The 57,671-nt window shown below is 73.4% G+C and carries 43 protein-coding genes and 1 tRNA gene (1 of these 44 running past the window's edge); 16 read left to right on the forward strand and 28 right to left on the reverse strand.

Translation table 11 applies throughout. From position 1 onward, the window contains the following. Positions 1–230: 230 nt before the first annotated feature. From iolC to mmsA, 4 genes are read left to right on the forward strand one after another with little or no spacing between them, the layout of a single operon-like run. A complete protein-coding gene (gene iolC, locus OTB19_RS18345; RefSeq protein WP_420716859.1) occupies positions 231–1,142 on the forward strand; it encodes a 5-dehydro-2-deoxygluconokinase in 912 nt (303 codons plus the stop codon). Between the two features lie 20 nt (positions 1,143–1,162). Beyond that, complete coding sequence (gene iolB, locus OTB19_RS18350; protein ID WP_267799407.1) at positions 1,163–2,014, forward strand: 5-deoxy-glucuronate isomerase; 852 nt, start codon at positions 1,163–1,165, stop codon at positions 2,012–2,014. A gap of 34 nt (positions 2,015–2,048) precedes the next feature. Next, positions 2,049–3,923 (forward strand): 3D-(3,5/4)-trihydroxycyclohexane-1,2-dione acylhydrolase (decyclizing), encoded by a 1,875-nt coding sequence (gene iolD / locus OTB19_RS18355; protein WP_267799353.1) that lies wholly within the window; start codon positions 2,049–2,051, stop codon positions 3,921–3,923. A gap of 11 nt (positions 3,924–3,934) precedes the next feature. Further along, on the forward strand, positions 3,935–5,434 hold the full coding sequence (mmsA, locus tag OTB19_RS18360) for a CoA-acylating methylmalonate-semialdehyde dehydrogenase (protein WP_267799354.1): 1,500 nt from the start codon (positions 3,935–3,937) through the stop codon (positions 5,432–5,434). A 98-nt stretch (positions 5,435–5,532) separates the two neighbouring features. On the opposite strand, the gene OTB19_RS18365 is transcribed toward mmsA, so the two are convergent. The 8 genes from OTB19_RS18365 to OTB19_RS18405 form a co-directional block, all read right to left on the reverse strand. After that, on the reverse strand, positions 5,533–7,017 hold the full coding sequence (locus OTB19_RS18365; protein WP_267799355.1) for a hypothetical protein: 1,485 nt from the start codon (positions 7,015–7,017) through the stop codon (positions 5,533–5,535). A gap of 68 nt (positions 7,018–7,085) precedes the next feature. Further along, positions 7,086–8,210: a WxL protein peptidoglycan domain-containing protein gene (locus OTB19_RS18370; RefSeq protein WP_267799356.1), complete on the reverse strand. Its 1,125-nt coding sequence runs from the start codon at positions 8,208–8,210 to the stop codon at positions 7,086–7,088. A 160-nt stretch (positions 8,211–8,370) separates the two neighbouring features. After that, positions 8,371–9,663, reverse strand: coding sequence for a hypothetical protein (locus tag OTB19_RS18375; protein WP_267799357.1), 1,293 nt, complete (start codon positions 9,661–9,663; stop codon positions 8,371–8,373). A gap of 253 nt (positions 9,664–9,916) precedes the next feature. Continuing rightward, entirely contained in the window at positions 9,917–11,083 is a 1,167-nt protein-coding gene (locus OTB19_RS18380; protein ID WP_267799358.1) for a S8 family peptidase, read from the reverse strand. Positions 11,084–11,213: 130 nt separating this feature from the next. After that, positions 11,214–11,672, reverse strand: coding sequence for a GNAT family N-acetyltransferase (locus OTB19_RS18385; protein ID WP_267799359.1), 459 nt, complete (start codon positions 11,670–11,672; stop codon positions 11,214–11,216). Between the two features lie 37 nt (positions 11,673–11,709). After that, positions 11,710–12,411, reverse strand: coding sequence for a 4'-phosphopantetheinyl transferase family protein (locus OTB19_RS18390; RefSeq protein ID WP_267799360.1), 702 nt, complete (start codon positions 12,409–12,411; stop codon positions 11,710–11,712). 242 nt (positions 12,412–12,653) lie between these two features. Beyond that, positions 12,654–13,010 carry an STAS domain-containing protein gene (locus OTB19_RS18400; protein WP_267799361.1) on the reverse strand — a complete coding sequence of 119 codons (357 nt, stop codon included), beginning with the start codon at positions 13,008–13,010 and terminating at the stop codon, positions 12,654–12,656. Continuing rightward, positions 13,007–14,335, reverse strand: a complete 1,329-nt coding sequence (locus OTB19_RS18405; RefSeq protein WP_267799362.1) for a PP2C family protein-serine/threonine phosphatase — start codon at positions 14,333–14,335, stop codon at positions 13,007–13,009. The genes OTB19_RS18400 and OTB19_RS18405 overlap by 4 nt, the downstream gene beginning before the upstream one ends. A 210-nt stretch (positions 14,336–14,545) precedes the next feature. On the opposite strand from OTB19_RS18405, the gene OTB19_RS18410 reads away from it, so the two are divergent. Beyond that, the gene (locus OTB19_RS18410) at positions 14,546–18,715 is read left to right on the forward strand and encodes a SpoIIE family protein phosphatase (protein ID WP_267799363.1); all 4,170 of its coding nucleotides are present in this window, start codon (positions 14,546–14,548) and stop codon (positions 18,713–18,715) included. Beyond that, the gene (locus OTB19_RS18415) at positions 18,715–19,002 is read left to right on the forward strand and encodes an STAS domain-containing protein (RefSeq protein ID WP_267799364.1); all 288 of its coding nucleotides are present in this window, start codon (positions 18,715–18,717) and stop codon (positions 19,000–19,002) included. Before OTB19_RS18410 ends, OTB19_RS18415 begins: the two co-directional genes overlap by 1 nt. An 89-nt stretch (positions 19,003–19,091) precedes the next feature. Here the strand turns inward: OTB19_RS18415 and OTB19_RS18420 are convergent, their stop codons facing one another. Beyond that, entirely contained in the window at positions 19,092–19,619 is a 528-nt protein-coding gene (locus OTB19_RS18420; protein WP_267799365.1) for a hypothetical protein, read from the reverse strand. A 232-nt stretch (positions 19,620–19,851) separates the two neighbouring features. On the opposite strand from OTB19_RS18420, the gene OTB19_RS18425 reads away from it, so the two are divergent. Next, positions 19,852–20,298, forward strand: coding sequence for a DUF1992 domain-containing protein (locus OTB19_RS18425; RefSeq protein WP_267799366.1), 447 nt, complete (start codon positions 19,852–19,854; stop codon positions 20,296–20,298). Between the two features lie 52 nt (positions 20,299–20,350). On the opposite strand, the gene OTB19_RS18430 is transcribed toward OTB19_RS18425, so the two are convergent. The 7 genes from OTB19_RS18430 to OTB19_RS18460 form a co-directional block, all read right to left on the reverse strand. Then, complete coding sequence (locus OTB19_RS18430) at positions 20,351–21,205, reverse strand: DUF6339 family protein (protein WP_267799367.1); 855 nt, start codon at positions 21,203–21,205, stop codon at positions 20,351–20,353. Beyond that, the gene (locus tag OTB19_RS18435) at positions 21,202–22,134 is read right to left on the reverse strand and encodes a hypothetical protein (RefSeq protein ID WP_267799368.1); all 933 of its coding nucleotides are present in this window, start codon (positions 22,132–22,134) and stop codon (positions 21,202–21,204) included. The genes OTB19_RS18430 and OTB19_RS18435 overlap by 4 nt, the downstream gene beginning before the upstream one ends. Next, the gene (locus OTB19_RS18440; protein ID WP_267799369.1) at positions 22,131–24,107 is read right to left on the reverse strand and encodes a hypothetical protein; all 1,977 of its coding nucleotides are present in this window, start codon (positions 24,105–24,107) and stop codon (positions 22,131–22,133) included. The genes OTB19_RS18435 and OTB19_RS18440 overlap by 4 nt, the downstream gene beginning before the upstream one ends. Continuing rightward, positions 24,104–25,198, reverse strand: a complete 1,095-nt coding sequence (locus OTB19_RS18445; protein WP_267799370.1) for a PD-(D/E)XK motif protein — start codon at positions 25,196–25,198, stop codon at positions 24,104–24,106. The genes OTB19_RS18440 and OTB19_RS18445 overlap by 4 nt, the downstream gene beginning before the upstream one ends. After that, the gene (locus OTB19_RS18450) at positions 25,195–27,816 is read right to left on the reverse strand and encodes a Z1 domain-containing protein (protein ID WP_267799371.1); all 2,622 of its coding nucleotides are present in this window, start codon (positions 27,814–27,816) and stop codon (positions 25,195–25,197) included. Before OTB19_RS18450 ends, OTB19_RS18445 begins: the two co-directional genes overlap by 4 nt. 368 nt (positions 27,817–28,184) lie before the next feature. Further along, entirely contained in the window at positions 28,185–30,176 is a 1,992-nt protein-coding gene (locus tag OTB19_RS18455) for a DEDDh family exonuclease (RefSeq protein WP_267799372.1), read from the reverse strand. Between the two features lie 281 nt (positions 30,177–30,457). Continuing rightward, positions 30,458–30,533, reverse strand: a tRNA-Arg gene (locus OTB19_RS18460). Between the two features lie 333 nt (positions 30,534–30,866). Between OTB19_RS18460 and OTB19_RS18465 the strand changes: the two genes are divergently transcribed. The 8 genes from OTB19_RS18465 to OTB19_RS18500 all read left to right on the forward strand — a co-directional run bounded on the left by OTB19_RS18465 (position 30,867) and on the right by OTB19_RS18500 (position 40,979). Further along, complete coding sequence (locus OTB19_RS18465) at positions 30,867–32,471, forward strand: dynamin family protein (RefSeq protein ID WP_267799408.1); 1,605 nt, start codon at positions 30,867–30,869, stop codon at positions 32,469–32,471. Between the two features lie 4 nt (positions 32,472–32,475). Beyond that, a complete protein-coding gene (locus OTB19_RS18470; RefSeq protein ID WP_267799373.1) occupies positions 32,476–34,308 on the forward strand; it encodes a GTPase in 1,833 nt (610 codons plus the stop codon). A 98-nt stretch (positions 34,309–34,406) separates the two neighbouring features. After that, complete coding sequence (locus OTB19_RS18475; RefSeq protein WP_267799374.1) at positions 34,407–34,814, forward strand: single-stranded DNA-binding protein; 408 nt, start codon at positions 34,407–34,409, stop codon at positions 34,812–34,814. Between the two features lie 83 nt (positions 34,815–34,897). Beyond that, on the forward strand, positions 34,898–36,166 hold the full coding sequence (locus OTB19_RS18480) for a TQXA domain-containing protein (protein WP_420716856.1): 1,269 nt from the start codon (positions 34,898–34,900) through the stop codon (positions 36,164–36,166). Between the two features lie 109 nt (positions 36,167–36,275). Continuing rightward, the gene (locus OTB19_RS18485) at positions 36,276–37,802 is read left to right on the forward strand and encodes a bifunctional phosphatase PAP2/diacylglycerol kinase family protein (protein WP_267799375.1); all 1,527 of its coding nucleotides are present in this window, start codon (positions 36,276–36,278) and stop codon (positions 37,800–37,802) included. A gap of 307 nt (positions 37,803–38,109) precedes the next feature. Then, entirely contained in the window at positions 38,110–39,774 is a 1,665-nt protein-coding gene (gene ettA, locus OTB19_RS18490; protein ID WP_267799376.1) for an energy-dependent translational throttle protein EttA, read from the forward strand. Positions 39,775–39,792: 18 nt separating this feature from the next. Beyond that, entirely contained in the window at positions 39,793–40,260 is a 468-nt protein-coding gene (locus OTB19_RS18495; RefSeq protein WP_267799377.1) for an acyl-CoA thioesterase, read from the forward strand. Further along, positions 40,257–40,979: a hypothetical protein gene (locus tag OTB19_RS18500; protein ID WP_267799378.1), complete on the forward strand. Its 723-nt coding sequence runs from the start codon at positions 40,257–40,259 to the stop codon at positions 40,977–40,979. The genes OTB19_RS18495 and OTB19_RS18500 overlap by 4 nt, the downstream gene beginning before the upstream one ends. A 64-nt stretch (positions 40,980–41,043) precedes the next feature. Here the strand turns inward: OTB19_RS18500 and OTB19_RS18505 are convergent, their stop codons facing one another. Beyond that, positions 41,044–41,448, reverse strand: a complete 405-nt coding sequence (locus OTB19_RS18505; protein ID WP_267799379.1) for a globin — start codon at positions 41,446–41,448, stop codon at positions 41,044–41,046. Positions 41,449–41,595: 147 nt separating this feature from the next. On the opposite strand from OTB19_RS18505, the gene OTB19_RS18510 reads away from it, so the two are divergent. Continuing rightward, positions 41,596–42,585 carry a methyltransferase domain-containing protein gene (locus OTB19_RS18510; RefSeq protein ID WP_267799380.1) on the forward strand — a complete coding sequence of 330 codons (990 nt, stop codon included), beginning with the start codon at positions 41,596–41,598 and terminating at the stop codon, positions 42,583–42,585. Here OTB19_RS18510 and OTB19_RS18515 read toward each other — a convergent pair. The 11 genes from OTB19_RS18515 to OTB19_RS18565 form a co-directional block, all read right to left on the reverse strand. Beyond that, positions 42,582–43,685 carry an FHA domain-containing protein gene (locus OTB19_RS18515; protein ID WP_267799381.1) on the reverse strand — a complete coding sequence of 368 codons (1,104 nt, stop codon included), beginning with the start codon at positions 43,683–43,685 and terminating at the stop codon, positions 42,582–42,584. The two genes, OTB19_RS18510 and OTB19_RS18515, sit on opposite strands and share 4 nt — an antisense overlap. Before the next feature lie 46 nt (positions 43,686–43,731). After that, a complete protein-coding gene (locus OTB19_RS18520) occupies positions 43,732–45,060 on the reverse strand; it encodes a vWA domain-containing protein (RefSeq protein ID WP_267799382.1) in 1,329 nt (442 codons plus the stop codon). A gap of 32 nt (positions 45,061–45,092) precedes the next feature. Further along, on the reverse strand, positions 45,093–46,682 hold the full coding sequence (locus OTB19_RS18525) for a protein phosphatase 2C domain-containing protein (protein ID WP_267799383.1): 1,590 nt from the start codon (positions 46,680–46,682) through the stop codon (positions 45,093–45,095). Between the two features lie 3 nt (positions 46,683–46,685). Next, positions 46,686–49,523, reverse strand: a complete 2,838-nt coding sequence (locus OTB19_RS18530) for a serine/threonine-protein kinase (protein ID WP_267799384.1) — start codon at positions 49,521–49,523, stop codon at positions 46,686–46,688. After that, entirely contained in the window at positions 49,520–50,881 is a 1,362-nt protein-coding gene (locus tag OTB19_RS18535) for a hypothetical protein (RefSeq protein WP_267799410.1), read from the reverse strand. Before OTB19_RS18535 ends, OTB19_RS18530 begins: the two co-directional genes overlap by 4 nt. A 26-nt stretch (positions 50,882–50,907) precedes the next feature. Next, the gene (locus tag OTB19_RS18540) at positions 50,908–51,972 is read right to left on the reverse strand and encodes a glutamate ABC transporter substrate-binding protein (RefSeq protein ID WP_420716857.1); all 1,065 of its coding nucleotides are present in this window, start codon (positions 51,970–51,972) and stop codon (positions 50,908–50,910) included. Positions 51,973–51,977: 5 nt separating this feature from the next. Then, positions 51,978–53,384 carry a hypothetical protein gene (locus OTB19_RS18545; RefSeq protein ID WP_267799385.1) on the reverse strand — a complete coding sequence of 469 codons (1,407 nt, stop codon included), beginning with the start codon at positions 53,382–53,384 and terminating at the stop codon, positions 51,978–51,980. 240 nt (positions 53,385–53,624) lie between these two features. Next, entirely contained in the window at positions 53,625–54,635 is a 1,011-nt protein-coding gene (locus OTB19_RS18550) for an N-acetylglucosamine kinase (protein WP_267799386.1), read from the reverse strand. After that, entirely contained in the window at positions 54,626–55,891 is a 1,266-nt protein-coding gene (locus OTB19_RS18555; RefSeq protein ID WP_267799387.1) for a 6-phospho-beta-glucosidase, read from the reverse strand. The genes OTB19_RS18550 and OTB19_RS18555 overlap by 10 nt, the downstream gene beginning before the upstream one ends. 5 nt (positions 55,892–55,896) lie before the next feature. Continuing rightward, on the reverse strand, positions 55,897–56,751 hold the full coding sequence (locus tag OTB19_RS18560) for a carbohydrate ABC transporter permease (protein ID WP_267799388.1): 855 nt from the start codon (positions 56,749–56,751) through the stop codon (positions 55,897–55,899). Between the two features lies 1 nt (position 56,752). Beyond that, positions 56,753–57,671, reverse strand: partial view of a carbohydrate ABC transporter permease gene (locus tag OTB19_RS18565; protein WP_267799389.1) — the 3' portion only. It continues 23 nt past the right edge of the window; the window shows 919 of its 942 coding nt (coding positions 24–942); its start codon lies beyond the right edge, outside the window; its stop codon occupies positions 56,753–56,755.

Below are 57,671 nucleotides of genomic sequence, written 5' to 3' on the forward strand. Positions count from 1 at the left end.
ACCCCCGAGGACGCACTCGACACCGCCTGCCACCTCCACCTCACCGGTCTCGACACCTGACACGGGCAAGCGCACGCCAAGCCCGACGTCAACCCCCGAAGGATTTACGACGCAGACCACTTAGGGTGCGAGGCTCGACGGGACGGGGAAGAAGAGGTTCGGGGGAAAGAGGAGACGTGACGGACGTGCCGGTGAACGCCGCGGAGGGGTCCGCGTTCGACCTGATCACGATGGGCCGGATCGGGGTGGATCTCTACCCGCTGAGAACGGGGGTACCGCTCGCCGAGGTCGAGGCCTTCGGCAAGTTCCTCGGCGGCTCCCCGAGCAACGTCGCCGTGGCGGCGGCCCGGTTGGGCCGCCGGGTGGCGGTGATCACCCGCACCGGCGCGGACCCCTTCGGGGCGTACCTGCGGGCCGAGCTGCGGGGGTTCGGCGTGGACGACCGCTGGGCGACCGAGGTGGCCGCCTACCCGACGCCCGTCACCTTCTGCGAGATCTTCCCGCCCGACCACTTCCCGCTCTACTTCTACCGGCTCCCCAAGGCCCCCGACCTGGAGATCGCACCCGACGAGGTGGACCTGGCGGCCGTACGCGCGGCCCGGGTGTTCTGGATGACGGGAACGGGCCTGAGCGCGGAGCCGAGCCGGAGCGCGACCCTCGCGGCGCTGGAGGCCCGCTCGAAGTCCGGGACCACCGTCTTCGACCTGGACTGGCGGCCGATGCTGTGGGAGGGGGAGCCGGGGCCCTGGTACGAACGCGCCCTGGCGCAGGCGACGGTGGCCGTCGGGAACACCGCGGAGTGCGAGATCGCCACCGGCGAGAGCGAGCCGTACGCGGCCGCCCGGGCGCTGCTGGCGGCCGGCGTGGAACTGGCCGTCGTCAAGCGCGGCCCCGCCGGCGTCCTGGCCGTCCACCGGGACGGGACGGCCGTCGAACTGCCGCCGGTCGCCGTGGAGGTGGTGAACGGCCTCGGCGCGGGCGACGCGTTCGGCGGCGCGCTGTGCCACGGGCTGCTCGCCGGGTGGAAGCTGGAACGGACACTGCGGTACGCCAACGCGGCCGGGGCGATCGTGGCCTCGCGGCTGGCCTGCTCCACGGCGATGCCGTACGCCGAAGAGGTCGAGGAGGTGCTGGGATCGTGACGGTGACCGTGTCGCACGACATGACGCTGACCGCGCTGCGGGTGGTGGAGCTCGCTCCGGGCGAGACGCACCCGCACGCGTGCGGGGACCACGAGTGGATCGTCCTCCCGCTGGAGGGAGGGTGCGTGGTGCGGTGCGCCGAGCCCGCGGGCGCCGGCGCCGCGCCGGACCGGGCCCCCGACCGGGCGCCCGAGCAGGTCTTCGCACTGCGCGGCCGCGCGAGCGTGTTCCGCGCGGTCACCGACTTCGCGTACCTGCCCCGCGACGGCCACGCCTCGATCGAATCCGCCGACGGGGGCCGCTTCGCCCTCGTCGGGGCGCGCTGCGAGAGGACGCTGCCCGCCCGGTACGGGCCCGCCCGCGAGGTCCCCGTGGAACTCCGGGGCGCCGGCACCTGCTCCCGCCAGGTCAACAACTTCGCCGCCGCCGACGTCTTCGACTGCGACCGGCTCATCGCCGTCGAGGTCCTCACCCCCGGCGGGAACTGGTCCTCGTACCCGCCCCACAAACACGACGAGCACCGCCCCGGCGAGGAGTCCCGGCTGGAGGAGATCTACTACTTCGAGATCGCCCCGCACCGCGGCGTCCCCGGCCTCGGCTACCAGCGTGTCTCCCCCTCGCCGGCCGGGAAGACCGACATCCTCACCGAGGTGAGGACCGGAGACGCCGTGCTCATCCCCGACGGCTGGCACGGGCCGTCCATCGCGGCGCCCGGGCACGACATGTACTACCTGAACGTGATGGCCGGCCCCGACCGGACCAGGGAGTGGCTGATCAGCGACCACCCCGACCACGGCTGGATCCGGGACACCTGGGCCGGCCGGGACATCGACCCCCGGCTGCCGTTCCACCGCGCGGAGGACGCCGTATGACCGGGCCCGCCCGCCACCGAGGGGAGGACGCCCCGTGACCGTCAGGCTGACCGTCGCCCAGGCCCTGCTGAGGTTCCTGTCCGCCCAGTACACCGAGCGGGACGGCCACCGCCGCCGACTGATCGCCGCGACCTGGGGAATCTTCGGGCACGGGAACGTCGCCGGCATCGGGCAGGCCCTGCTGGAGAGCGGACCCGAGCGGATGCCGTTCCTCCAGGGCCGCAACGAACAGGCCATGGTGCACGCCGCCGTCGGCTACGCCCGCCAGAGTGGACGCCTGTCCACCCACGCCGTGACCACCTCCATCGGGCCCGGCGCCACCAACCTCGTCACCGGGGCGGCCCTGGCCACCGTCAACCGGCTCCCGGTGCTCCTCCTGCCCGGCGACACCTTCGCCACCCGACCCGCCGACCCCGTGCTCCAGCAACTGGAGGTGCCCTGGGCCGGGGACGTCTCCGTCAACGACACCCTGCGGCCCGTGTCCCGCCACTTCGACCGGATCGGCCGCCCCGAGGCCCTGATCCCCGCCGCCCTCCAGGCCGTACGGGTGCTCACCGACCCCGTCCAGACCGGCGCCGTGACCCTCGCGCTGCCCCAGGACGTGCAGGCCGAGGCGTACGACTGGCCCGAGGAGTTCTTCGCCGAACGGGTGTGGCGGGTGCGCCGGCCCCGGCCCGACCGGGACGAACTCGCCGAGGCCGCCGAGGCCGTACGCGGCTCCGCCCGCCCCCTGCTGGTGGCCGGCGGCGGAATCCGGCACAGCGCCGCCGGGGCGGCCCTCGCGGCGTTCGCCGACGCCACCGGGATCCCCGTCGCCGTCACCCAGGCCGGCAAGGGCTCCCTCGCCCACGACCACCCCGCCGGCGTGGGCGCCATCGGGCACACCGGAACGGCCACCGCCGACGCCCTCGCCCGGGAAGCCGACCTCGTGATCGCCGCGGGAACCCGGCTCACCGACTTCACCACCGCCTCCGCGACCCTGTTCCGCGACCCCGGGGTCCGCTTCCTCGGGCTGAACCTCGACCCGTACGACGCCCACAAACTCGCCGCGCGGCCGATGGTCTGCGACGCGCGCGCCGGCCTGGAGGAACTCCGCGAAGCCGTCGCCGGATACCGCGTGGACCCTGCCTACGAGGCGGCGTACCAGGACGGCAACCGGCAGTGGGAGCGGCTCGTCGACCGGGCGTGGGAGACCCCCGACGAGGACGCCGTCCCGACCCAGGTCCAGGCGCTCGGCCTGCTCGACTCCCTCGTCGACGCCTCCGACATCCTGATCAACGCCGCCGGCTCGCTCCCCGGCGACCTGCACCGACTCTGGCGGCCCCGGTCCGCCGACCAGTACCACGTCGAGTACGGCTACTCCTGCATGGGCTACGAGATCCCGGCCGCGATCGGCGTGGCGCTCGCGGCGCCCGGCCGCCCGGTCTGGGCCCTGGTCGGCGACGGCACGTACCTGATGAACCCGACCGAACTCGTCACGGCGGTGCAGGAGGGAATCCCGATCAAGGTGGTGATCCTCGACAACCACGGGTACGCCTCGATCGGCGGCCTGTCGCGGGCGGTGGGCGGCGAGGGCTTCGGCACCGCGTACCGCTTCCGGGGGCGGGACGGCGCGTACGACGGCGAACCCCTGCCGGTGGACCTCGCGCTGAACGCGGCCTCCCTCGGGATGGTGGTGATCTCCGCCCGCACCATCGGTGACCTGCGAAAAGCTCTCACGGAGGCACGGGCGACCGACCGCCCCACATGTGTCTACGCGCAGACCCGAACACCCGACACTGTGTCGGGCCCACCCCCGGCACAGGCGTGGTGGGATGTTCCCGTGGCCGAGACCGCGACCCGTTCGTCGGCGGCTCGGGCCCGTGAAGAGTACGACCGGCAAGCCGCGCAGCGACGTCGCCATCTGTGAAGGAGCAAGGCATGAAGACCGTCAACCACTGGATCGGTGGCAAGACCGTCGAGGGCGCGTCGGGCAACTACGGCCCGGTCACCGACCCCGCCACCGGCGAGGTCACCACGCAGGTCGCGCTCGCGTCGAGCGCCGAGGTCGACGCGGCGGTCGCCGTCGCGAAGGAGGCCTTCCTGTCCTGGGGCCAGTCCTCGCTGGCCGCCCGGACCAAGGTGCTGTTCGCCTACCGCGCCCTCCTGGACGCCAACCGCGACGCCATCGCCGAGCTGATCACCGCCGAGCACGGCAAGGTGCACTCGGACGCGCTCGGCGAGGTGGCCCGCGGCCTGGAGATCGTCGAGCTGGCCTGCGGGATCACCACGCAGCTCAAGGGCGAACTGTCCACGTCGGTGTCCAACCGGGTGGACGTCTCCTCGATCCGCCAGCCGATCGGCGTGGTCGCCGGCATCACCCCGTTCAACTTCCCGGCGATGGTGCCGATGTGGATGTTCCCGCTGGCCGTGGCCTGCGGCAACACCTTCATCCTCAAGCCCAGCGAGAAGGACCCCTCGGCCTCCAACAAGCTCGCCGAGCTGGCCACCGAGGCCGGCCTGCCGGCGGGCGTGCTCAACGTGGTCCACGGAGACAAGGTCGCCGTCGACGCGCTGCTCGCCCACCCCGACATCGCGGCCGTGTCCTTCGTCGGCTCCACGCCGATCGCCCGCCACATCCACACCACCGCCTCCGCCAACGGCAAGCGCGTCCAGGCCCTCGGCGGCGCCAAGAACCACATGCTGGTCCTCCCCGACGCCGACCTGGACGCCGCCGCCGACGCGGCCGTCTCCGCCGCCTACGGCTCCGCCGGCGAACGCTGCATGGCGATCTCCGCCGTCGTCGCCGTCGGCGCGATCGCCGACACGCTGGTGGAGAAGATCCGCGAGCGCGCCGAGAAGATCAAGATCGGCCCCGGCAACGACCCCACCTCCGAGATGGGCCCGCTGATCACCGCGGCCCACCGCGACAAGGTCGCCTCCTACGTCAAGGGCGCGGCCGCGCAGGGCGCCGACGTGGTCCTGGACGGCACCGGCTACACGGTCGAGGGCAACGAGAACGGCCACTGGATCGGCCTCTCCCTGCTCGACAACGTCAAGACCGACTCCGACGCCTACCGCGACGAGATCTTCGGCCCGGTGCTGTGCGTGCTGCGCACCGAGACCTACGAGGAGGGCGTGGCCCTCATCAACGCCTCGCCGTTCGGCAACGGCACCGCGATCTTCACCCGCGACGGCGGCGCGGCCCGCCGCTTCCAACTGGAGATCCAGGCGGGCATGGTCGGCGTGAACGTCCCGATCCCCGTGCCGGTGGGCTACCACTCCTTCGGCGGCTGGAAGGACTCCCTCTTCGGGGACCACCACATCTACGGCAACGACGGCATCCACTTCTACACCCGCGGCAAGGTCGTCACCACCCGCTGGCCGGACCCCTCCGACGCCCCGGCGGGCGTCGACCTGGGCTTCCCCCGCAACCACTGACGCCACGAGCCCGAAACGACGACCCCGGCCCACCCTCACGGGCCGGGGTCGTCGGCGTGCGCCGCCGGGCCCGGCAGGGTGGCCGCGGCGACCGTCGGTCAGGGTCTGAGCAGGGGCCAGACGTCGGTGGGGGCCGTGGGGCTCCAGACCACATCGGCATGGCCGTGGCCCGGGACGGTGGTGAACGTGACCCGGGTGTTGCCGCACGCGCGGATCAGGTCGGCGCCGCGCGACTCGTCGCCGCGCCCCCACTGCGCGTTGACCCACACCACCTCGGCCCGGATGCGGTCCCAGGCGATCCGGTACGTGGCCTCGTCGCCCGCCCAGATCGCGGCGAGGTCGCGCAGCAGGGCCGTCGGGATCAGCCCGCTGCCCAGGGCGGCCGTGGCCGCGTGCCAGGTGGCGAGCGGGGTGTGGGTGAGGGCGAACCGGTCCTCGGCGGGGGTCGCGCCGAAGACGTACTCGCCGGCTGCGTGGCCCCGCCGGTGGATCCAGTTCGCCGCGCCGGGCAGGTCGGCGGTGCGGATCAGCGCGAAGTGGGCCAGCCCGGCGTTGGTGAAGCGCAGGCCCGGATCCGGCGGCCACGGGACGGGGGAGGGGGAGTGCGGGTCGGTGACCGCCCGCGCGACGAGGGCGGCCAGGCCGGGATCGCTCGCGTACGTGCCGCCCGCGACCAGGTCCGCGTACTCGTCCCGGGTCCTCGCCGCCCGCGCCGCCGGGTCCCCGGTGTACGGGCCGGTGGTGTCCAGGACGAGGACCCGGCGCAGTCGCGGCGAGGGGTCGTGCGAGGCGGCGTCGAGTGCCAGGGCGCCCCCGGCGGAGTGCCCGGCGTACTGGTAGGGCAGCCGCAGTACGGCGTCCAGCGCGGCGACGACGCCGGCGAGGTCGCGGCGGTGCGCCGCGAGCCCCCGGTCGGCGCCCACGTCGGCGGGGCCGCCGGCGGCATCCTCGCGCGGGGTGACGCCCACGACCAACAGCCCCTGACGGCGCAGGTGGTGGGCGAGGCCGCCGCCGGCGTGGCCGTCGGGGGTGAAGTAGTCGGCGGTGAAGTTCAGGCCGCCGCCCGGCAGGAGGTACGCGATGCCGTGCGGCACCCGGGTGGTGTCCGCGAGCACCTCGACCGTGACCGGCGCCGGGCCGGCGTCGTGGAGCGGGAGGGTGAGGCGGATCCAACCGTCGCCGGGGAGGTAGACGGCGGTGCCCGTGCCCAGGGCGCGTTCGACGCGGGTCAGCAGACCGGCGCCCTTCACGGCTGCCCCGGCCTCGTGCGCCACGGCGGTGATGCGGGGGGCGGGCGTCGCCCGCACCGGGCCGACGCGCACGGGGTCGACACGTGCCGGGTCGACGCGCACGGGGTCGACACGTGCCGGGTCGACGCGCACGGGGTCGACACGTGCCGGGTCGACGCGCACGGGGTCGACACGTGCCGGTTCGACGCGCACCGGGTCGATCTGCGGGTGGCCGGCCTGCGTGTGGTCGGTCTGTGTGCGGCCGGCCTGCACGGGGTCGACCCGTACCCGGTCGGGCCGCGCGTGGTCCGCGTACGGCCCGTCGGGCCTGGGCTCGCTGTGCTCTCGTCCCATCGGAAGTGCCTCCCCCTTGCCGGCGGTGGCCGAATGCCGTCGCCGTCAACAGGGGACACCCTCGCCGGTCAGGACGTCCGCGCCAAGTCCGGTACGGGTTCGACTTGTTGCGGCTCCGCGTTCCTCCTGCGGCGCAGTACCGCGAAGGCGATGCCGGCGGCCGTCAACAGCAGTGCGAGGCCCGCGGCGAGCCACGGTACGGCGAGGAAGTCCGTCTCGGACTCCGAGTTCAGATCCGGGTAGGCGCTCGCCCCCGCAGCCACCTTGACCGTCACCCAGTCCAACTGCGGTGAGTCCGCCCATGGTTCGGTCAGTTCGATCCGCTGCCCGGGTAGCAGTACGAGCCGCGGTCCGCGGTTCGGCCGGTTCAGGACGTTGCGTCCGAACAGCCCCTCGGCGGAGATCGTCACCTTCGGCTCCACGACCACGTTGCCCCGGTTGACCAGCGCGTACGAGACGGTCGCACGGGCGTCCTTGAACCAGGGCAGCAGCGGGGCGCCCCGGCTGACCCGTACGTCCTCCACGCTCAGGCCGGGTGTCAGCGGTCCCGGCACCCGGAAGTACAGGCGGGCGCCGACCGAGCGCTTCACCCCGACCTGCACCTTGCCGTCCGCCCGGACGCCCTCCACCGCCGTGTTCAGCGCGACGATCCCGCCGACGTGATCGCCCGGGGTCGCGTCCTCGGGGACCCGCACGGTGAACGGAATGTCCTCGCGGCCCTTCGGCGGGACGGTGACGGTACCCGCGGCCCCGGAGGGCAGCGCCGTCCAGGTGCCCACGTCCTTCGGCTTCGACTCGACGGGCAACAGAGCGAACGCGCCGCCCACCGGGGTGTTCACGGCGTCGGTCGCGAAGACCTGGAAGGTCAGCTCCCTGTCGGAGGAGTTCACGATCGTCACGCTGTCGCGGACGGTGCTCCCGGCCGCGCCCTGGTGGAAGAAGTACGCCCGGTCCGTCATCGCCGCACCGGCCGGCGGCGTCGGGAACACCCCCCACGTGCCGTTGTCGGCGGCCGCGGCCGAGCCGGCGGGGATCAGGCCCGCGACCGGCAGGAACAGGCCGAGGAACAGGCCGAGGAACAGGCCGAGGAACAGGCCGAGGCGCAGGCCGAGGAACGGGCCGAGGCGCAGGTGCGGGCGCCGACCGGGCCGCGGCCTGTGGGGCGTACCGGACGGGGAGGTGCGGGTGCGCATGGGCGGGACTCCAGACGGGACGGTCGCGGTGGGTGGCCGGGACGACCGGCGAGTGGGGAAACCGGGAAGGCGGCGGGGAAGCCGGGAGAGGGCGGCGGCGGGGAAACCGGGAAGGTGGTGCGGCGCCGGGGAGCGCCGCACCACCCTGGGCCGGTCCCGATCAGGAGATCGAGAAGGTGACGACCGACTGGTAGGTGTCGGCGAACATGAACGACGGGAGCTGGATCATCCCGGCGCCACCGACCGCGAACTCACCACCGGTCAACTCGTCCCCGCCCGCGGCCTGGGAGGCCACCTGCATCGGGGTGTCCGTGATCGCCCCGGGCGTACCCGCGGTGCACGTGCTCGGGCTGTCCGGGTTGGTGACGGTGCAGGACGGCTGGATGCCGATCTGCGCCTTCGGCACGGAGTGCCCGGTCGTGGCGTTCAGGAACGGCGTGCGGGTCGCCGTGACGTCCCAGCCGAGCGAGCCGCCGCGGAAGTCCTGGACGGTCGCGGCGTTGAACACGCCGACCACCGACTGGGGCTTGCCGTTGATGGTGACCGAACCGAAGTCGACCGCCGGCTGACCGTCCTTCGGGCCGAGGGCCAGCGGCCCGGGCAGCACCTCGACGTCCACCGGGTTCTTCACGCCCGCCTGGTCCTCCAGGAACACGAAGGACTTGTACGGGGTGATCGCGCCGTCGATCCTGAGGGCGTCGGCCTTCTTGGTGACCGTGACGTCGCAGGTGGCGGCGCCCGACGCGTCCGCCGAACCCGTACCGGTGTCACCGGTCGCCACGCCCGCCAGCAGGGCGGAGCAGGTGACCGCGCCGGCCGGGAAGTTGGCGCCCGTGACGACGACGGCGGTGCCCGCCTTGCCGCTGTTGGGCGTCACCTTGGTGGTGATCGGGTCCTTCGGGAGGGCCTCGACCGCGACCGAACCGAGCGAGGCGCTCGGACGGGGCGCCGGGGTGCAGGTCGTGGTGAAGACCGACCCGCTGAGGTCGGCGTCGGTCACGGCCAGGTCGAGTTTGACGTCGACCGAGTTGCCCTCGGTGCCGTCCGGGATCTTGATGGTTCCGGAGAACGCCTTCGGGTCCAGCGGCTGTCCCGCCACGACGCTGACGGTCTCGGGCGGGCTGGTGACCACCTGGGTGGTCGTACCCACCTTGAGGGTGATCTTGGAGGTGTTCACCGTCGTGACGGAGAAGCCCGGGATCAGGGGGCTCGCGCCCGGGTCGATGGTGATCGGGACGACGTCGCCGGCCTTGGCGCCGTCCGGCAGGGTGACCGTGAAGTTCTGGTTGCCGGAACCGTCGGGCTGCGGCGCCGGAGCGTCACAGTTCTCGAACACCGCCGTGGTCTTGGTCGCGGCCTGCGCCGTCCCCGCCAGACCCACGACGCCACCCGTCAGGGCCAGGGACAGTGCGCCCGCCCCGGCCAGAACTCTTCGTCGGAACGTTGTACTCACTGGGTCGCGACTCCTTCGTCAGACGAACCCCTCCCCCCACCCGCTGTGTGGGGGAGGCCGAGCCGGTGCGGAGGTCGACATTGACGCGTCGCGGTGATGAGAAGTCAATGACTTGCTTTCTCTCGAAGCACACACAAATTGATGTCCCATCAGAACGGGTCTGACGGCACATCGGGTACCGACCGGTCGGTGGCTCGTGCGGTGGGTCACGGGAGGTGTGGGTGGGGCGGCCGGGTCTCCCGGCCGCCGGGTGTCAGTGGTCGATCGGGGTGTGCAGCAGCAGGTTCGCGGTCCCCGCCGGGAGGCCGGTGATCCGGTCCGTCCCGGCGTCCCTCAGCAGGGCGGAGGTGACCTGCTCGGGGGTCCTGGCCGTGCCGCCGGCCAGGAGCAACGCGGCGACCCCCGCCACGTGCGGGGCCGCCATGGAGGTGCCGGTGGCCCGCGCGAGGGCGGTGGTGGAGCCCTTCCACGCGGACACGACGGACACGCCCGGAGCGAAGAGGTCCACGCACCGGCCGTGGCCGGAGAACGCGGCCTTGCGGTCCGCGGAGTCGGTCGCGCCCACCGTGATCGCCTGGGGGACCCGGGACGGAGACCCGCCGCATGCGTCCTCCGCGGAGTTCCCGGCGGCCACCGTGAAGGTGATCCCGGACGCCACCGCTCGGACGACCGCCGAGTCCAGCGCGTAACTGCGGGCGCCGCCCATGCTCATGTTGGCCACCGCGGGCGCCCTGCCGCGGGCGGCGTCCCGCACCGTCCAGTCCAGGCCGCGCAGCATGTCCGACAGCCGGCCGTCGCCCCGGCAGTCGGCCACCTTCACGGCCACGAGGGACACTCCCTTCGCGACCCCGTACGTGGCCCCGCCGATGGTGCCCGCCACGTGCGAGCCGTGCCCGTCGCAGTCGGTCGCCGTCTCGGACCGCACCGCGTTGTGGCCGAAGCGGGCACGGCCGCCGAACTCCTGGTGCGCCGTGTTGATCCCGGTGTCCAGGACGTACGCCGTGACCCCCGCCGCCTTCGTTCCGTACGTGTACGAGGCGTCGAGCGGGAGATCGCGCTGGTCGATCCGGTCCAGGGTCCAGGGCGCCTGCGACTGTGTGTCGTCGACGTGGAACAGGGCGTCCGGTTCGACCGACGCCACCCGGGGGTCGGCGGCCAGGGCGGCGGCGCGGGAGGCGGTCGTGCGCAGGGCGAACCCGTTCAGCGCGGTGTCGTAGACGGCCCGCACCTCGTCACCGGCCTCCGCCGCCTCGGCGGCGAGGGCGCGGGCGGCGGCGTGGGCGCGCGTGCTGTCCTTGAGGACCACGACGTAGGGGGCGAGGGGGGCTTCGGCGGCGGCGGCTTCGCCGGCGGGCGCGGTCGACAGGGCGGCCGTCGCCAGCAGGGCGGCGGCCGGGAGCAGCGCGGTGAGTGCGGTCATGCGGCCGATGCTCGGCGAGGCGCGGGGCGGGCGCGCGGAGGGTGCGCCGAGTGGGCGCACGACACGCCGCCGGACGGACGACGCGGGGCCCCGCGCGGGACGGCCGTCGGGACGCGCGGAGGGGCGGAGGTCAGGTGCCGGTGCCGGTGCCGGGGTCGGGAACGGGGTCGCCGGCGTCCGGGGCGAGGGGCCAGCCGCGCATCGTGAACACGCCCTCGTCGAGGGACCCGGCGGACGCGTACGTCGCCAGCGCTGCCTCGTTGTCCGTGTCGACCCCCACCCACATGCCGTAACAGCCCCGGGCGCGGGCCTCGTCGGCCAGCGCCAGCGTGAGGCTCCGGCCGATGCCGCGCCGCCGGTACCCCTCGTCGACCGACAGCTCGTACAGGCACATCTCGGTGCCCTTGTCGGGATGGCTCATCTCCACGCCCGAGACCATGCCGGCGGGCACGTCGTCCACGTACGCGATGAGCATCAGGTGCCCGGGCGCGGCTAGGAAACGGGCCGACCAGTCCTCGCGGGCCGGTCCGTCGAAGAGCCCCTCGGCGGCGCGCAGTTCCGCGGTGATCAGAGCGCGGCGAATGTCCATGACGGCCACCCTAGGGCGCGGACCCCCTCGGGACCGCTCACCGCCCGGACAGGGCCAGGGCCGCGGCGTAATCCGCCGGGGCCGGCAGGTCGCGCAGGGTCCAGCCCGTCACCGGGGCGGGGGTGGGGCCCGAGCCGACGTACGGGTCGGTCAACCCGAGGGCCAGGCCCGTACCGGTGGCCTTGAGGTAGGCCTCCTTGCGGGACCACAGCCGGGCCATCGGCACGCGCCGTTCCGCTTCCGGGAGCGCGACGAGTTCGGCCGTCTCCGCCGGGTGCAGGGTCCCCAGGACGTCGGACACCGCCTGCCCGCTCGGTACCCGCTCCACGTCGACCCCCACCGGCGCCCCGGCGAAGGCCAGGTACGCCAGGTCCCCGCTGTGGGACAGCGAGAAGTGCACCGCACCCCCCGCCACCGCGGGCCGGCCGTGCGGGCCGCCGCAGCACGGGCAGTCCTCGCGGACCAGCGTGACCTTCTCCGGCGCCAGCCCCAGGTAGCCGCCGAGCAGCGCGCGCAGCCCCAGGTGCGAGGCGACGTAGCGGTGCCGGTCGCCGGGGCGCAGCAGCCGTCCCGCGCGGTCCTGTTCGCCGGCGTCGAGCACCGCCGACGCCTCGGCGACCGCGTGGCCGCCGACCACGTCGCGCGTGGTGTCCAGGGCCCACACGGCCACGGTCGCGCCCGCGGGGAGCGCGCCGAGTCGCGGCGCTTCACCGCCGAGTTGGTTCACTTCCTCGGTCACCTGATCAGGGTAGACGAGGCACCCACCGCCCTGGATGACCTCGTCCTGGATTCGTCGTACCGCAGACCGGGGGAACACCATGCTCAGTGCCGTCGTCACGCCGGAAGGCGACCGGATCCGTTGGGCCGAACTGCCCGGTGCGCAACCGGCCCGCGTGTGCCCGCACGGGCTCGGCTCTCCCTCGCCCGCCTACTTCGCGGCGAGCGCCGCGCACCCCCACCGCCGCGCTCCTGCGGGACGGCCTAGGCGCGTAGGGCGTCGACGGCGTCCTCGACCGTGGGCTGGAAGGTGAAGAGCTGGTCGAGGCCGACGATGCGGAAGACGTTCGTCAGCTCGGGGTTCAGCCCCACGATGAGCAGGGGGGCGTCGACCTCGTGCGCACGGTGGTAGGCACCGACGAGCACGGTGATCCCGGTGGAGTCGCAGTAGGTGAGCGCGGAGACGTCGATCAGCACGGGGACGTCGGGGCCGAAGGGCGTCTCCCGGATGACCCGGGTGAGCTCCGGAGCGGTGTGGTGGTCGAGCTCGCCCACCACCGTCAACACGGTGGCGCCGCGGGAGTGGGTGTGGCGGGTGGCGGTCAGGGTGTGGTCGGTCACCTGTGCTCCTGAGCGGGTGGCGGTGTGCGGCGGGGCGGTACGGACAGGGCGAGCAGCGCGGTGTCGTCGCTCACGCCGGTTCCCGGATCGGTGAAGAGCTCGTGCACCGTGGCCAGCAGATGGTCGGCTCCTCGTGTGGTGCGGGCGGACAGATGGCGGGCCAGTCCCTCCTCGCCGAGCATGCTGCCGTCCTCGGTACGGGCCTCGATGAGCCCGTCGGTGTACAGCAGCAGCGCGTCACCGGGGGCGAGGCGGGTGGTGACCTGCACGAAGCGGGGGTCGGGCAGGAGCCCGATCAGCTGGCCGCCGGTCGTGGACACCGGTTCAACGGTGCCGTCCGCGCGCACGGCCAGGGTCGGGGGGTGGCCGCCGCCGGCCAGCGTGACGGTGAAGGACCCGTCGGACGCGGCTTCGAGCACACCGAACACGGCGGTGCAGAAGCGCGGGTTGTCGCCCTGGTACTCGCCCTTGAGGACCGCGTCGAGGTTGGCCAGGGCCGTGCAGGGGTCGGGGTCGTAGATGGCGGCGGCGCGCAGGGTGTAGCGGGTCAGAGAGGTCAGCGCGGCGGCGTCGGCGCCCTTGCCGCACACGTCGCCGAGGAAGAACGCCCAGCGGCCGTCGTCCAGGGGGAACAGGTCGTAGAAGTCTCCGCCGACCTCGTCGACGGACGCGGTGTGGTAGGCGGCGGCCGTGTGCAGCCCGGGCACCGTGGGAAGGGCGGGCGGCAGCAGGGTGCGCTGGAGGGTGCGGGCCAGACGTTCGGCGTCCGCGCGCCGTGCGCGTTCGGCGGCGACCGTGCGCAGGGCGGACAGCCGCAGTTCGAGCTCGTCCATGACGAGCGCGGCCAGGTCCCGGAGGGTCGCGAGCTGGACGTCGGTGGGACGGCGGGCACGGGTGTCGAGGACGTCGACGGTGCCCAGGTGGTACCCGTCGGCCGTGGTGATCGCCGCCGCGGCGTGGAAGCGCACGCCCGGGTCCGCCCGGACGAGGGGGTCGGCGGCGCCGCGCGGATCGGTGAGGGCGTCGGTGAGGACGTACGGATCGTCGTACGGCACGGCGCAGGGGCTCGGGCCCGGGTCGCGGGGGACCTCCCGGACGCCCTGGAGGCCGTGCGCGGCCTTGAACCACACCCGGTCGCCGTCCACGATCGCCACGGTGGCCATGGGGACGTCGAAGATGCGGGCCGCGAGGGAGGCGATCTTGTCGAAGGTCCCGTCGGGCGGGGTGTCCAGGACCGCGTAGCGGCGCACCGCGGCGATCCTCCGCCCCTCTTCCTCCGCGGCGTTCCCCACGTCCCGGTGGACGGCGTACTCGGTCCCCGTCATGTCGCCTCTCACACCGCCTCGTTGGCCGTGCCTCCTCGTCCGAGGCGCCGCTGTCCTATTCTACGGATCACGTCAACGAGTTCCTCCGGACGGCCCGGCGGCCGGTCGGATGTCTCACGGCCCCTCGCGGCCATGACGCGGAGGGGACGGCACCATCGCCGCCGGCGGGCCACGCCCGGGTTGCGGCTGTCGTGAACGAAGGGGTGGACAGTGACGCGTTCCGAGGATGCCGAGCCGGAGGCGACGGCGACGGCCGGCACCGATGTGTTCGCCGCCGACGCGGTGGTCGGCCGGGATCTGGCCCTGGTGGACTGGGCGGCGACCACCCCGCTCGGGGACCCGGAAGGCTGGCCGCAGAGCCTCAAGACGACCGTGAGCATCCTGCTGTCGTCGAAGTTCTCGATGTGGATGGCCTGGGGACCGGAACTCACGTTCTTCTGCAACGCCGCCTACCGGCGCGACACCCTGGGCCGGAAGTACCCGTGGGCCCTGGGGCGGCCGGCGAGCGAGGTCTGGGCGGAGATCTGGGACGACATCGGCCCCCGCATCGACACCGTGCTCACCACCGGTGAGGCGACCTGGGACCAGGCGCTGCTGCTGTTCGTGGAACGCTCCGGGTACACGGAGGAGAGCTACCACACCTTCTCCTACAGCCCGCTGCGCGACGACGACGGGCACGTCGTCGGCATGCTGTGCGTGGTCAGCGAGGAGACCGACCGGGTCATCGGCGAACGACGGATGGCCACGCTGCGCGACCTCGGCTCCGACCCCAGCGTGGTGCGCACCGAGCAGGAGATGCTCGACTTCGCCCGCCTGCAACTGAGCCGCAACCCGCGCGACCTGCCGTTCACCCTGACGTACCTCTTCCACGAGGACGGCAGCGCCGCGCAGGCCGCGGCCACCGGCCTACGCGACGACCACCCCGCCGCGGTGCGGCTCCTCCCGCCGGGCTCCGAGACGGTGTGGCCGACGGACGCCCCGGCCCGGGGCGAGTCCGCGCTGGTGCCGTTGGACGGCGCCGTGTTCGCGGACCTGCCGGAGGGGGAGTGGCCCCACGGCCCCCTCCAGGCACTGGTGGTGCCGCTGCGGCAGCAGGGGGGCACCCCGTACGGATTCATGGTCGTCGGCCTGAACCGGTACCGGGACCTGGACGACGGATACCGCGGCTTCGTGGAACTGGTCGCCGGGCACGTCGCCACCGGAGTCGCCAGCGCCCGCAGCTACCAGGCGCAGCAGCGGCGCGCCGAGGAACTCGCCGAACTGGACCGTGCGAAGACGGCCTTCTTCTCCAACATCAGCCACGAGTTCCGCACCCCCCTCACGCTGATCATGGGGCCGGTGGACGAACTGCGGGAGCGCCTCGCGGACGCGGACGCGGGCGTGCGCGAGGAACTGGAGGTCGTCCACCGCAACGGGCTGCGGCTGGGCAAGCTGGTCAACACCCTGCTGGACTTCTCCCGCATCGAGGCGGGTCGGATGCAGGCGGGCTACGAGCCGGTCGACCTCGCCGAGGTCACCGGTGAACTCGCCAGCGTGTTCCGCTCCGCCGTCGACCGGGCCGGCCTGGACTTCCGGGTCGACTGTCCCCCGCTGCCAGAGCCGGTCTTCATCGACCGGAGCATGTGGGAGAAAGTCGTCCTCAACCTGCTCAGCAACGCGCTGAAGTTCACCTTCGACGGCTCGATCGGCATCTCCGTCGGCACCGAGGACGGAGCGGCGGTGGTGACCGTCGTCGACACCGGGATCGGCGTCGCCGCGCAGGAGATGCCCCGACTGTTCGAACGGTTCCACCGCATCGAGAACGCCCGGTCCCGCTCCAACGAGGGCAGCGGCATCGGCCTCGCCCTGGTGAAGGAACTGGTCGGCCTGCACGGCGGCGAGATCAGCGCCACGTCGACCGAGGGCCGCGGCACCCGGTTCACCATCCGGTTGCCCTTCGGCTCCGCCCACCTGCCCGCCGACGCCGTCCTCGCCGAAGCGGGCGACGGAGCGGCCCCCTTCGCGACCGACCCCTTCGTACAGGAGGCCCTTCGCTGGCTGCCCGGCGAGCAGACCGCGGCGACCTCCGCCGTGGTCACGGGCATCGAGGAGAGCATCGACGGACCGCCCCACGGCCCCGCGCTGCCCGTCCACGTCCTGGTCGCCGACGACAACGCCGACATGCGCGAGTACCTCAGCCGTCTGTTGCTCGGCGCCGGCTACCAGGTCAGCACGGTCGACGACGGCCGGCAGGCACTGCGGGCCGTCCGCGCGAAGGCCTTCGACCTGGTCGTCAGCGACGTCATGATGCCCCACCTGGACGGCCTCGCCCTGGTCGCGGCGTTGCGGGCCGACCCGCGCACCGCGTCGGTCCCCGTGCTGTTGCTGTCCGCCCGGGCCGGACAGGAGGCGTCCATCGAGGGCCTGCAGGCCGGCGCCGACGACTACCTCGTCAAGCCCTTCGCCGCCGCCGACCTCCTCGCCCGGGTCAGGGCGAACATCGAGCTGGCACGGCTGCGCAACCACCACGCCCGCTGGCGCACCGCGCTGGTGGACTCGCTCCAGGAGGCCTTCTTCGTCTGCGACGAGGACGGCGCCGTCATCGAGATCAACGCGGCCTTCACCGACATCCTCGGCTACGGCCCCGAAGGCCTGCCCTACCGGCCGATCCACCCCTGGTGGCCCGACGCCGGCACCGACGCCGAAGCACACCGGCAGGTCAGCGAGGCCTTCGCCCTGCTGCTCGGCAGCACCAAGGGCTCGTACACCATTCCGATCACCCACCGCGACGGACACCGGCTGTGGGCGACGGCCACCTTCAACCAGGTCGACGACCCCGACACCGGGCGCCGCGTGACCGTGGGCACCTTCCGCGACGTCACCGCCGAGCACTACGCCATCCAGCGCGAGAGCGCCCTCGCCGCCCTGGCCACCTGCCTGTCCCGGGCCACCAGCCTGCCCGAGGCACTGACCGGCGCCCTGGACGAACTGAAGACGCTGTGGCGCGCCCGGTCGGTCCTGGCAGCGGTCTTCGACCACGGCGACGAACCCACACTGACCTCCACCGACACCTCGCTCGCCTGGTCGCAACTGCCCGCCGCACGCCGCGAAACGCTCCAGGACCTGCGCCAGGGACCGATCCTGACCCCGGTCGCCGACCACACCGGGGCCGGCATCCTCCTGGAGTTCCCCGAAGGCCCGCTCGTCCTGTGGATGGACCTGGGCGAGAACCGGCCCTTCACCGGAGAGGACCAGCTGCTGCTGTCCCTCCTCGCCGGCCACCTCGCCCAGGGACTGAACCGCGCGCACCAGTTCGACCAGCAGCGCGAGACCGCCATCGCCCTGCAACGCGCCATCCTCGGCCCCTCCCGACTGCCCGACGGCTTCGCCGTCCGCTACGAACCCGCGACCCGGCCCCTGGAGGTCGGCGGCGACTGGTACGACACCGTCACCCTGCCCGACGGCCGCATCGGCATCGTCGTCGGCGACTGCGTCGGCAGGGGACTCGAAGCCGCCAGCGTCATGGGTCAACTGCGCAGCGCCTGCCGCGCCCTGTTGCTCCAGGACGCCAGCCCCGCCCAGACGCTGATGGCCCTCGACCAGTTCGCCGCCGGTGTGCCGGGCGCGGTCTGCACCACCGTCTTCTGCGGCGTCCTCAACGCCGAGACCGGGCAGCTGACGTACTCCAGCGCCGGCCATCCGCCCGGCATCCTCGTCCAGCCCGACGGTGCCACCCGGCTCCTCGAGGACGGACGCTCCCTGCCGCTCGCCGTCCGGCCCGGCAACCAACGCCCCGAAGGCTCCTGCACCATCCCGGCCCGGTCCACCCTGCTGCTGTACACCGACGGGCTCGTCGAACGCCGCCGCCGCCCGCTCAGCGCGGGCATCGACCAGGCCAGTGAAGCCCTCCAGGACGGCCGGGACACCTCGGTCGACGACCTCGCCACCCACGTCATGTCCCGGTTGGCACCCGTCGACGGCTACGACGACGACGTCGCCCTGCTGCTCTACCGGCACCCGGCCCCGCTGGAGATGTCCTTCCCCGCCGAATCCTCCCAGCTCGCCCCTGTCCGCAAGACGCTGCGCGGCTGGCTCGCCCAGTGCGACCTGCCCCCCACCACGGTGCAGAACGTCCTGGTCGCCGCAGGCGAGGCCTGCGCCAACGCCATCGAGCACGGCCACCGCGACGCCCCCGGCGAGACCATCTACTTCCGGGCCGAGGCCTACGTCGACAATCTGCACCTGACCGTTGCCGACACCGGCCACTGGAAAGCCCCGCAGCCGGAACTCAACACCCACCGCGGTCGCGGTATGGGCCTGATGCGCGCCCTGATGCAGCAGGTCACCATCACCCCCGGCCCGTCCGGCACCACCGTCGACATGCATATGAGGATCGCCTGATGACCACGCCCCTGACCCTCACCCCCGGACGACGGCCCGACGGTACCGCGCTGCTGACCGCTGTCGGTGAGATCGACATGAGCAACACCGGGGCACTGGCCGCCGCCCTCGCGGGCACGGACGGGCCCCTGGTCCTCGACCTCACCGGCGTCGAGTACCTCGACAGCGCCGGTCTCAGCGCGCTCTTCCCGCACGCCGACCGCATCGAGCTCATCGCCGGCCCCCTCCTGGAACCCGTCCTGACGATCTCCGGACTCACCGAGCTCACCACCGTCCACGGCACCTGACGGCGCACCGCTGACGGCAGGGTGCGGCGGGAGCGGCTAGCGGGGAACGGCCGGCGGGGGACGGCCGCCGGGAGACGGCCGGCGTACCGTCAGCCGCCGGTCCGCACCGCGTGGACGGCGGCCGGGGCGCCGTCCTGCGACTCGACTCCGGGGGATCGGGTCCCGTCGGTCCAGGCGTAGACCTTCTTGCCGCGCACCGCGACCTGGTACTGGTGCACGCCACGGCACTCGGTGCGCTCGTCCCCGCGGGTGTCGCCCGGCCACCACCGGGCGCCCAGGTGGGGGCTGCGCACCGCCTTGGGGGTGCCCGTGGTGCACTGCGGGCCGTCCAGCGGGGTCTCGCCCAGCGTGAACCGGATCAGGCGGGCCTCACCGGTGGTGCGCGCCTGTATGCGTATGTCGGTGGCGTCCTTCGGTATCCAGCCGGGCAGCGCGAACGTCTGCCCACCCCGGGTCGGCGCGTCCGCCACGGTCGCGAAGCGCTTGCTCTTCTCCTTGAACACGCGGTCGTTGAGGGTGTCGGTGACCGGGTTGGGCGGGAGGTTCGGCAGCGCGAAGGCGGCAGTGGCGAGGGCTCCCACGGTGGCGGCGGCGATGACGAGAGGGCGGCGTTTCATGGTCACAAGTGTTCCGGTCGGGAGGCGTCGCGCGCGTCCCTCCCCAGGACGAACCAGGAGTCTGCCGGAAGTCTGACACGGCCTCATACCTGAGAGCGGCTCGACCCACCTCACCAGGCACGACACCCGCCCCGACACGATCCCTGTACGACGACCTAGGCTGGATGGCAGGAGCAGTTCGTCGTACAGGGATCCCCGCGCGGGCGCGGGTCCTCGTGTCCGAGGAGGAACCGTGACCGAGCGCAAGCCGACGGGCGTCAGCATCGAGTCCTGGGTGGACCGGCAGATCCGGGAGGCCGCCGAGCGGGGCGAATTCGAGAACCTGCCGGGCTACGGCAAGCCGCTGGCCTCGCTCGACGCCCCGTACGACGAACTCTGGTGGATCAAGGGCAAGCTGCACCGCGAGGGCTTCTCCCCGCTTCCGCCCTCGCTCGCGCTGCGCAAGGAAGCCGAGGACGCCAAGGAAGCGGTCCGGGCGGCGCGGTCCGAACGGCAGGTGCGGGGGATCCTCACGGCGATCAACGAGAAGATCGGCAAGGCCCTGCGCATGCCCCCGCCCGGGCCGCCCCTCAACCTGGGCACCTTCGACGTCGAAGCCGAGGTCGCGACGTGGCGCGCGGCCCGCGAGGCCGCCGAGCCCGGCCCGAACCCCGAGCCCCCTCGAAGCCCCGGCGCCTGAGCCCGGCGCGCCCGCCCCGGCCCCCTGAGCCGCGCGCCCCGATCCCCGCTCCTCACCCGCCCAGCGCGGCCCGCGCCTCGGACCGCACCTGCCGCACCAGGCGCCCCAGCTCCGGTTCCGACGCCGAGTCCAGGTCGACGAACGCCGTGAGCCGCAGCAACCGCGTCAGGCTCTCCCGGAGCACGGCACGCGAGGCCACGGCAGGAGAGGCCACGGCACGGGACGCCACGGCACGGGAGGCGGGGCCCGTGCCGCCCGCCTCGTCGTCCCGATGGGTCCGCACGATGGCCCGCACCAGCGCCGGAGACCCGGCGAGTGCGGAGCGCCGCGCCATGATCTGGTCGAGGTCGGCCTCGCCGAGCACGTCCAGCAGGTGGTACGGGTCGTCCGCCGCGTCGTCGCGGAGCACGTGCGCGCGGGTCCACAGCCGGGCGAGCGCGTGCCGCGTCAGGTCGGTGCCCTTGAAGCGGTCGGCCGCGTAACGGTTGCCCGCGTCGGCGGGCCACCGCCAGACGCACACGTCCGGAAGGAGCACGAACGCGAGGAACGCCCACACCTGCCGTTGCGCGGCCTCGCCGGGCACCATCCGGCACCCCTCCCGCAGCACCTGCGCCGCCTCGCGGTCGAAGGCGGTGCGCTGCGCCGCGGACGGGGCGGCCGGGAAGCCCTGGTCGTGCGCCACACGCAGCACGGAGCCCCGGAGTTGGTCGAGTTCGTCGCGCGTGACCCGCCGCCCGCCCGTGGCCGCGTACACGGCCCGCGAGGAGTGGTTGTCGGCCATGGACGCGTGCCCGCCCGCCGGTACCTCGTGGAGCATGCGGAACCGGCGCTCCGTCTCCCCGGGCAGCAGGCGCGGGTAGAGCAGGCTCATGACCCCGGTCCCGGCGTCGCCCGTGACGCTGCTCATGACGTGGCCTCCCTGTCCGTGAGGAACCGGACACCGCAGTGGACGTCGGCGCGGAACCGGGAGGGGTCCCTGCGCCGGTCGTCGCGGAGTCGTTTGATCGCCTGCTCCGGGGACTCGGTCGGCCGTGCCAGGTAGGTGCGGACCAGGGCGCGCACGAGCCCCGCCATCGTCAGGTCACCGTCGGGGTCGTCGGAGGGCGTCTCGTCGACGAACGCGTCGTCGTCCAGTGCCCGTCCCACCAGGTCGGTCACGATGTCGGCCTCCAACATGCTCCACAGCATTCCCGAGAGCTCGCTCCGCGAGGCCTCCATCGCCTGCTTGACCGCGGGATTGTCCTCGTTGAGGAGGACGAGCAGACTGCCCATCGCGGCCTGCTGCCAGTCCCCGCCGTCCATGCTCACGTACCAGGCCGAGCCGGCGGGGAGCCCGGCTTCCGCGAAGGACACCGGCGCGATCGGCAGCAGACCGGCGCCGCCCTCCAGGTGCACGCGTATCTGATCGCTCCACAGGATGGATCCGCCGCGGGCCGCCACGAACGGCTCGGCGGTCGGCAGATCGCCGGCGAGGACGACGAGGGTCTCCACCGTCAGGAAGCCGCCCAACTCGGAGCTGTCGACCGAGATCAGCACCTCGCAGGTCGCCCGGTCCTGGTGGGGCGCGAGGTCCTGCGCGTGGGCGGACGTGCGGAGCAGCGACGTGGACGGCCAGTGGCGCACGGCCAGGCGCAGCGGCGCGTCGGGTGGCAGCCCGCAGTCCGCGCGCAGCTCGGCGAGGTCGATCTCGACCAGCCGGGCCAGCGTGAGGTCCGAGGCGTAGTCCCAGGCGGGCAGCGCGGCCGGCACGGGGTCGCCGGCGGTGTCGCCCAGCCGCCACGGGGCGGCGCGGATCCGGTCGAGGGGTCTGCGGTAGGGCCAGACGCGCACGCTCATGCCCGACCCACCACGCTGATGTCGACGAGCACGTCGGCGACGGCGGTGACGATCAGATCGACCTCCGTGGCGTCGCCGGCGTGGTAGAACACCTCGCCGGCCACGAGGGAGCCGTCCGACGGCAGGCGCCAGCCGTGCACCTCGGGAGGTGTCACCCCCGTCGGGGACGTCCCTTCCGCCACACCGTCACCGGTGAGCACGCGCACCGCGCCCTCCACCCGGTCGGGTCCGTGGACCCGTACCCGCTGCACCACGTACGGCCTTCCGTCGATCATCTCGAAGCGCGGTCCGGCGATCAGGCTCGGCCGGCGGACACCGGACCGCCCGCCGCCCGGGGCCGCTCCGCCGCCCGGACCCGCTCCTGCGCCCGGGGTCGCGCCGCCGACGTCCTGACCGGGCCCGTCCGATCCCGGCGCGACGAAGGGCCCCGCCGGATGCGCGCCCGCCGATTGCCCGCCGGGACCGGCCGCGTTCCCGCCGGTTCGCGCCGTGCCGGGATGCGCGCCGGACAGCAGTACCGCGCTGCCCGTTCCGCCCGGTCCCGCCAGCAGGTGGCCCAGGCGCTGGGCCACGGACCCCATGGCGTAGGTGCCGACCTTGACGGCCTTGCGCGCCTGGGCGCCGCTCAGCCGGTCGCACTGTTCCTTCAGCCGACGGCCCGCGGTCCGTACGAACGTCGCCTCGCGGCCCTGCAACTGCTGGTACTCCCACGCGTCGTGGGTCGGCGGCTCCGCCCGGGCGAACGTCTCGTCGAGGTCGCCCAGGACTTTGAAGACCGCCGCGTATCCGGCGTCCGGATTCGACCGCTCGGGCCCCGGGTGATAGCGGACCACGAGTTCCGGTCCGCGCATCAGACAGACGTGCCGGGGAGCGCCCTCGATGCCCAGCTCACGCGCCGCCGGCGACGTCACGAGGGCGCCGAACGTGAAGGCGTGGGCGAAGTGGCCCAGTTCCCTGAGCGGCTTGCCGCACGACAACACCTGAGCCGTACCGTCCGCGACCTGGCGGTACGCGCCGGCGAAGAAGGCCAGGGCCGCGTCGGAGCCCTCGTCGGGCACCGGGACGTCCACCCCGTTCGCCGTGACCGTGACGCTCATGCGCCGGTCCCGGTCGGTGAGCAGGATGGGCCACAGGTTCCAGGCCGCGGCGTCGGCGAGGTAGGCGCCCGCCTCCGCCACGGACAACTCGGGGGTGGTGTCCGAGTCCGGCAGCGTCGGGTCCGTGAGGTCGGGGTCGACCACCACGAGCGTCGTGCCGGTCTCCTCGCCGGCGAACCCGGGTATCCCCAACTCGTGCGCCGCGGCGTCCGCCCCGGCGTCCGTCAGCGGTTCGCAGTGCTCCGCCTCCGGGAGCCCCCACCAGTGCCGGCCGGTGTACCGCGTCTCCCCGTCCCAGAACGACTCGCGGATCGCGACGCCGATGAAACGCGAACGCACCCGCCCGTCGTCGTCCCGGAACCGGGTGTGGGCGAAGACGCAGCCGACCTTCGACATCCGGAACAGGGCGCTCTTGCCGTAGCCGAACGTGCCTCCGCCGGTCGAGCCGCTGCCTCCGTCCCGGTCACCGCTGTTCAGGACGAACCGCGCCCATTCCCGCCGGGCGGTCTTCCCGGCGTCGGAGCGCGTCGGGCCGGCCAGGCCCATCGTGCCCCGGTCGGATATCGCCAGGTAGCGCAGGGACTTCGCCTGGGAGAGCGGGCGGAACATCGTGTCGGAGCGGGTGGTGCCCGACGATCCGCCGGCGAACAGGCGGCGCCAGGCAGCGCTGTGGCCGGCGCCGACCGTGGCCAGGTCGAGCCTGAAGCGCACCACGCCCTGATCGGGCAGGCGGGCGTCCCAGGAGTTCTGGGCCGCCTCGCGCACGAGCAGCGTCAGCGGGGACAGGCTGGGGCTGCCCAGTTGGCTCAGCAGACCGCGCGCCGTGATGCCGCCGTCGGCCCGGAAGGGCTGCGCGTACCAGCCTGTCTCGCTCACAGGTCGGCCCCCAGCCGCTTCAGGACGCGCTCCGGTTCGGCGCTGTGCGTGACGGTGTTCAGGTCGATCCGGTACTCCACGCTCCGCACCCCGGTGGGCGCGGTCCCGCCCGCGAAGCTGCCCGGGACGATGCGGGGGAAGTCTCCCGACACGTCGTACCAGCGCTGTTCCGCGGTGAGGAACCGGACCCGGTCGATCGTGGACTCCGCGCCCCGCGGCAGCCCGAGCGCCGTCAGTCGCGTCTCGAAGGCCCCGAGGTCGTCGATCCGTTCGCGGCACGCCGCGAGCAGGTCCGGTACGGAGCGCGCCCCGGGCGCCGCCGACTCGGTGACGCGCGACCACGCCAGCGTGAGCGTGCCCTCCGGCGGCGTGTCCAACTGGTCGACGCCGTGGACGTGGATGACGCGGCCTTCGGCGGCGACGCTGCCCTTGACCTCGATGGCGTGGTGGGCGCCCCGGAAGTCCTGGGGGCAGCCGAGCGGACCCAGCCAGGCCCGGACGGCCTGCGGGTTCACGTCCAGCAGGGCTTCCAGGACGCGGAGTTCGGCGAAGAGCCCGGCCAGGCGCGGCACGGTCCAACTCGTGGACGCCCCCGCCAGCAGCAGCCTCCAGGCGTGCAGCGTACGGACGATGAGCGAGGGGGCCTGATCCGGTTGGGCGAGGATCAGCCCGGCGAGGTCCGCGACCAGCCCCGTGAACGTCCCGGCGAGATCACGCCTGAGGCAGGCGATGTCCGCGTAACGCACCGGGAGGCCGTCGTCGTGCGACAGCGTCCGGGTGGTGAGGCGGACGCCGGCGCTGCGCACGTCGTCCTCGACCCCGGCCGACGGCCCGATCGGCACCAGCAGGTGACGCAGCCCGTTGCCGTCGAGGCCGAGGCGGAGCGCGCCCTGAGGGGTGTCGATCTCCAGCTTCGCCGTGATCACCGAGCCGCCGTGCCCGGGGCCGTGGGACGCCGTGCCGCCCGCCGCCGCGTGGCCCGACCCCGGGCCGCCGGCCGTCCCGGCCGCCCGCCGGTCGAGCGCGTTCCACTGCGATTCGAAGAGTTCACGCAGCCGGACGGTTGCGGCGGACCAGGGGCGCGCGGTCACGCGGCGCCCTCCGGGCCGCCGTCGAGGTCCTGTTCGAGCACCGAGATGTCCTCGTCCTCGTCCTCGCCGGCGGTGGGGAACACGCGCGAGAGGTCGGCCTGGAGGTAGTCGTACTCGACGCCGAGGTCCACGCCGCCGGTCGGCTTCGGGAAGACCAGGGCGGCGCCCCAGACGATGTCGCCCGGCGCGTCCAGCGGGGCCCGACCGGCCACCGCCCGCTCCTGTCCCGCCGCGCCGCGCACCGGGACCGGGGCCTTGGCGTCGATCGGGTACAGCAGGATCAGCCCGCGCTCGGGCTGCTGGGAGGTCCGCAGCCGCTGGAGCAGGCTGCGGTTGACCTCCTCGCCCTCGGGGATGTCGAGGTCCAGCGCCTCGTCTCGGGAACCGGTGAGGGTCTTGATGTCGGCGACCGGGTCGCTCACGCCGAGGTCCAGCCGGGTACGGACCACGGGATCCACCGCGCCGCCGTGGGGCAACCCGATCAATCCGCCGCCGGCGGGCCGCTTCCCGACGACTCCCACGTTCCAGCTGACCAGACCGCCGGCCTTGCTCCGCTTGCCGATGTACCCGCCGAGCAGGTCGCGGGCGGCGTCGAGGGCCTTGGGATGGAAGCGGTACTCGTCGACGAACGCGAGGACGTGTTCCACGGGGATCCCTCGCCACAGGGCCCGCCCGGCCCGGGTCTTCGCGTCGAGGGTGCCCTCACGGTGCGCGGCGGCCAACAACCGCGACACCGCGGCCGCGTTGTCCTCGTGCCACCGCTCGTCCTCGGCGGTCTTCTCGCAGGGGAAGTAGCGGGTCTCGACGAGTTGACCGCCGTAGGAGGCGGCGCCGCGCACGGCACCCTTGGACTTGGCCGGAGAGGTCACCTTCATCTTGGGGTGGGACCTGATGCGCACGGCCATGTCCAGCGGGGTGAGGTGCTCCGTGATGTACCGGTCGATCTCCACGCGCATCTCCGCCTCGACCGTCGCCAGGTGCGTGAACCAGCGACGGGTCTCGGCGGGCATGAAGATGCGCGGCAGGTCCTCGTAGCCGGGGCGGTAGCCGAACCAACGCCCCATCTGGAGGAGGGTGTCGTAGACGTTGGACGAGCGCACGAAGAAGCTCACCACGAGCCCCTCCAGGGTGAGTCCCCGGGAGAGGGTGTTCCCGCCGACGGCGATGACGTTGACGGGCCCGGAGTCGTAGTCGAGGCGATCCGTGCTGCGGTAGTGGTCCATGACGATGCGCGTCCCGGAGACCACCGGCTCCAGCGCGGCGCGCACGGACGCGAAGTCGAGCGGGGGGCCGCCGTCCTGCGGCGTCACGCGACGCGACTCCTCGTCCCAGAGGTCGCGGAACTCCCCGACGACGGCGGGGTCGTCCTCCCGGACGCCGTGCGCCGCCTCGTCGCGGAGCGCCTGGAGCACGGGCTGGTACGAGTCGTGGACGCGGGTGTCGGAGTGCGCGTGGATCAGCATCGACGAGTGCCCGTCGCCCTGCCCGCGGACGTGCCGCGCGGCGGTGGCCAGCCAGAACCAGAGGACGGCCCGGCGGAGCGAGGAGGCCTCCTCGGGGGCGAAGTCGGGGATCGCGGACCGTTTCGCCGGTCGCAGGAGGGCGAGTTCGTCGTCGGGAATCGTCCGGATCATGTCGAGGCCGCCGGGGACCTCGGCCGGGTCCTCCAGGTCCAGGGGATTGCGGCCGAAGAGGGTCTCCGGGCCCTGGTAGTCGTCGCCGCGGGGCAGGCTGAGGATGAAGTCGCGCGGGTAGAAGTCCTCCTCGTCCACCGGGTCGACGAGGAGGTTGGCGAACGGCGTCGCCGTGTACCCGACGTAACAGACCTTGGGAATGCGGCCGATGACGTCTCGGATGAGCGGATTGATCCTGCGCGTGGCGATGGTCGCCTGGTCCGCCTCGTCGTCGATGATCAGCGTCGGGCAGTTGACGAGTTGCTCGCGCGCCTCCTCCAGCCAGTCCCGCAGCTTCTTCAGAACCGGTCCGTTCTTCTTGACCACCAGGAGCAGGCACTGGTCCTTGGACGCCAGGAAGGACTGGGCGTTCGGCGGCGGCTGGAAGTCGTGTTCCGCCTTGGTGATCTGGTGCCAGAGCGGCGGGTTGAGATCCACGAGGTCGCGGATCAGGCGGGTCTGGGTCTGCCGGCGCAGCGAGTTCGTGACGCCGGACAGGACGATGAACATGCGGTAGCCGCGGTCCGCCGCCTTGCAGCACACCGCCGTGAAGTTGCTGGTCTTGCCCGACTGCACGTGTCCGAGGACCAGGCCGCGGGAACGGAAGGTGGGGGTGGCCGGATGGTCGAGCATGGCGACGACGCGATCGGAGGCCGTGTCGATCTTCCTGACCTCGTCCCGGTCGAGATGGCGCCCCAACCGCTTCTCGAACGCGGGCCAGTTCCGGTCCCCGGCGCGCGGCCCCGCGTACCAGCGGACGGCGTTCTCCCGCCCCACGGCCAGCGGTTCGCGCAGGGTGGCGATCTCGGTGGTGGCCGCCTCGTGGCGGCGCACCATCTCCTCGATCACCTCGTCCGGTACGAAGAGGTCGTGCAACTGCTGCGTCGCCTCGTGCGGGAGCATCCCGTCGAGCATGCTCTGATAACGCGACCAGGCCGCGTCCATTTGCGGGTTCCCCACCCATGCCTCACAAGTGATTCAGAGTCGACCAGGTGTGTTTCCGTCTGGTCGATACGACGTTCTTCCACGGATCACGCTAGCGAGCGACGCGGTCGACGGTGATCGATCCGCCGAAGAACGTCATGTCGACCGACGTTCGCGAGGCGGTCGAGGCGGTCGAGGCGGGCCGGGACGGGCAGAGGTCGTACGCCCGGTCGTCGGGTCGCGAGGGGCGTCCTGGAGGCGGTCGCGGGGATGGTGCGGACACGGCTCCCGGCCTCCGTCGCAGGTGGCTGCGTGACCGATGATACGAAAATACCCCATGCCGGATGTGTCCGGCCGGTGTTTCGGGAGCCGGTTTCCGGGGCGCCGGCTCAGTCGGCGACGTCGACGCCGTAGGTCCGCGCGAGGGCCGCCAGGCCGTGGTCGTACCCCTGGCCGACGGCGCGGAAGCGCCAGAGCGGGCCGCGGCGGTAGATCTCCGCGAGGACCATGGTGCGTTCGGTCGTGGCGGCGTCCACCGTGACCTGCGCCAGCGGCATCGCGCCCGTGCCCGCCGCCACGGTGACCTGGACGGCGCCGACCTCGCCGAAGGCGGGCGCGCCGTCGATCGCGGCGCAGACGACGACTCGGCGGGCGGCAGGCGGCATGGCGCCGAGATCGATGCCGATCGTCTGCTCGGTCGGCCCGTCGCCGAGCAGCCGTACGGATCCGTTCGGGTTCTCCGGGGCCCCGTGGAAGACGAAGTCCTCGTCGCAGGAGACCTGTTCGTCCTCGTCGACGACGAAGGCGACCACGTCGATCTCGCAACGCGTCTGCTGGGCCCAGGAAGCGCCCACGTCCCAGCGGAACTCCGTTGCCGTACCGGGAAGGTCGATCACCCCGCCCCGCGGCAGTACCCGCGGGGACCGGGCCCGCGCGTCGTCGGCCGGGGAGCCGGCGGCGGAGTCGTGGGCGGAGCCGGCTTCGGAGCCGGTGGGGGGCGTTCCGGGCGTGGTGAGCCAGTCCGCGTCGTGCGTCGGGATCAGCAGGGAGGTGATCCGGGCCATCCGCCGGTCGGTCTCGGCGCCCGGGAGGAGGACGACGTCCGTGACGCTCGCGGAGAGGTTGACGGCGGCGGACCCGCCGAGTTCGACGATCCGGCCGCGGGCCCGCGAGGAGACGGGATGTGTCCCGCCCAGGACGAGGACCCGCCGCCCGGTCAACGGCCGCACCCCGGCCGGGACCTCGGGCCGGCGGGCGGGCGCGGCGACAGGCGTGGTCGGTGAGGGGGCGTTGGGCGGTGTGGGCGCGGCGGCCGGAGAGGGCGGGTCGGCCGGAGAGGTCGCGGCGGCCGGCGTGGGTCGCGCGGCCGGTGTCGCCTGGTGCGGGATCGCGGCCGTCGCCGCCGTCCCCGTCCCCGCCGGTTCCGTGGCCGCCGGTTCCGTGGCCGTCGGGTTCTCGTGCGCGGTTCCCGGCCGTACGTCGTCCAGCAGTCGGAGGAACGCGCGCTCGTCGACCACCGGGACGCCCTCCGCGATCGCCCGCCGGGCCTTGACGGACCCCGAGGCGGTGTCGTTCGTGACCAGGACGCTGGTGTGTCGGCTGACGTTGCCCATCACGTTCAGGCCGGCGGCGACGGACCGCGCCACGAGGTCGGCGCGCGCGGTCTCGGTGTCACCCGTGATCGAGATCTTCATGCCCTGGACGAGGCGACCGCCCGCGTCCGGCCTCCCGGGGTTGCGGTACGCACACGGGGTCTTGGGAGCCTTGGGCGCGAACCGGGGGTCCTGCCGGGGCGGGCAGGGGACCAACGGCAACGGCAGGTCCAGCCGGGCCGCCTCCTTCAGGGTGGCGCGCAGGATTCCGGCGAGGACCCGGGTGTCGTCCAGGGCGTCGTGCGCCCGGGTCTGCTTCACGCCGTAGTGGGCGGCCAGCGTCCCCAGGCGCAGGTCCGGGGTCGGCGGGTCCACGCGCCGGTTCAGCGCGAGGGTGCACAGCCGGCGCGCCACGGGCAGGTGGACCCCGGCCCGCGCGAACTCGTGCGCCAGGAAGTCGTAGTCGAACTGGGCGTTGTGGGCGACCAGGACGCGGTCCCGGAGCAGTTCCGCGATCCGCCCCGCGACCTGCCCGAAGGTGGGCTGCCCGCGCAGCCGCTCCGCGGTCAGTCCGTGGACGTGGACGGGGCCGGGATCGCAGCCGGGGTCCAGCAGGGTCGAGAACTCGTCCGTCTGTCGGCCGTCCGGGCCGAGCGTCACCACCGCCACCGAGAGCACCCGATGCTGTCGCGGCGTCAACCCGGAGGTCTCCACGTCCACCAGCGCCCATTCGAGGGCGTAGTCGTGTGGATCGGACACGTCGGCGGCGGCGGTGGAGACGAGACTCATGACGGAAAGAATGATCCGACATTCGTTCCGTCTTCAACCGGAATGCCGATTTGTCCCCTCTCGGGTCGCCGTGGGCGCCGGCGGGGAAGTCGGCGGGGAACTGGGCGGGGAACTCGGCGGCGCGGCGAACGGGTGACCTTCGAGAGCCGTCCGGGTCGGGCCGCCGGAGGCGCCGTCAGGCCCCCGGATGCGCTTGCGGCGCTGCTGCGGAGACTGCGCCGGCACGCCGCTGACCTGCACGAAAGCCCTCCCGTGGGGGAGGGCTTCGAGGGGTGGAGAAGTGGTGCCCCCGGCAGGACTCGAACCTGCGGCCAAGTGCTTAGAAGGCACCTGCTCTATCCACTGAGCTACGGGGGCCGGAAGGTGGCCGTGGTGTCCTGGAGCCCCGAGGTGGGGGTGGGACCGTGGGCCGTGCCGGGTCAAGGATAGGGCTCCACTCACCTTGTCCCGGTTGCTTCACCCGCGTGCCACGATGTGGAGGTTCGGTGAAGCGGTCCCGATAATCGCAGGCAGGTGCGATTTTCGCATCGCTTTTGCGCCGCGTCGCCCCGGGTGTTGTGCACTCGTTATGCCTGAGTCCCGCTCGTCCGTCGTGTCCCGGGATGTCTCTCCGGGGTGGCGGTCGGCGCGCAGAGGACGTATAAGCTTCAAAAATGGTCCTAAATTGGGCATTCTTCGCATGTGGTGACCTTGGATGTTCGGCCTCAGCTGCTCGATGCCCTGTCCGCCCTGCGCGACCGGGTCGCGTCCGTGCGTCTGCCGCTGCCCCTGCCCGGCGCTCCGCGCGCCCGCCAGACCAGAGCCGAGCTGCTCGCGCAGCTCGACGACTACCTCGTTCCCCGGCTGAAGGCGCCCGAGGCGCCGCTGCTCGCCGTCGTCGGCGGGTCCACCGGGGCCGGTAAGTCCACCCTCGTCAACTCCCTCGTGGGGAGGCAGGTCAGCGAAGCCGGGGTGTTGCGTCCCACGACACGAATCCCGGTGCTTGTCTGCCATCCGGATGATCATCACTGGTTCGCCGGGATGCGCGTCCTGCCCGACCTGGTGCGGGTCTGGGTGCCCCACGAGGAGGACGAATCCCCTCCCGCGACCAGGAAGCCGCCCCGCGGGAACACCCACGCCACCCGCGAACTGCGGATCGAGACCGTCTCGACCCTGCCGCGCGGGCTCGCCATCCTCGACGCCCCCGACATCGACTCCCTCGTCGTCGAGAACCGCACCCTCGCCTCCGACCTCATCTGCGCCGCGGACGTCTGGGTGATGGTCACCACCGCCTCGCGGTACGCCGACGCCGTCCCCTGGCACCTGCTGCGCACCGCCAAGCAGTACAACGCCACCCTGGTCACGGTGCTCGACCGGGTACCGCACCAGGTGCTCGTCGACGTCTCCCGGCAGTACGGGGCCCTGCTCACCCGGGCCGGGCTCGGCGACGTGCCCCGGTTCACGGTGCCCGAGCTGCCCGAGTCCACCGGCGGGGGCGGGTTGCTGCCGGCCAGCGCCGTCGCGCCGCTCTTCGCATGGCTCAGCCACCACGCCCAGGACCCCGCCGCCCGGCAGTACGCCGTCGGGCGGACCGCGCTGGGCGCGCTGGACTCCCTCGGCCGCCGGATGCCGGAACTCGCCTCCGCGGTGGCCGCCCAGCACGCCGCCGCCGTACGGCTGACATCGGCCGTCACGGACGCCTACCGCCGCGAGGGCAAGCGGGTGCGCAACCGGCTCGACAAGGGCGCGGTCCTGGCCGGCGACGCGCTCACCAGGTGGCGCGGCTACCCCCTCGACACCACCGCCGACGAACTGCTCGACTCCCTCGCCGAGTCGCTCGCCGCGCTGCTCCAGTGCGCCGTGGCCGCCGCCGACGAGCGGATCGCGGAGGCCTGGCGGCGCGAACCGGCGGCCGCCGCGGTCGCCCTGCCGGCGCCCGACCGTGAGGCGGCGGACCGTATCGGCATGGCCGTGCGCCGCTGGCGGCGCGTGCTGGAGGAACTCGCCGAGGAGGAGGTCGCGCGGCTCGACAAGCAGCCCGCGCCCGACCCCGACGGCGTCGCGGCCCTCTTGGTCGCCGCGCTCCTCGGCGGCAAGCGGGCCCGCCCGGCGGGCGAGAAGCTCGCCGAGCGGATCGGCGTACAGGCCGCCGTACGGCTGCGGGACCGCGGCGGCGAACTGGTCGGCGAACACCTGGACCAGGTGCTGCGCGCCGAACGCGACCGCCGCCTCGCCCCCCTGGAAGCCCTCGAAGTGACCCCGGAACCACAGGCCGAGCTGATCGCCGCGTTGTCCGTACTGCAGAAGGAGAGGTGACACGGTGACCGCCTTGACCGACCGCACCGACGACCGCTGGGACGACGGACTCATCGCGCGATCGCGCCCCCAGACCCTGGAGTTCGACGAGGAGCAGGAGGAGAGGGACGGCGAGGGCGGCGACGACGCGCTCGTACGGGCCGTCTCCGGCGCCGGCAGCGACGGCGGCAAGGTGACCGCGCCCCCGCTCAGCCCCGAGGCGCAGGCCCTGCGCACCCGCCTCGAAGCACTGCGCCAGCTCATCGGGCTCTCCAGGACCCGGATCCTCGACGGCAAGAGCCTCGCCGAGGCCGGACGGATCCTCGACGAGGCCGCGGCGCGGCGCGGGCTCTCGGCCCAGCACACGGTCGTCGCGATCGCCGGCGCCACCGGAAGCGGCAAGTCCACCCTCTTCAATTCACTCGCCGGGGTGCAGATCTCCGAGACGGGTCTGCGCCGGCCGACCACGGCCGCGCCGATCGCGTGCAGTTGGTCGGACGGTGCGGCGGGCCTGCTGGACCGGCTGGAGATCCCCGGCCGGCTGCGACGTCGGCCGCGCGAGACCGCGGAGGCCGAGGCGCTGCGGGGGATGGTCCTCGTGGACCTTCCGGACCTGGACTCGGCAGTCGGCGCCCACCGGGACCACGTGGACCGGGTGCTGGCGCTGGTCGACGCCGTGGTGTGGGTGGTGGACCCCGAGAAGTACGCGGACGCCGTCCTCCACGAGAAGTACCTGCGCCCGCTGGCCGGGCACGCCGAGGTGACGTTCGTCGTGCTGAACCAGGTGGACCGGCTGCCCGGCGAGTCGGCCGACCTGGTCCTGGACGACCTGCGACGACTGCTGGACGACGACGGGATCGCCCTCGGGGAACACGGCGAACCCGGGGCGACCGTCCTCGGAATCTCCGCCCTGACGGGTGAGGGCGTCGGGGAACTGCGCGAGCTCCTCGGACAGTTCACCCAGGAGAAGGGCGCGGCCACCCGGCGCATCTCCGCCGACGTCGACCGGGCCGCGCTGCACCTCAGGCCGCTGTACGTCGCCGACGGGCACCCCGGGCCCGAGATCGGGGAGGTGGCGCGCGCCGAGTTCGAGGACCGGCTCGCCGAGGCCGTCGGCGCGTACGCGGCCGGTCTCGCCGCCGAACGGGCCTGGCGGCGCAACGCCGGCAAGGCCTGCGGGACGCCGTGGCTGCGGCTGTGGCGCTGGTACGAGAGCCGGCGCGCCCCGCGCTCGCTGGCCGGCCTGGCCGCCCTCGCCGCGATCGGACGGACCCCGACGGCGACCGAGTTGCCCGTCGAGGAGGAGGTCACCGCCCGGCAGCGGGTGGAGCAGGCCGTACGGACGGTCGCGGACGAGGCGGTCATCGGGCTGCCCGACCCCTGGGCCCAGGCGGTCCGCGAGACCGCGGTGCGCGGCGCCGACCGGCTGCCGGAGGCACTGGACGAGATCGCGGTGACCCTGGGCACGGCGGTCACCGTGCCCCACGTCAAACCGCCGCGCCCCGGCTGGTGGCCCGCCGCGGTGCTGGCCCAGGCCGCGATGACCCTGCTCCAGATCTACGGTGGCCTGTGGCTGGTCGGGCAGATCGCCGGGGTCCTGCCGCCGCACCTGATGCCGCCGGTGCTGCTGATGGTGGCGGGCATCGTCGGCGGGCCGCTCGTCGAATGGGCCTGCTCGATCGCCGCCCGGGGACCGGCCCGCAGGTACGGACAGGACGCCGAACGCCGGTTGCGGCAGGCGGCGGCCGGGTGCGGGCGGGCCCGGGTGCTGGAGCCCGTCGCGGCCGAGCTGCTGCGCTACCGGGAGGTGCGCGAGCAGTACGCGACGGTGGCGAAGTTTTCCACAACCCGTCAGTAGTCCACAGGCCTGAGCGGGATCCGGGACGTCGGGCCAGCATGGTCGTACCTCGTGCGGACGGTCCGCACGGGTGCGGCATGCGGGGGAGGGCGACCGGGATGAACGACACCCTGGTGACGCTGGTGGGACACGTGGCGACGCGGATCGACTTCAAGGAGACGCCGACAGGACCGTCGGCGAGGTTCCGATTCGCGGTGACGCCGAGGTACTTCGACCGGCGGACGGACACCTGGTCGGACGCCGCGACCAGCTTCTTCACCGTCTGGGCACGACGGACCCTCGCGTTGAACCTGGCGAGTTCCGTGTCCGTCGGCGAACCCCTCGTCGTGCACGGAAGGCTGCGGGTCCGCGACAATCCGCCCGACGGGGACGGGGCGCGATGGTTCTCCGCGGACATCGAGGCCGTCGCCATCGGACACGACCTCAACCGGGGGACGGCGGCCTTCCGGCGCGTCGTCACAACGGACACCCCGCTGATGACGGCTCAGAAGGCGGCGGTGGTCTGAGTGTTCGAGGCGGTTAGGATTCCCCGGTACTCACGGGCACCCGGGTCCTCGGCACCCGGGTCCTCGGCCCGAAGGGGAAGACTGTGTCGATCGCTGTTCCCGCATCCTCCGTTCCCGATCCCGCTCCCGCCATCGCCGCACCCGCCACCGCACGCGTCCCCGGACCCGCCGTCCCCGGACGGGGCTCCACACGCAGGTCGTTGGCGGCGGTGGCGCTGTTGGCCGCGGCCCTGGCCGCCACGCCCGGCGCCGCGGTCGCGGCGGACTCCGAGCCCACACCGGGCCGGGCCCCCGAGGGTGCGAGCGCCGTGCTGGACGGGCTGAAGACCTACGGGCAGGCGGTCCTGCGCACCAACGACGGAGCCGTACGGCAGGTCCCGGCCGGACTGCACGAGATGCGGGTCGACGGTGGCGGCATGCTCCAGACCTACGGGGTCGGCGTCGCGGGCTACGCACAGCCCGAGGCCCGGTACACCGAGAGCGGCTGGACCGACAGCCCCCTCGAAGGCAAGGACGGCGCGGGCCGGATCCGCTGGGTGCTGGAGCACTCCTACCCCCAGCTCAACGACCTGGCGGAGCTCGCCAAGGTCGCCGGCGCCGCCCCCCTCACCGCGGAGAGCGCCGCCGCCGGCACACAGGTCGCGATCTGGCGGCTGGCGGACGGGGCGCACGTGGAAGCCTCCGACCCGGCGGCGGAACAACTGGCCGACTACCTCCAGCGTGAGGCGGGCCGGATGGCGGAACCGCCGCCCTCGCTGGCGCTGGACCCCGGCGAGGTGTCGGGTGCGGTGACGGGAGCCGTCGGCGGCCGGCTCGGCCCGGTCACGGTGCGCACCGGGGCCCAGAGCGTCACGGTCACCCCCGACGCGGCGGCCCTGGCCATGGGCGTGCGGGTGGTCGACGAGCAGGGGCGACCGCTGACCGCCGCCACCGACGGCACCCGGCTGTACTTCGAGGTGCCGCCGGGCACGGCCGACGGGCTCGCCTCGGTCATCGTGCAGGGCTCCACGAAGGTGCCCGTCGGACGGCTCTTCGCCAACGGCATCCCGAACCAGGCGCAGATCGTGGCGGGCTCCAGCGAATCCGCGACCACCGCCACGGCGACGGCGCTCTGGCCGGCGCCCGAACCGGTACCGATGGGCGCCGTGTCCGGTACGGCCGTCCCGTCGGTCGGCTCCGAGCCCACCACCGAGACCGAGGACTCCCCGGCCGGCGAACGCCTCGCGACCAGCGGCAGCTCGGCGGCCACCCCGGTGATCGCCTCCCTCGCGGTCGGCCTGGTGGTGCTGGGCGGCATGGTCGTCCTGCTGCTGCGCAAGCGCCCGCTGGAGGGCGAGCAGGACGAGGTCTAGGGCCTGCCTTCGTGGGCTCGGAGCGGTCCGAGAAGGACGGCCTGCGCCCGGTGGCCCGGGTGGCGGGTGGGGTTGGTTCCGGATCCGTGGCGCGGGGTAGGCGCTGAGGATGGCTGAACAGGAATTGACCTGGCAGGGGTCGGTCGCGCGATGGGACCGGCAGTTGTTCGACGCGGTGGCCCTCCGGCACTGGCCCGGGGCCGACCGGGTGCTGCCGAGGTTGGGTCGGGCCGCGAACCACGGCGTCCTGTGGGGCGGTGCCGCCGCGGCGCTCGCCGCCTTCGGTTCGGCCCGGACACGCAAGGCCGCCGTGCGGGGGATCACCTCCCTCGCGCTGGCCTCGGCGACGATCAACACCGTCGGCAAGTGGTCCGTACGCCGGTGCCGACCCGTGCTGGAAGGGGTGCCCGTCACCCGGCAGCTGCGCACCCAGCCGCAGACCACCTCGTTCCCCTCCGGACACGCGGCCTCGGCGTTCGCCTTCACCGCCGGGCTGGCGCTGGAGGCGCCGGGGTGGGGCCTCGCGCTGGCCCCCGTCGCCGCGTCGGTCGCGTTCTCCCGCGTCTACACCGGGGTCCACTACCCGTCCGACGTGGCGGCGGGCGCGGCGCTCGGGGTGGCCGCCGGGTTCCTCGTCCGCCGGCTCGCGCGCGACGTGCAGGAGGCCCGGGTCGTACCGGGTGACGAACGGCCGGACGCGGGGGCGCCCGCGCTGCCGGACGGCGACGGCCTGACCGTGGTGATCAACTCCGGTTCGGGTTCCGCCGCCTTCGCCGGCCTCGACGTCCTCAAGCGCCGGCTTCCGAAGGCGGAGCTGGTCCACTGCGAGAGCGCCGAGCTGGAGTCGGAACTGGCCGCGGCGGCGTCCCGGGCCCAGGTGCTCGGCGTCTGCGGCGGCGACGGCACGATCAACGCGGCGGCCACGGCCGCGCTGCGCGCCGGGGTGCCGCTCGCGGTGTTCCCCGGCGGGACCCTGAACCACTTCGCCCTCGACCTCGGGCTCGCCGGAGCGGAGGACACCTGCCGGGCCGTTGCCGACGGGCACGCGGTCCGCGTCGGCGTCGGACGCTTCACCCCCGGCCCGCGGCGCCACCCCGACCCCGCGGACGTGGCCGCGGCCGGTTCCGAGGCCGGGCGCGAGGAGTCGGGGTACTTCCTGAACAACTTCAGCATCGGCGCCTACCCCGAGCTGCTGCGCCATCGGCTGCGGTGGGCGCCCCGGATCGGGAGCGGCCCGGCCGCGCTGCTGGCGGCGTGGCGGGTGCTGCGGGCCGAACGGCCCGTACGGCTCAGCCTCGCCGGGCGTCCGCGCAGCGTCTGGCTGCTGTTCGCGGGCAACGGGACGTACCACGGCAGCGGCCCCGCCCCCCGGCGCCGCGACAACCTCGGCGAGGGGCTCCTCGACGTACGGCTCGTCTTCGGCGGCGGTCGTCCCGGCCCGCGCCTGTTGGCCGCGGCCTTCACCGGGCCCCTCAGCCGTTCCCCGGTCCACACCGCCACCCGCCTGCGGAGCCTGCGGATCTCGGACGTGCCGCCCGGCACCCCCCTCGCCTACGACGGGGAGTACGCCAAGGCCCCCACCGCCTTCGTGCTCGACGAGCTGCCGGAAGCCCTCACCGTCTACCGCCCGCGCTGACCGCGGCGCGACGACCACACCCCGCCCGCGGCGCGACGACCACACCCCGCCCGCCCCGGCGCCGCCCACGCGCCGGGGCGCGGTCGTGCCCCGGCCGGAGATCCGCCCCGCCGCCCGGCCCCGGCCACCCCGCGCCCTCGAGCGCCTGCGGCGAGGCCTGGTCGGAAGCCGTCACGGCACCCGCCGGCCTGGCCGGCTCGGGCCGGCCCGGGTCAGGGGGGCCTGACCTACCCATTCGCCCGCAGCTATGGACGCCTGGCAAGATGGGGTGTATCTGCCCACCCATCGATCTGCCGGACGGTTTCTCTTGGCTGAGTTCATCTACACCATGCGCAAGACGCGCAAGGCGCACGGCGACAAGGTGATTCTTGATGACGTCACCCTGAACTTCCTGCCCGGCGCGAAGATCGGTGTGGTCGGCCCGAACGGCGCCGGTAAGTCCACCGTCCTCAAGATCATGGCGGGACTGGAGCAGCCGTCCAACGGCGAGGCGTACCTGTCTCCCGGCTTCACCGTCGGCATCCTCATGCAGGAGCCCAAGCTCGACGAGTCGAAGACGGTCCTGGAGAACGTCCAGGACGGCGCCGCCGAGATCATGGGCAAGCTGAAGCGCTTCAACGAGGTCGCCGAGGAAATGGCGACCGACTACACCGACGCGCTCATGGACGAGATGGGCAAGCTCCAGGAAGTCCTGGACCACGCCAACGCCTGGGACCTCGACGCCCAGCTGGAGCAGGCCATGGACGCCCTGGGCTGCCCGCCCGGCGACTGGGCCGTCACCAACCTCTCCGGTGGCGAGAAGCGCCGCGTCGCGCTCTGCAAGCTGCTGATCGAGGCCCCGGACCTGCTCCTCCTCGACGAGCCCACCAACCACCTCGACGCCGAGTCGGTGAACTGGCTGGAGCAGCACCTTTCGCAGTACGCGGGCGCCGTCGTGGCCGTCACCCACGACCGGTACTTCCTGAACAACGTCGCCGAGTGGATCCTCGAGCTCGACCGCGGCCGCGCCCACCCGTACGAGGGCAACTACTCCACCTACCTGGAGAAGAAGGCCACGCGTCTCAAGGTCGAGGGCCGCAAGGACGAGAAGCGCCAGAAGCGCCTCAAGGAAGAGCTGGAGTGGGTCCGCTCCAACGCGAAGGGCCGCCAGACCAAGTCCAAGGCCCGTCTCGCTCGCTACGAGGAGATGGCCGCCGAGGCGGACAAGATGCGGAAGCTGGACTTCGAGGAGATCCAGATCCCGCCGGGCCCGCGTCTGGGCTCGATCGTGGTCGAGGTCAACAACCTCAACAAGGCTTTCGGCGACAAGGTCCTTGTCGACGACCTGTCCTTCACGCTGCCGCGCAACGGCATCGTCGGCATCATCGGCCCGAACGGCGCCGGCAAGACCACGCTCTTCAAGATGCTCCTGGGCCTGGAGGAGCCGGACTCCGGCTCCGTCAAGGTCGGCGAGACCGTCAAGATCTCGTACGTCGACCAGAGCCGCGCCAACATCGACCCCAAGAAGTCCCTCTGGGCGGTCGTGTCGGACGAGCTGGACTACATCAACGTGGGCCAGGTCGAGATGCCGTCCCGCGCGTACGTCAGCGCTTTCGGCTTCAAGGGTCCGGACCAGCAGAAGGCGGCCGGCATCCTCTCCGGTGGTGAGCGCAACCGCCTGAACCTGGCGCTGACGCTCAAGGAGGGCGGCAACCTGCTGCTCCTCGACGAGCCCACCAACGACCTCGACGTCGAGACCCTGTCCTCGCTCGAGAACGCGCTCCTGGAGTTCCCGGGCGCGGCCGTGGTCATCTCCCACGACCGCTGGTTCCTGGACCGAGTCGCCACGCACATCCTGGCGTACGAGGGCGAGTCCAAGTGGTACTGGTTCGAGGGCAACTTCGAGTCGTACGAGAAGAACAAGGTCGAGCGGCTCGGCGCGGACGCGACCCGTCCGCACCGCGCCACCTACAAGAAGCTCACCCGAGGCTGAGGGCCGAGGTCACAGACCATGGCCAGACACCGCTACCGATGCCCCCTCCGCTGGGCGGACATGGATGCCTTCGGACACGTCAACAATGTCGTCTTCCTCCGCTATCTGGAGGAGGCACGGATCGACTTCATGTTCCGCCTCGCGCCGGGGGAGGGCAGTGAGTCCTTCACGGGCGGCTCCGTCGTGGCCCGCCACGAGATCGACTACAAGCTGCCCCTCGTGCACCGCCACGAGCCGGTCCTCATCGAATCCTGGGTGACCCGGATAGGCGCCGCGTCCCTGACCATCCGCTACGAGGTCAAGGACGAGGCGACGGAGGACGCGCCCGAGACGGTCTACGTGCGCGCCGAGACCGTGGTCGTGCCGTACAACCTCGCCGAGGGGCGGCCCCGCCGCATCACGGCCGAGGAAAAGCTCTTCCTCCAGGAGTACCTGGACGAGCCGAAGTCCGGCGCCGCTGCCGGTGCCAGGGGCATCGCGGCATGAACGAGCGGCTGCACTTCGCCGACTCCGGGGAGGCGGCGGACCTCGCCGCCTTCCTGGGCCGGCTCGTGCACTACGACCGCGCCGCCGCCGTCCGCCTGCAGGCGCGGGCGGGCGGTGGCGCGCTCGCCGTTTTCGGGCGGCCGCCGTCCTTCGAGGTACTGGCCGTCCGCACGGTGCGGCTCGCCGCGCCCGTCGGGACGCCCCTGGACCTGACGGTGTCCGCCGGTGAGCTGCTGGAATCGGTGGACGAGGGCGCCGCGAGCGTCGTCGTGCCCGGCCCGGTCACCGGACCGCCCTGGGTGGGCGTCCTGCCTCCGCGCGGCGGCTGGGAGCCGGTGGACGGCCTGCCCGGCCCCGAGGCGATGCGGGCCGCCGTGGCGGACGCCGTCGCCGAGTTCCGGGCCCGGGACGAGGCCCTGCCCCCGCAGCACCGGACCCGGTCCGAGCGCGACCGCATCGGCCGCGAGATCTGGTCCCGCACGCTGGGGGACACCGAACTTCCGCTGCGCGCCGTGCACGCCGCGCAGTCCCTGGGCTTCCTGCGGCCGGTACGGGCCTCCGCACCCGCCGGTCCCACCGGGCCGCCCGCGGCCCCCGCACCGGTGGCGCTGCTGGCGTCCGGGGGATGGCTGCGGCTGCGCACCCCGTACGGGTCCGTCGCCATGCGCCGCCCCGGCGGGACCGGTGGCCTCGGCGCCCTGCTGGTCCGACCGGTCTAGGGCCTGTCCTTCGGATCATGCCGGGCTCGCGGGGCCTCGCGGCGGGTGCGTTCCGCCGCCCGCCTCAGCCCGCCGTGTTGATCATCGATGCGGCCGCGTACGTCAGGTACCGCCACAGCTGCGCCTCGTGCTCCGGCGCCAAGCCCAGCTCGTCCACCGCGACCCGCATGTGACCCAGCCACGCGTCGTGCGCGGCCGCGTCCACCTGGAACGGGGCGTGCCGCATCCGCAGGCGCGGGTGCCCGCGGTTCTCGCTGTAGGTGTTCGGGCCGCCCCAGTACTGCATGAGGAACAGCGCGAACCGCTCCTCGGCCGGCCCCAGGTCCTCCTCCGGGTACATCGGGCGCAGCAGCGGGTCTTCCGCGACACCCTGGTAGAACCGGTGGACCAGGCGGCGGAAGGTGGCCTCGCCGCCCACAAGCTCGTAGAAGGTCTGCTCCTGGACCGTGCCCTGCGGATCGTCATTCACCTGACCATCGTCTCAGACGCCCGGACCGAGGACCGGGGTCCTAGGACCCTCCCCGCAAGCCCGGGGCCCCGCCCGCCACGCCGCGACGCGCGGGAACACGCCCGACCAGCGTTGGCCTTCGCCCCCGCAGGGCAGCACAGTGGAGACATGGGCGCAGATGCCGAAGTACGCGACCTGCGCGAGACCGCGCACGCGGCCCAGGTCATGGAGTTGATCGCGGCCGGGGCCCTGGACGACCCCGACTGGCGTGCGGCCTTCGCCGCGGTGCCCCGGCACGTCTTCGTCCCGTACTTCTGGACCGGTCGTGGAGCCGGACACGAGCGGCTCTGGGCCGAGGACCCGGACCCCGAACGGCGGGCCCGCTGGCTGCGCGGCGTGTACACGGACACCCCGCTCGCCACCCGGCTGCGCGACGGGGAGCTGGTCTCCTCCAGCAGCCAGCCCTCCCTGATGGCGAGGATGCTGGAGGCGCTGGAGGTGCGTGACGGGAACAACGTGCTGGAGATCGGCGCGGGCACCGGCTACAACGCGGCCCTGCTCTGCCACCGGCTCGGCGAGGAACTGGTCACCACGGTGGACCTGGACGAGGAGATCACCGAGTCGGCGCGGGCGCACCTGGCGCAGCTCGGCCTGCACCCGACCGTCGTCACCGGCGACGGGGCGCGCGGCTGCCCCTCCCGCGCCCCCTTCGATCGGATCCTGGTCACCTGCACGCTGCCGCTGATCCCGCACGCCTGGCCGGCCCAGTGCCGGCCCGGGGCGCGCATCCTGGCCCCGCTGTCGACCGGGCTGATCGCGCTCACCGTGCGGGACGCGGACTTCGCGGAGGGCCGGTTCCTGCACACCTCGGCGTACTTCGTGCCGCTGCGCGGGGCGGGCGCGGCCCCGCACGCCCCCTCGCTGCCCCAACACGGACTCCCGTACGAGCTGGTGGACAACGAGCGCTTCCAGTTCCTGCTGATCCTCACCGAGGGCGTCCTGCACCCCCGGGAGGCCCTGGACCTGTGGCGCCGCGAGGGGCGCCCGGCGCGCGAGCGGTTCGGCGTCACGCTCACGTCGGAGGGACAGTGGTCGTGGCTCGACGACCCCCAGGGCCCGTACGTGTGGCCGCTGGGGGAGGTCGGGACGACCGCCTAACCCCGGCGGACGGTGATCGTGGTCCAGGCGCCGACGTGGACCTGGTCGCCGTCGCCGAGGGTGATCGGCACGTACGGCTGGATCGGTTCCTCACCGCCGTTGATGGTCGTGCCGTTGGTGGAGTTCTGGTCCACCACCGCCCAGCTCCCGTCGGGCTGCTGGACGAGCACCGCGTGCTGGTGGGAGACGCCCGGGTCCTCCGGGGGCACCGAGAGGTCGATGTCCGGGGACTCGCCCGAGGAGGCGCGCCGGCGGCCGATGGTGATCTGACCGCCGGAGAGCGCGAGATGCTGCTCCGGGGAGTACGCGGGCAGGTTCAACCCGGCCGCCTCCGGGCCGCTGCGCTGCATCATCGCCATGAAGTACGAGCGGTCCGGGCCGACCGTCGCGCTCCAGGCGCCGCCGACCTGCGACGGAGCCTGACCCTGGGACCCGTAGTGCTGTTGCTGCTGGTGATGCTGCTGCGCCTGGTGCTGCGGGACCTGCTGTTGCTGATGTTGCGAGTGCTGCTGGTACTCCTGCTGCTGCGGCGGAGGCTGCTGCTGGTAGTGCGGCTGCTGGTACTCCTGCCGGAGGGGCTGCTGCACGGGCTGCTGCTGGTGCGAGGGCTGTTGGTGTGACTGCTGCGCGTGCGACGGCTGCCCGTGTGCCTGCTGCTCGTGCGAGGGAGGCGGCAGCAGCCAGTCGTCCTCGCGCTGGAGCGGCTCGGCCGGCCGGTTGACCCGGGACGGCCGCGAGCCCTGGTAGTCGAAGTGGTCCTGCGAGAACGTCGGCGGGGCCTGCGGCGGCGGGGGAGGCGGGGTCCCCACGCTCCCGGTGCCCGCGACCGGGCCCGTCTCCTGGGCGAGCGGCGTATACGAAGTCGCCGAACGCGTCAGGAAGTTGTACCGGCACTCCTCGCAGAACGGGGCCATGGCCTCGCGCGGCGTCCGGCACTGCGGGCACAGCTCCGCCTGCGCGGTCGGCTCACCGGCCGTGGGAGGGTAGCCGTAGCCGTAGGAAGGCGCCGCGGGGGCGCTCGTGGCGGCAGCCATGCGGTGGCCGCAGACCTCGCACCAGTCCTCGGAGGCGGACTGGTGCCCGTTCGGGCAGGTCGGCATGGCTACGCTTCCCCCTTCTCCCTGCGTCATCGCGGCAGGTCTCTTCTCAGGTCTTCTTCACTCGGACGGTCTGCGTCGAACGCGTTTCAAGGGTCATCTCGTCGGCATCGGCGACCTTCGCTTTCAGCCGCACAGTACCTGCCGCCGCGTCCACGACATCCACCACCTTCGCCAGCAGTTTGGCAGTGTCCGCGTTGCCGGACGCGCTCGCCAGTTGTACCGCGCGTCCGAGTTTGGCCGTCGCACCATCGACATCGCCCAGTTTGCGTGCTTCCAAACCTTGTTGGATGGCCTGGGCCAGCTCCGCCTGGCCGGTGTAGTGCGCCACCTGCGGGCTGATCGCCGTGGAAGCGACGAGGTCGTCGGTCCACACCGCCCGCACCAGACCCTGGGCGAGGACGGTCGGCGTCCCGCCCCCCGCGTCCGGCACGATCAGCGTCGCGCGGGCCGCCAGCATCTCCTGCCCGACGGCCGCCCCCGGGACCCGCACGCACACGTGGTACTCGCGGGACTCGTCGCCCCACGAACCCGTCGGGTAATCGCCGGCGCGCGGACCGGCCTCGGTACGGCGGTCGGTCAGGTCCTGGACGGTCGGCGCGACCTGCTTCACGTACCGGATCTCCACGCCGACCGGGGTCCACAGGCGCAGCGCGACGTCCGCGACCTCCTTGCCCATGGCGTTCTCCATCATGCGCGTGAAGTCCTCGGTGAGGTGCGCGGGATCGGCCACGATGTCGGCGCTGCCGAGCAGCGCGCTTGCGATACCGGTCACCTCCTTCACCTCCCAGTCGGTCCCCACACCGCGCGCGTCACAGGTGAAGCGACCCGCGCAGGCTTCGAGGGTGGCGCGCAACACGGCCGGTTCCTCGTGCTCGTTGCGCCCGTCGGTGAGCAGGATCCCGTGCCGGATCGTGGCCTGCGACTGCCGCAGCAGCCCGTCCGCCAGCCGCAGCCACGTCCCGATGGCGGTGCCGCCGCCGGAACCGAGGCCGCGCAGGGACTCCTTGGCCTGCGCGCGGGTCACCGCGTCGGCCGTGGCCAGCCGGCCCTGACCGGGGTAGACCTCCCTGGCCACGTGCGTGCCCGCGATCACCGCGAAGCTCGTGCCGTCGCGCAGGGTGTCGATCGCGGCGGCCGTGGCCTCGCGGGCACCGCGCATCTTGTCCGGCGGGTACTCCATGGACCCGGAACAATCCACCATGATCACGACCGCGGCCCCGCCGGGGGCGGGGACGGCGGCCCGGGTGGCGGTGGCCCCGCCGCTGGAGGTGACCGTGACGATGGCGTGGACGTCGCGGCCGCCCTCGGGGAGGAACTCGTTCTGGTACACCTCCACGCTGAAGCGCGGGGCGCTCGGCTTGGCGAAGTTCGCCATCGATGGGACTCCCTCGGAGGATCGGTCGGAGATCAGGCCTGGGCGCGCGGGTCCGCTTCCGCTTGCGGTTCCGGTTGTGCCGCCGGGGTTGCCTCCGGCAGGGCCGCGAACGGCACGACGGCGACGGTGACGTTGTCGTGGCCGCCCCCGTCGAGCGCGTGCCCCACCAGGACCTGTGCGCTGTGCAGCGGCCGGACCGCCGCGTCCCGCGGCAGGATCCGGGCCAGATCCCGTGCGGACTCGGCGTAGTTCCACAGCCCGTCGGTGCAGACCACGACCACGCCTGGGTGGTCCGGCTTGAAGCTGGCGGTGTGCGGTTCGAGGTCGTACGCGTCGGCGCCGAGCCAGCCGGTGATGGCGTGGGCCCGGGCGTCGGCGTACGCCTCGGCCTCGCCCATCAGGCCGGCCGCGACCATCTGGGCCGCCCAGGAGTCGTCCTCGGTGAGCCGCCGGGGGAGCGCGGCCCGGTCGTCGGGGACCCAGTACGCGCGGCTGTCGCCCACCCAGCCGATGGTGAGCAGGCCACCGCTGACGACGGCGCCGACCAGGGTGCAGGCGGGGGCGTTCTGGGCGCCGGGCACCTCCGGGGCCAGGGCGTTCACGGCGGCGGCCGCCGCCAGGATCGCCTCGTGCATGGCCTCCTGGGGGTGCGCGCCGCGGGGGAGCGCTTCCAACAGCGCCTCGTTGGCGGCGCCGGCGGCGGCGGCCGAGGCCTCGTCGGGGCGGCTGGCGGACGAGACGCCGTCACAGACGATCGCCACGGTGGCTGCGGAACCGTCGGGCAGGGCCGTCGCGGCCACCGCGAAGGAGTCCTCGTTGCGGTGGTGGCGCAGCCCGCGGTCGCTGACCGCGACGACGCTGCCGAGTTCCTCCTCCAGGTGGTCGCGCTCGCGGGGCTGGGCGTGACCGCAGTGCTCGCAGTACCCGTCGGTGTCCACCCGGCCGGCGCGGCAGGCCACGCAGGTCTTGCCGGCGTCGCCGCCGGGGGGGTTCGCGGGAGCGGCCGAACTCGCGGGAGCGGCGGGCGCCGGGACGGGCGGGTCGTACCGCTCGCCCGCGTCGCCGAAGCCCTGCGGGGCGGGACCGGCCGGTGCCGCGTGGCCCGGGTCGGGGTGCCCGACCGGGTGCCCGGCCGGAGCGACCGGGGGTTCGGGGTGCCCGGACGGCGGCTCGGCGGCCCCCCACGGGGCGCCCTCGGGAGGCGCGCCGGCGGCGCCGTACGACGCGCCGCGGCCGTCCGACGACCCCTGCGCGGCGGCGTGGTTCGGCTGTTGTTCCGGGGACGCGCCGTACGACGTCCCGCCCGGGCCCCACGGGGCGTCGGGAGCCGGCCGGGCCGGTGCGCCGGCCCAGCCGGTCGGATCCCCGACGAGGGTCGGCGCGGCGCCCGCGACACTGCCCCAGCCCGGCGCGGGCGCGCCGTCCGGATACCCGGCGGCGCCGCGACCCGCGCCGGCGTCACCCGGCGGGGCGGGAGCGGGCGCGGTGATCGGGAGGGTCGGGTCGGGGTCCGCCGACGCGGTTGGGGAAGAGAGGGCGTATCCGCACACGCCGCAGAAACGGTCCCCCTCTTCCAGGGGCTCAGCGCAGCTGGGGCAGCCCGACGGCCGATGCATCGACATCAATCACACCCACGTCCGGGGACGGAAACGGTTTGCCCGCTCCACCAGTTCGATCCTCTCCTCGCCCCGCTGCGCCAGCCGAGCGAGGACGCGGTACGAGCGCTCCAGGCCGAAGCGCAGCCCCCGCTCGTCCAGTTGACTGCCGAGCAACGAGGTCCGGCCGGGGTCTGCACCCCGGCCACCCGACAGTACCCAGTCCAGCGCCGACCCCAGAACCTCGGTCGACAGCCGTTCGTGGCGTTCGGCGTCGAGCCCGAACCGGGCCAACGCCTCGACCTGCGCGGCAGCCGCCGTCAGGTCGGGCAGCAGCGCCTCCTCAGGGGAGCGGTCGCGCAGGCGTGCCCGTACGGCCGCCACCCGGGCGGCGGTGTAGTGGATCGACGCCTCCGGCACGGATTCCAGGGTGCGCACGGCCCGGGTCCGGTCGCCGGCGGCCAACTGGACCCGCGCCAGCCCGAAGGCCGCGCTGACGAAGCCGGGATCGGTGATCCACACCAGCCGGTAGTACTCGGCGGCGTTGTCCAACTGGCCCAGGACCTCCGCGCACAGGCCCAGGGCCAGCTTCGGTGCCGGCTCGCCCGGGAAGGCGTCGTAGATCGCGTCGAAGGACAGGGCGGCCGTCTCGTCGTCCCCGCTCGCCAGCGAGGCGATGCCGCGCGTCCACACCACCCGCCAGTCGTCCGGATGCCGCAGTTCCAGTTCGATCAGGGCCTGTCCGGCCACGGCCAACTCGCCCAGTTCGAGCCGGGCCCGCAGCTCCCGCAGCCGCAACTCGGCCGAGTCGGCGGGCGCCGCGCCCAGCGCGCCGAGCAGGTCGGCGGGAGCGGAGGCGAGCAGACCGGTCAGGAAGCCGGCGTTGGGGTCGGCCGGGTCCACCAACGGCACCGGCAGGGCCAGCGCCGCGCTCCGGGAGTCCAGGGTCACGAGGCCGATGCCGGCGTGCAGCGGCCCGCGGGCCTGCCGGGGCACCGGCGCGGACAGGAGGGTCGGGCCCGGGGCGGGCACGGTCGGGGCGGCCGCCTGCCGGGGCGGGGGGCCGGCCGCGGCCGACACGTGTGTGGCGGTGGTCCCCAGGACGGCCGCCGGGGCCGACGCGGGCGGGCCCCCCGCGAACACGGACGCCACGGGCCCGGATCCCACCGGCCCGGATCCCACCGGGCCCGATGCCATCGGCCCGGACACCACCGGTACCGACCCGATGGGTACCGACCCCGTGGGCGCGGGCAACGGCGCGAGCGGTGCGGCGGTGGCGACCGGCGCCGGCGCGGTCCGCCCGGCGGTCCGCCCGTGTCGGCCCTTCGGCGCGGTGGAGCGCGCCCCCAGCCGGGACACCTCCGCCCCCGCCTCGTCGGCGAACAACCGGTTGTCCGGGACGCGCAGTTCCGGCCCGAACAGCGTGGACAACTGCGGCCGGGGCTTGCCCGTCTGCAGCGCCACGACCTCGCGCAGCACTCCCGTCAGCTGGTCGGCCATCTCCTGGGCGGAGGCGAACCGCCGCCCGGGGTCGGGGTCGGTGGCCCGCACCAGCAGCCGGTAGAAGGACTCGTACCGCCCGAAGACCTCGATGTGCTCGGGATCGGGCAGGGAGTCCACGAACACGTTCGTGTAGCCCTGGAAGTCGAAGGTCAGCACGGCCAGCGTGCGCGCCACCGTGTACAGGTCGGAGGCCACCGACGGGCCCGTCTCCGCGACCTCCGGAGCCTGGTAGCCCACGGTGCCGTAGATGGCCGACTCGTCGTCGTCCATCCGGCGGACCGCGCCCATGTCGATGAGCTTCAACTGGTCCTGCTGCTGGATCGCGTTGTCGACCTTGAAGTCGCAGTACAGGAGGTTCCTGCTGTGCAGGTGCCCCAGTGCCTCCAGCGCCTCGATCCCGTACGCGCAGGCCTGTTCCACCGGCAGCGGATCGCGCCTGCCGTCCGGCCGGCGGCGCTCGTTGGCGATCTCCTTCAGCGACTTGCCGCCGACGTACTCCATGACGATGTACCCGTCCAGCGAACCCGTCCGCTGGTCCAGGTGCTCCACGAAGTTGTAGATCCGCACGATGTTGGAGTGCTCGATCTCCGCGAGGAACCGCCGCTCGGAGATCGCCGCCTCCATCGCGTCCTGGTCCCCGGTGTCCAGTAGGCCCTTGAGGACGACCCAGCGGTCCGACACCGCCCGGTCCACCGCGAGGTACACCCAGCCGAGACCGCCGTGCGCGAGGCAGCCCGCGACCTCGTACTGGCCGCGCACCACGTCGCCGGTGCGCAGCTTGGGCACGAAGGAGTACGGGTGCCCGCACTTGGTGCAGAACCCTTCCGTCCGGCCCGGTCGCTCGCCGCGCGCCCGGCCCACCGGGGCCCCGCAGTCCGAGCGGGAGCAGAACCGCTTGCGCTCCGGGACCTCCGGGTTCTCCAGCACCGCCGCCGAGGGATCCGGACGGGGCACCTCCGGTACGTTCACCAGCCCGGCCCCGAGCCGGCCGCGCCCGGAGACCGAGGGCGCCGAACCCGAACTGCGCACCGAAACCGAGCGGGTGGACGCGGCCCCCGACAGGGACCGCGACAGCCGGCCGGACACCGAGCGCCGCGAGGACGAGGAACGGGAGGACCGGGAGGAGCGCGCGGAGGCCGAGGAGCCCGAACGCTCCGAGCCGCGGGAACCCGCGGAGCCCCGGGAGTCACCGTGGCGCGCCGCGCTCGTCATCCCCGTCGGCGGCGAGACCAGCTCCTCCGCGCCCGCCGCGACGGAGCCGATCGGCGCCAGCCCGCAGGTGTCGCAGTACAGCTCGCCGCCGCCCATGTCCTCGTACGTCCCCGGGCAGCCGGGGCGAACGCACGCGGTTCCGCTCGGGCTCATGCGTCATCCTTCCCCGGCCGGTGGGGCCAGTGTTCGTCGGAGCGGTCCGCGGGCACCGTGCCCGGCGGTGCCGGTGCGTCCCGAGGCGGAGGTGGGGCCGACGATTCGGCCGCCGCCCACTGGTAGCGCAGCACCGCCTCCTCGGCGGCCCGCAGATCGCAGGGAGCGCTCCACAACATCCGCCGGGCCGTGTCGTACCGCTCGATGAGCAGCGGATCCTCCGCCATCCCGAGCCGGGCCACCTTCGCCTTGTACGCGTCCAGCCGGCCGCGCAACTCCGCCCGCACCGCGAGCGGGGCCGTCACGGCGGTCAACGACTCACGCGCCCTGCGCAGTTCCTCGTCGGCCCGTTCCTCCAGCGACTCCAGCAGGGGCGACAACCGGTGCCACTGCGACTGCCGCCGGTACTCGGCCGCCGCGGCCAACTGTTCCTGCAGGGCGGTCGGCGGCCCGCTGACCGCGGGCACCTCCGACGCCGCGATCTTCGCCAGCACCTCGCCGCGCGCCGTCCGCGCCTCGGCCAGCGTCCGGTCGGCCCGCGAGAGCACGTCCCGCAGGCTGATCAGCCGCTGTTCGGAGTCCTGCCGCACGTCGAGGACCGCCTCGATCTCCCGGCGCACGTCGTCCAGGGCGCGGGCCGCCCGGTCGTAGCGCGCGGTGTCCGGACGGCCGCCGCCCGGGGCAGAACTCCCCGCAGTCGCCGACCAGAACGCCAGCGGATCCGCGATGACCCGCGCGCGCAGCTCCGTCAGCTCGGCGGTGATCTCCTCCAGGTCGTCCCCCGAGGGGTGCTCGCCCGGCCGGATGCCCACCGAACGCGCCAGGGAGCGCGTGCGGTGCAGCTCGGCGGCGAGCAGGTCGATCCGCGCGGGCAGCGCCGACCAGACCGCGTCGGCGGCGACCACCACGTCCAGGGAGGACGCGTACAGCTCGTTCATCCGGGCCACCAGCTCCGCCAGCGACATCCGCTCGGCGAGCGCGGCGCCCTCCAGCCCGGCGCCGGCGATCAGCACACCGGGCCCGCACAGCCGCTCCGTCAGCTCGACCAGGTCCTCGCGGTTCGGCCGGCGGCGGCGTTCGCGGATCTCCCGGGCGGCGCGCAGCGCCCCGCTGTAGGCGTCGAAGAGCGTCCACAGCCGGGTGATCGCGGCGTCGGCGGCGGTCCAGCGTTCCTTCGTGACCCCGGTGAGGGCCGCGCCCTCCAGCAGCCGTCGCCCCGAGTGGTCCTGGAGGGCGAGCAGGGAGGTCTCGACCGCCTCGTGCTCCGCTGCGAGGCGGCTGAGCGCACGATCCACCCCGTCCGCGTCCAGGACCGCGGGACCCTCCTGCGGACGCCCCGGTCCGACCACACCGCTCATGTAGGGCTCTGCCTCCGTCACGGGCCTCAGCCGTCCCGGTACTTGGGCGCGGGCGGGGCGGTCACCTTGGGCAGCACGGCCTCCAGGTGCTTGCGGTAGGACTGCATCCAGGGGCTGCCGTCGCCGCCCGCGCGGTAGTCCTCCAACACCTTGTTGACCCGGCGCACCAGGTCGGAGGCGTCCTTGTTCATGGCGACGCCGTAGAACTCCCGGGTGAACGGGGAGCCGACCAGTTGCACCGACGGGTCCTGCGCCGCCTGGCCGGCGGCGAGCGCGTTGTCCGTGATGATGCCGTCCACCTCGCCGAGCTGGAGGCGCACCAGGCAGTCCAGTTGGTTGGAAACGGACACGGGCCGCGAACCGTACGACTGGGACTTGAGCGCGCTCTCGGCGGTGGAACCGGCCGCCGTGCAGATCCGGCGGCCGTTCAGGGAGGTGTCGTACCCGGTGATCGGCGAACCCTTGGGGGCCAGGACCTGCTGGCCCGCCTCGAAGTAGGCCGTCGAGAAGGCGACGTCCTCCAGCCGCTTGCAATTGATCGTCATGGTCCGCACGACGACGTCGACGCGGTTCTCCCGGAGCGCCGGCACGCGCTGGCTCGTGGGGATGGCCCGGTAGATCACCGCGTTCTCGTCGCCCAGGATGTCCTTGGCGATGGCCTTCACCAGCGCGATGTCGAAGCCGTCGAGGTGGCCGTCGGGATTGCGGTAGCCCCACTTGAAGCTGTTCTGGTCGACGCCCGCGACGAGCTTGCCCGCCTGCCGGATCCGCTCGATGGTCGGGCCGTCGACGCCGGACGGGCGCAGGCTGGCCTCCGGGTCCTGGCAGGTGTCGGCCGGGCCCGCCGGGGCGATCGCCATCGTGGCGGGCGGCCGGACCGGGCCGGAACCGCCGGTGTCCGGCGTGGCGTGGGCCAGCGGCAGCAGCACGGCGACGGCCGTGACCGCGCAGGCGGCGGCCATCGCGCTCACCCCGCCCCAGCCGCGCAGCCGGCGCGTCACCCGGCGCAGTCCGCTCGCCGCGGGGACGCCGTCGGCGCCGGTCCGGCCGTCCGTGCCGTGCTCTTGGTCGCGCCCCGCTCGTATCCGCATCGATCTCACCTGTACTCCGAAAGCCTGCGACCGATGCCGAGCAGTGCCGCCGCCGCGCCGACGACCGCCAGGGCCGCCGCTCCCGTCGTCAGCCCGCCCAGCGCCCCGAGTCCACCCCGGGCCGCCTGAGTGAATTCCTTCTGCTCGTGGACCACGGCCTGCTCCAAGGAGGCGTCCACGGTGTCGAAGGAGGCCCCGCTGCTGTCCTTCTGGTCCTTGTCGCCGACCACCTGGACGAGCGCGAGGTCGTAGTCGCCCCGCATGTCGCTCTCCCGGGCCGACGCGTGCCGCTGCTTCCACTGCGTGACACCGGCGACCGCCTTGGAGACCGGCTCCTCGCCGCTGTCGTCGTCGGCCAGCCGCAGCGCCGCCGACAGCCCGGCGTCCAGTTCCTTCATGTTCTTCGTGTAGTCCACGTCGTACTTGTCGGACTTCTTGTCCTCGGCCAGCACCGCGCCCCGCGCGACGAGCGTCAGGTTCTCGTTGGCCCGGGCCTGGAGGGAGGCGATCCGCGCGTCGTTGAGGACCTTGAGGGACTCCTGTCCGTCCGACCGGGCCTCGCTCAGCCCCGATCGTGCGACCGTGGTCCCGACGACGAGCCACAGGAGCACCACGACCGAGGCGGCCGTCGCCGCGACGAGGCCGTGGTTGAAGACCCGGTGGGTGCGCCGGTAGTTGCGTCGCTGCGCCCACGCCAGGGCGCCGATGCCGAGCAGTCCCGCGCCGATCGAGGCGAACGGCCAGGAACGGGCGTCGTCGTAGTCGGTGTAGAGGCGGCCGGTCTCCGCCTCGTAGAGCCGCTGGGCCGCCGGCAGCAGCACGGTGCTCATGCGTTCGTTGGCGTACCGCAGGTAGGCGCCGCCGAGCGGCAGCCCCTGCCGGTTCGTCGCCCGGGCCTGCTCGATCAGCCCGGTGTAGCGGGGCAGCTCCTCGCCGAGGAGCGCGATCTCCTTGCGGGAATCCACGCCGGCCCCGGTGTTGGCCGCCGCGCTCACCAGCAGCCGGGAGGCGTTGGCGATGTCCTTCTCGTATCTCTGGCGGACCTCGCGGGGTTCCTGGGCGCCGGCGAGGAAGCCGCTGGAGGAGGCCGTGTCCGCGTCCGCGAGCGAGCGGTAGATGCTCGCCGCGTCCGCGCTGAGGGGCTGGCTGTGGCCCACCACGTCGTCGGCGGCGGTGGCACGGTCGGAGATCTCCCACACGGTGACCGCGCCGAACAGCACGACCAGGGCGGCGAGCGCGGCCCCGATGATCCGCAGCCGGCCCGGTTCGGTGGTCGCGGCCTCACGCAGCCGGTCCACGCCCTCGGCCCACGCGGTTCCCCGTCCGGGCGGTTCGGGCGCTCCCGCGGGCGCCCCGGCGGGCGGTGCGGAGACACCGCCGCCGGGCGCGGGCGCGCGTGTTGTGATGGCCACCGTGACCTCCCCCTCGGTCCTGAAATCCCCCAGCCACCGCTGGAAGGTACCCCCGTCGCAGCAGTATGGACGTAGTGGCGGTCAACCACAGCACCCGGTGCCGGCTCTTGGGCGATACGTCCCGAGCCCTCCCCCGGTGTCGTCGCCGCGACCCCCACCGCGTCGTTCCCGCCACCCCTTCAGCGTCTATACGTCCACGTGACCGCCACGGTTCCAGACGGGACGCCCCCCGGGGCGGGTTCACCCGAAATGGGCACGGAGTTTTTCACGGGCCCCGGCAGGCGCGTCCAGCGCGTCCAGCCCCAGCAGCCCCGCCCCCAGCACCGGCGGGGCCACGATCACCGACATCCGGGCCAGCGGGGCCCGTTCGGCGAGCCCCGCCTCGATCCGCCCGTTCAGCCGCGGATGCCCGGCCGCGAGCACACTGCCGCCCAGCACGACGGGGGCCTCCTCGCCCAGCAGGTCGAGGCGTGCCATCGCCACCGAGGCCATCGCCACCACCTCGTCCGCCTGCCGCTCCACGATCGCCGCCGCCACCGGATCGCCCGCGGCGGCCACCGCGAACAGCACCGGCACCAGTTCGTGCGTCCGCGCCCGGGGCGCCCCGCCCAGGTGCAGGGACTCGATCAACTCGTACATGGAGCCCAGCCCGAAGTGCCCGGGCAGCGCCCGCGCCAGCTCCGTCGGCCCGCCCCGGCCGTCCTCGGCCCGGGCCGCCCACCACAGGGCCTCCTCGGCGAGGCCGCCCCCGCCGCCCCAGTCGCCGGAGATCCGGCCGACCGCCGGGAACCGCGCGGTCCGCCCGTCGGGCAGCATCCCCACGCAGTTGATGCCGGCCCCGCACACCACCGCGATCCCGCGCGGCGGCCCGCTGTCCGGGAGGCCCGCCCGCAGGATGGCGAAGGTGTCGTTGCGCACCTCGGTCGCCGCGCCCCAGCCGCGCGCGCTGATCGCGTCCGCCAGTCGACGTTCCTCGACCGGCAGGTCGGCGTTGGCCAGGCAGGCCGAAACCTGCGCGGCGTACGGGGCGCCCGGCCGCAGCCGGGGCAGTCCGGCGGCCTCGGCGGCCTCCGCGACGGCCCGGCCGAGCACGTCCACGGCCGGTTCGACGCCGACCAGGGGCGGTTGGAAGCCCCCCGACCGACCGGTGCCGAGGACCGTGCCGTCCGCGCCGATCAGTGCCACGTCGGTCTTGCTGTTGCCCGCGTCGACGGCCAGGACCGCCGCCGGGCCGGGCCGGCTCACGCCCATGCCAGGTGCTCCTTGTTGTGCGCGAGCAGCCGGTCGGTCAGCCCCTCGGCGAGGTCGAACTGGCCCACCAGCGGGTGCGCGAGCAGCGCCCGGAAGACCCGCTCGCGCCCCCCGCGCAGGGCCGCGTCCAGCGCGAGGTCCTCGTACGCCGTCACGTGCGAGATCAGCCCGGCGTACAGCGGGTCCGGGCGGGACACGGCCAGCGGCACCGGTCCCGAGCCGTCGACGCGGGCCTGTACCTCGATGACCGCGTCGTCCGCGAGGAACGGCAGGGTCCCGTTGTTGAGGGTGTTGACCACCTGCACGGACGGGGCGCCGCCGCCCAGCAGCGCCGCCGCCAGGTCCACGGCCGCCTCCGAGTAGAAGGCCCCGCCGCGCTTGGCCAGCAGCGCCGGCTTCTCGTCCAGCGCCGGGTCCCCGTACAGCGCCAGCAGTTCCTTCTCCATCGCGGCGACCTCGGCGGCCCGCGAGGGCTTCTCGCCGAGCTCCCGAACCACCTCGTCGTGGGCGTAGAAGTAGCGCAGGTAGTACGACGGGACCACGCCCAGCCGGTCCAGCACGGCGCGCGGCAGGCGCAGGTCGGCGGCGACCGCGTCCCCGTGCTCGGCGAGCAGCCCCGGCAGCACGTCCGTGCCCCCGGGACCGCCGAGGCGTACGGCGGTCTCCCAGGTCAAGTGGTTGAGCCCGACGTGGTCGAGGTGGATCTCGGCGGGGGCCACGTCCAGCAGCGCCGCGAACTTCCGCTGGAAGCCGATGGCGACGTTGCACAGCCCGACCGCCTTGTGCCCGGCCTTCAGCAGGGCGCGGGTGACGATGCCGACCGGGTTGGTGAAATCGATGATCCAGGCGTCCGGGTTGGCGCGCCGCACCCGCTCGGCGATGTCGAGGACCACCGGGACCGTGCGCAGCGCCTTGGCGAGCCCGCCCGCACCGGTCGTCTCCTGGCCGACGCAGCCGCACTCCAGCGGCCAGGTCTCGTCCTGGAGGCGGGCGGCCTGGCCGCCGATCCGCAGTTGGATCAGTACCGCGTCGGCGTCGGCCACGCCCGCGTCCAGGTCGCAGGTGGTGGTGATCAGCCCGGGGTGGTCCTGGCGGGCGAAGATCCGCCGGGCGAGGCCGCCGATCAGCTCCAACCGTTCGGCGGCCGGGTCGATCAGGACCAGTTCGCGGACGGGGAGGGTGTCGCGCAGTCGCGCGAAGCCGTCGATCAGTTCGGGGGTGTAGGTGGAACCGCCGCCCACCACTGCGAGTTTCATCGTGTCTAGCCCTTCACTCCGGTCAGGGTGACTCCCTCGACGAACGCCTTCTGGGCGAAGAAGAAGAGGACGATCACCGGGGCCATGACCAGTACGGTCGCGGCCATGGTCAGGTTCCAGTTGGTGTGGTGCGCGCCCTTGAAGGACTCCAGGCCGTAACTGAGCGTCCAGGCGGCCGGGTTGTCGGAGGCGTAGATCTGGGGGCCGAAGTAGTCGTTCCAGGCGGCGAAGAACTGGAACAGGGCGACGGCCGCGATGCCCGGCTTGGCCATCGGCAGGACCACGCGGAGCAGCGTCCGCACCTCGCCGCAGCCGTCGACGCGGGCCGCGTCCAGGTACTCGTCGGGGATGGTCAGCAGGAACTGGCGGAGCAGGAAGATCGAGAAGGCGTCGCCGAACGCCATCGGGACGATCAGCGGCCACAGGGTCCCGGACAGGTCCAACTGCTTGGCCCAGAAGAGGTACATGGGGATGACCACCACCTGCGGCGGCAGCATCATCATGGCGATCACCAGCAGCAGCGACAGCCGCCGGCCGCGGAAGCGGAACTTGGCGAGCGCGTAGGCGACGGGCACCGAGGACACCACGGTCAGCAGTGTGCCGAGTCCGGCGTACAGCAGCGTGTTGCGCCACCAGGTCAGGAAGCCGGGGGTGTTCCAGACCTGGACGTAGTTGTCCCACTCCCAGGTGCGCGGCCACAGGTCGCGGGTCAGCGCCTGCTGGTCGCTCATCAGCGAGGTGAGGAAGAGGAAGACGAAGGGGAGGACGAAGAACAGGGCGGCGGCCACCCCCAGGGAGTGCACCGCGACCCAGTGCAGCAGCGGCTTGCGGCCCCGGGGGAGCGCGGTCGAGTCGGCCATGTCAGTCACCGGATCCGATCAGTCCGCCACGGCGGCGCATGAGGAGCGCGGTGAAGGCCATGGAGAGGGCGAAGAGGACCAGCGCCACCACGGACGCGCTCCCGTAGTCGAAGCGCTGGAAGCCGACGTTGTAGACGACCTGCGGCAGCGTCAGCGTGGACCGGTCGGGGTAGCCGGGCTCGAACTGCTGCCCCGAGCCGCCGATGACGCCCGCCGCGACCTTCCCCGCCACCAGCGGCTGGGTGTAGTACTGCATCGCCTGGATGACCCCGGTGACCACCGCGAACAGGATGATCGGCGAGATGTTCGGCAGGGTGATGTGCCGGAACCGGGCCCAGGCACCGGCCCCGTCCAGCTCGGCGGCCTCGTACTGCTCCCTCGGTACGTCGAGCAGCGCGGCCATGAAGATCACCATCAGGTCGCCCACGCCCCACACTGCGAGCACGGTCAGCGCCGGCTTGGACCAGTCGGCGTCGGTGAACCAGCCGGGCGTGGGCAGCCCCACCGAGTCCAGCAGCACGTTGCCCGGCCCGGTCCCCGGGTTGAGCAGGAAGACGAAGGCCAGGGTGGCGGCCACCGGCGGGGCCAGGTAGGGCAGGTAGAACAGGGTCCGGAAGATCCCGGCGCCCGTCTTGATCCGCGTGATGAGCAGGCCGACGCCGAGGCCGAAGACGACCCGGCAGCTCACCATCACCACGACCAGCCAGAGCGTGTTGCGCATCGCGGGCCAGAACAGCGGATAGTCCGAGAACACGTACGCCCAGTTGTCCAGGCCGTTGAAGACGGGCGGACGGAAGCCGTCGTACCGGGTGAAGGAGAAGTACACGGTGGACAGCAGCGGGTAGGCGAAGAACACCGCGAACCCGATCAGCCAGGGCGACATGAAGGCCGCGGTGCGCAGCCGCGCCCTGCGGCGCTTC

This window comes from Streptomyces sp. H27-H5 (assembly GCF_026627505.1).
Taxonomy (GTDB): domain Bacteria; phylum Actinomycetota; class Actinomycetes; order Streptomycetales; family Streptomycetaceae; genus Streptomyces.

Coding starts and splice junctions, on each gene's coding strand:
- iolC (WP_420716859.1), top strand. CDS start 231: ATGGGCCGGATCGGGGTGGATCTCTACCCGCTGAGAACGGGGGTACCG.
- iolB (WP_267799407.1), top strand. CDS start 1,163: ATGACGCTGACCGCGCTGCGGGTGGTGGAGCTCGCTCCGGGCGAGACG.
- mmsA (WP_267799354.1), top strand. CDS start 3,935: ATGAAGACCGTCAACCACTGGATCGGTGGCAAGACCGTCGAGGGCGCG.
- OTB19_RS18365 (WP_267799355.1), bottom strand. CDS start 7,017: ATGGGACGAGAGCACAGCGAGCCCAGGCCCGACGGGCCGTACGCGGAC.
- OTB19_RS18370 (WP_267799356.1), bottom strand. CDS start 8,210: ATGCGCACCCGCACCTCCCCGTCCGGTACGCCCCACAGGCCGCGGCCC.
- OTB19_RS18380 (WP_267799358.1), bottom strand. CDS start 11,083: ATGACCGCACTCACCGCGCTGCTCCCGGCCGCCGCCCTGCTGGCGACG.
- OTB19_RS18385 (WP_267799359.1), bottom strand. CDS start 11,672: ATGGACATTCGCCGCGCTCTGATCACCGCGGAACTGCGCGCCGCCGAG.
- OTB19_RS18405 (WP_267799362.1), bottom strand. CDS start 14,335: ATGACGGGGACCGAGTACGCCGTCCACCGGGACGTGGGGAACGCCGCG.
- OTB19_RS18415 (WP_267799364.1), top strand. CDS start 18,715: ATGACCACGCCCCTGACCCTCACCCCCGGACGACGGCCCGACGGTACC.
- OTB19_RS18420 (WP_267799365.1), bottom strand. CDS start 19,619: ATGAAACGCCGCCCTCTCGTCATCGCCGCCGCCACCGTGGGAGCCCTC.
- OTB19_RS18430 (WP_267799367.1), bottom strand. CDS start 21,205: ATGAGCAGCGTCACGGGCGACGCCGGGACCGGGGTCATGAGCCTGCTC.
- OTB19_RS18435 (WP_267799368.1), bottom strand. CDS start 22,134: ATGAGCGTGCGCGTCTGGCCCTACCGCAGACCCCTCGACCGGATCCGC.
- OTB19_RS18450 (WP_267799371.1), bottom strand. CDS start 27,816: ATGGACGCGGCCTGGTCGCGTTATCAGAGCATGCTCGACGGGATGCTC.
- OTB19_RS18455 (WP_267799372.1), bottom strand. CDS start 30,176: ATGAGTCTCGTCTCCACCGCCGCCGCCGACGTGTCCGATCCACACGAC.
- OTB19_RS18475 (WP_267799374.1), top strand. CDS start 34,407: ATGAACGACACCCTGGTGACGCTGGTGGGACACGTGGCGACGCGGATC.
- OTB19_RS18485 (WP_267799375.1), top strand. CDS start 36,276: ATGGCTGAACAGGAATTGACCTGGCAGGGGTCGGTCGCGCGATGGGAC.
- OTB19_RS18495 (WP_267799377.1), top strand. CDS start 39,793: ATGGCCAGACACCGCTACCGATGCCCCCTCCGCTGGGCGGACATGGAT.
- OTB19_RS18500 (WP_267799378.1), top strand. CDS start 40,257: ATGAACGAGCGGCTGCACTTCGCCGACTCCGGGGAGGCGGCGGACCTC.
- OTB19_RS18510 (WP_267799380.1), top strand. CDS start 41,596: ATGGGCGCAGATGCCGAAGTACGCGACCTGCGCGAGACCGCGCACGCG.
- OTB19_RS18515 (WP_267799381.1), bottom strand. CDS start 43,685: ATGCCGACCTGCCCGAACGGGCACCAGTCCGCCTCCGAGGACTGGTGC.
- OTB19_RS18520 (WP_267799382.1), bottom strand. CDS start 45,060: ATGGCGAACTTCGCCAAGCCGAGCGCCCCGCGCTTCAGCGTGGAGGTG.
- OTB19_RS18525 (WP_267799383.1), bottom strand. CDS start 46,682: ATGTCGATGCATCGGCCGTCGGGCTGCCCCAGCTGCGCTGAGCCCCTG.
- OTB19_RS18530 (WP_267799384.1), bottom strand. CDS start 49,523: ATGAGCCCGAGCGGAACCGCGTGCGTTCGCCCCGGCTGCCCGGGGACG.
- OTB19_RS18535 (WP_267799410.1), bottom strand. CDS start 50,881: ATGAGCGGTGTGGTCGGACCGGGGCGTCCGCAGGAGGGTCCCGCGGTC.
- OTB19_RS18540 (WP_420716857.1), bottom strand. CDS start 51,972: ATGCGGATACGAGCGGGGCGCGACCAAGAGCACGGCACGGACGGCCGG.
- OTB19_RS18550 (WP_267799386.1), bottom strand. CDS start 54,635: ATGGGCGTGAGCCGGCCCGGCCCGGCGGCGGTCCTGGCCGTCGACGCG.
- OTB19_RS18555 (WP_267799387.1), bottom strand. CDS start 55,891: ATGAAACTCGCAGTGGTGGGCGGCGGTTCCACCTACACCCCCGAACTG.
- OTB19_RS18560 (WP_267799388.1), bottom strand. CDS start 56,751: ATGGCCGACTCGACCGCGCTCCCCCGGGGCCGCAAGCCGCTGCTGCAC.